35 protein-coding genes and 1 pseudogene (2 of these 36 cut by a window edge) are annotated in these 57671 nt (G+C 57.6%); 15 read left to right on the top strand and 21 right to left on the bottom strand.

The genetic code is table 11. The annotated features are described in order from the left end of the window. The 8 genes and pseudogenes from H8A92_RS06965 to H8A92_RS06930 form a co-directional block, all read right to left on the bottom strand. Nucleotides 1–738: pseudogene (locus tag H8A92_RS06965) on the bottom strand (IS5 family transposase) (it extends 360 nt beyond the left edge of the window). 227 nt (nt 739–965) lie between these two features. Next, complete coding sequence (gene pruA, locus H8A92_RS06960; RefSeq protein ID WP_229195090.1) at nt 966–2630, bottom strand: L-glutamate gamma-semialdehyde dehydrogenase; 1665 nt, start codon at nt 2628–2630, stop codon at nt 966–968. 62 nt (nt 2631–2692) lie between these two features. Further along, on the bottom strand, nt 2693–4258 hold the full coding sequence (locus H8A92_RS06955; protein WP_229195089.1) for an AMP-binding protein: 1566 nt from the start codon (nt 4256–4258) through the stop codon (nt 2693–2695). 426 nt (nt 4259–4684) lie between these two features. After that, the gene (locus H8A92_RS06950) at nt 4685–5410 is read right to left on the bottom strand and encodes a hypothetical protein (protein ID WP_229195088.1); all 726 of its coding nucleotides are present in this window, start codon (nt 5408–5410) and stop codon (nt 4685–4687) included. Nucleotides 5411–5486: 76 nt separating this feature from the next. Further along, the gene (gene ectB, locus H8A92_RS06945) at nt 5487–6803 is read right to left on the bottom strand and encodes a diaminobutyrate--2-oxoglutarate transaminase (RefSeq protein WP_229195098.1); all 1317 of its coding nucleotides are present in this window, start codon (nt 6801–6803) and stop codon (nt 5487–5489) included. 720 nt (nt 6804–7523) lie between these two features. After that, nucleotides 7524–8027 (bottom strand): uracil-DNA glycosylase family protein, encoded by a 504-nt coding sequence (locus H8A92_RS06940; protein WP_229195087.1) that lies wholly within the window; start codon nt 8025–8027, stop codon nt 7524–7526. Further along, entirely contained in the window at nt 8024–9370 is a 1347-nt protein-coding gene (locus H8A92_RS06935) for a B12-binding domain-containing radical SAM protein (protein ID WP_229195086.1), read from the bottom strand. Before H8A92_RS06935 ends, H8A92_RS06940 begins: the two co-directional genes overlap by 4 nt. Nucleotides 9371–9423: 53 nt before the next feature. Further along, nucleotides 9424–10050, bottom strand: a complete 627-nt coding sequence (locus tag H8A92_RS06930; RefSeq protein WP_229195085.1) for a dTMP kinase — start codon at nt 10048–10050, stop codon at nt 9424–9426. Between the two features lie 617 nt (nt 10051–10667). On the opposite strand from H8A92_RS06930, the gene H8A92_RS06925 reads away from it, so the two are divergent. The 4 genes from H8A92_RS06925 (at nt 10668) to H8A92_RS06910 (ending at nt 17078) form a co-directional block, all read left to right on the top strand. After that, complete coding sequence (locus tag H8A92_RS06925; RefSeq protein ID WP_229195084.1) at nt 10668–11546, top strand: hypothetical protein; 879 nt, start codon at nt 10668–10670, stop codon at nt 11544–11546. Next, nucleotides 11546–14770 (top strand): DEAD/DEAH box helicase, encoded by a 3225-nt coding sequence (locus H8A92_RS06920; protein WP_229195083.1) that lies wholly within the window; start codon nt 11546–11548, stop codon nt 14768–14770. Before H8A92_RS06925 ends, H8A92_RS06920 begins: the two co-directional genes overlap by 1 nt. Nucleotides 14771–14789: 19 nt before the next feature. Then, on the top strand, nt 14790–15245 hold the full coding sequence (locus H8A92_RS06915) for a hypothetical protein (protein ID WP_229195082.1): 456 nt from the start codon (nt 14790–14792) through the stop codon (nt 15243–15245). 213 nt (nt 15246–15458) lie between these two features. Beyond that, entirely contained in the window at nt 15459–17078 is a 1620-nt protein-coding gene (locus H8A92_RS06910; RefSeq protein WP_229195081.1) for a Fic family protein, read from the top strand. A 931-nt stretch (nt 17079–18009) separates the two neighbouring features. Here the strand turns inward: H8A92_RS06910 and H8A92_RS06905 are convergent. The 4 genes from H8A92_RS06905 to H8A92_RS06890 form a co-directional block, all read right to left on the bottom strand. After that, nucleotides 18010–19485, bottom strand: a complete 1476-nt coding sequence (locus H8A92_RS06905; protein WP_229195080.1) for an MBL fold metallo-hydrolase — start codon at nt 19483–19485, stop codon at nt 18010–18012. A gap of 1 nt (nt 19486) precedes the next feature. Next, nucleotides 19487–23047 carry a S8 family serine peptidase gene (locus H8A92_RS06900; protein ID WP_229195079.1) on the bottom strand — a complete coding sequence of 1187 codons (3561 nt, stop codon included), beginning with the start codon at nt 23045–23047 and terminating at the stop codon, nt 19487–19489. Between the two features lie 545 nt (nt 23048–23592). Next, complete coding sequence (locus H8A92_RS06895) at nt 23593–27480, bottom strand: AAA family ATPase (RefSeq protein WP_229195078.1); 3888 nt, start codon at nt 27478–27480, stop codon at nt 23593–23595. Between the two features lie 1214 nt (nt 27481–28694). After that, a complete protein-coding gene (locus H8A92_RS06890) occupies nt 28695–30575 on the bottom strand; it encodes a tetratricopeptide repeat protein (protein ID WP_229195077.1) in 1881 nt (626 codons plus the stop codon). A 307-nt stretch (nt 30576–30882) separates the two neighbouring features. Between H8A92_RS06890 and H8A92_RS06885 the strand changes: the two genes are divergently transcribed. The 4 genes from H8A92_RS06885 to H8A92_RS06870 all read left to right on the top strand — a co-directional run bounded on the left by H8A92_RS06885 (nt 30883) and on the right by H8A92_RS06870 (nt 39829). After that, a complete protein-coding gene (locus tag H8A92_RS06885) occupies nt 30883–32658 on the top strand; it encodes a gluzincin family metallopeptidase (RefSeq protein WP_229195076.1) in 1776 nt (591 codons plus the stop codon). 5 nt (nt 32659–32663) lie between these two features. Further along, a complete protein-coding gene (locus H8A92_RS06880) occupies nt 32664–34193 on the top strand; it encodes an MBL fold metallo-hydrolase (RefSeq protein ID WP_229195075.1) in 1530 nt (509 codons plus the stop codon). Nucleotides 34194–35021: 828 nt separating this feature from the next. After that, the gene (locus tag H8A92_RS06875; RefSeq protein WP_229195074.1) at nt 35022–35246 is read left to right on the top strand and encodes a hypothetical protein; all 225 of its coding nucleotides are present in this window, start codon (nt 35022–35024) and stop codon (nt 35244–35246) included. A 1115-nt stretch (nt 35247–36361) separates the two neighbouring features. Then, the gene (locus H8A92_RS06870; protein ID WP_229195073.1) at nt 36362–39829 is read left to right on the top strand and encodes a GTP-binding protein; all 3468 of its coding nucleotides are present in this window, start codon (nt 36362–36364) and stop codon (nt 39827–39829) included. Nucleotides 39830–40313: 484 nt separating this feature from the next. Here the strand turns inward: H8A92_RS06870 and H8A92_RS06865 are convergent, their stop codons facing one another. Together H8A92_RS06865 and H8A92_RS06860 are read right to left on the bottom strand one after the other, a co-directional pair. Beyond that, nucleotides 40314–42041 (bottom strand): hypothetical protein, encoded by a 1728-nt coding sequence (locus tag H8A92_RS06865; protein ID WP_229195072.1) that lies wholly within the window; start codon nt 42039–42041, stop codon nt 40314–40316. A 104-nt stretch (nt 42042–42145) separates the two neighbouring features. Then, nucleotides 42146–43426 carry a carbon-nitrogen hydrolase family protein gene (locus H8A92_RS06860; RefSeq protein ID WP_229195071.1) on the bottom strand — a complete coding sequence of 427 codons (1281 nt, stop codon included), beginning with the start codon at nt 43424–43426 and terminating at the stop codon, nt 42146–42148. A gap of 306 nt (nt 43427–43732) precedes the next feature. Here H8A92_RS06860 and H8A92_RS06855 point away from each other — a divergent pair, with 306 nt between their 5' ends. Together H8A92_RS06855 and H8A92_RS06850 are read left to right on the top strand one after the other, a co-directional pair. After that, nucleotides 43733–44539 (top strand): alpha/beta fold hydrolase, encoded by an 807-nt coding sequence (locus H8A92_RS06855; protein ID WP_229195097.1) that lies wholly within the window; start codon nt 43733–43735, stop codon nt 44537–44539. Nucleotides 44540–44574: 35 nt separating this feature from the next. Then, the gene (locus tag H8A92_RS06850) at nt 44575–45282 is read left to right on the top strand and encodes a helix-turn-helix transcriptional regulator (RefSeq protein WP_229195070.1); all 708 of its coding nucleotides are present in this window, start codon (nt 44575–44577) and stop codon (nt 45280–45282) included. Between the two features lie 2 nt (nt 45283–45284). Here the strand turns inward: H8A92_RS06850 and H8A92_RS06845 are convergent, their stop codons facing one another. From H8A92_RS06845 to H8A92_RS06835, 3 genes are read right to left on the bottom strand one after another with little or no spacing between them, the layout of a single operon-like run. Continuing rightward, a complete protein-coding gene (locus H8A92_RS06845; RefSeq protein WP_229195069.1) occupies nt 45285–46571 on the bottom strand; it encodes a diaminobutyrate--2-oxoglutarate transaminase in 1287 nt (428 codons plus the stop codon). Next, entirely contained in the window at nt 46555–46809 is a 255-nt protein-coding gene (locus H8A92_RS06840) for a hypothetical protein (protein WP_229195068.1), read from the bottom strand. The genes H8A92_RS06845 and H8A92_RS06840 overlap by 17 nt, the downstream gene beginning before the upstream one ends. Continuing rightward, entirely contained in the window at nt 46806–47429 is a 624-nt protein-coding gene (locus H8A92_RS06835; RefSeq protein WP_229195067.1) for an acyl-homoserine-lactone synthase, read from the bottom strand. Before H8A92_RS06835 ends, H8A92_RS06840 begins: the two co-directional genes overlap by 4 nt. An 872-nt stretch (nt 47430–48301) precedes the next feature. On the opposite strand from H8A92_RS06835, the gene H8A92_RS06830 reads away from it, so the two are divergent. The 3 genes from H8A92_RS06830 (at nt 48302) to H8A92_RS06820 (ending at nt 51114) form a co-directional block, all read left to right on the top strand. Further along, nucleotides 48302–48475, top strand: a complete 174-nt coding sequence (locus H8A92_RS06830; RefSeq protein WP_229195066.1) for a hypothetical protein — start codon at nt 48302–48304, stop codon at nt 48473–48475. A gap of 3 nt (nt 48476–48478) precedes the next feature. Then, nucleotides 48479–49942: a tetratricopeptide repeat protein gene (locus H8A92_RS06825; RefSeq protein WP_229195065.1), complete on the top strand. Its 1464-nt coding sequence runs from the start codon at nt 48479–48481 to the stop codon at nt 49940–49942. Between the two features lie 110 nt (nt 49943–50052). After that, nucleotides 50053–51114 (top strand): hypothetical protein, encoded by a 1062-nt coding sequence (locus tag H8A92_RS06820; protein ID WP_229195064.1) that lies wholly within the window; start codon nt 50053–50055, stop codon nt 51112–51114. A 600-nt stretch (nt 51115–51714) separates the two neighbouring features. On the opposite strand, the gene H8A92_RS06810 is transcribed toward H8A92_RS06820, so the two are convergent. After that, entirely contained in the window at nt 51715–52929 is a 1215-nt protein-coding gene (locus H8A92_RS06810; protein WP_229195063.1) for a M20 metallopeptidase family protein, read from the bottom strand. Nucleotides 52930–52957: 28 nt separating this feature from the next. On the opposite strand from H8A92_RS06810, the gene H8A92_RS06805 reads away from it, so the two are divergent. Together H8A92_RS06805 and H8A92_RS06800 are read left to right on the top strand one after the other, a co-directional pair. Next, a complete protein-coding gene (locus tag H8A92_RS06805; RefSeq protein ID WP_229195062.1) occupies nt 52958–53230 on the top strand; it encodes a hypothetical protein in 273 nt (90 codons plus the stop codon). Nucleotides 53231–53361: 131 nt separating this feature from the next. Next, nucleotides 53362–53760 (top strand): hypothetical protein, encoded by a 399-nt coding sequence (locus H8A92_RS06800; protein ID WP_229195061.1) that lies wholly within the window; start codon nt 53362–53364, stop codon nt 53758–53760. A 502-nt stretch (nt 53761–54262) separates the two neighbouring features. Here the strand turns inward: H8A92_RS06800 and H8A92_RS40750 are convergent. From H8A92_RS40750 to H8A92_RS06790, 3 genes are all read right to left on the bottom strand, one after another. Next, nucleotides 54263–54394: a hypothetical protein gene (locus tag H8A92_RS40750; RefSeq protein ID WP_274613260.1), complete on the bottom strand. Its 132-nt coding sequence runs from the start codon at nt 54392–54394 to the stop codon at nt 54263–54265. Between the two features lie 116 nt (nt 54395–54510). Next, nucleotides 54511–55896: a CapA family protein gene (locus tag H8A92_RS06795; RefSeq protein WP_229195060.1), complete on the bottom strand. Its 1386-nt coding sequence runs from the start codon at nt 55894–55896 to the stop codon at nt 54511–54513. Between the two features lie 619 nt (nt 55897–56515). Then, nucleotides 56516–57671 carry the 3' portion of a porin gene (locus H8A92_RS06790; RefSeq protein ID WP_229195059.1) on the bottom strand. 356 nt of this gene lie beyond the right edge of the window, so only the last 1156 of its 1512 coding nucleotides appear in the window; its start codon lies beyond the right edge, outside the window; it ends in the stop codon at nt 56516–56518.

Here is a 57671-nt window from a genome sequence, read left to right as displayed (position 1 = left end):
ATCATAGCAAGCGTGATCTCCCATTCGGCGGTGCCCGTCGCTTGGCTGACCCGCCCAAAACAGCTAAACCATTGCGGTTCTCCATCAGCGCATGGCCCATGTAGCTTAGCTTGGCTGGCTGGCCGTCACCCTTCTTGTAGAGCCGGGCCTCGGGATCGGTCGTGCTCGCATGGGTCTCATTCGATCCCTTCTCCTTGTGGAAGCTGCGCTCGGCATTGCGTCCCGGACCGTCCTGATCTTTGTCACGGCCATCCTTCCTCTGGAAGCTCTTGATCGAAGCCCAGGCTTCAATCAGCGTGCCATCCACCGAGAAGTGAACGCTCGATAGCAGATGCTTGACCTTTGGCTGCGCCAAAAGTGCGTTCAGGAACTTGGCCGCAATCTCGCCCTCAAGCAGCCGGTCGCGGTTCTTCGAGAAGGTCGAATGGTCCCAAACCGCATCATCCACCGCAAGCCCGACGAACCAGCGGAACAGAAGATCGAACTCCATCCGTTCCATCAAATGCGGTTCCGAGCGAACTCCATAGAACGCTTGCAGGAGCATCGCCCGAAGCAGCTTCTCCGGTGCGATCGAGGGGCGACCGAAGTCCGTATAGAGCTTGCCGAATTCCCCAGAAAGATCGCTCAGCGCCGCGTTCGCCAGTCCAGGATCACCCGTAACGGGTGGTCCACGCGAACCCGAGCTTCCAGGTCCACATAACTGAAAAGCGAGCCGGACCGTTCGTCACTCCCCCGCATCGCGCCCCCAGTTAAATCCTGGTCCTAGAGAATCACGATACGAAACGCTCCGCCACCAACTTCTTCAACAGCCTCCTAGATCTGTTCGAAGACTGTGACGTAGCCAGAGGCGCGGCCAACGCATTGCCGCACCGAAGTCATATCAAGTCAGCCCGCCCCAATGGAGTAGCAAATCATTGCGGACGCCAACCATGCCAGGTCACAGTCGTGTTGCAGGTTTTTGATATTCACGCGCCGGCAGAGCCGCCGGACAAAAACGGATAGCGATAGTCCTGGGGAGGGACGAACGCTTCCTTAATGCTTCTGGGAGAGGTCCAGCGGATCAGATTCCACATGGAGCCGGCCTTGTCATTGGTCCCGGAGGACCGTGCACCGCCGAATGGCTGTTGGCCGACAATCGCTCCAGTTGGCTTATCGTTGATGTAAAAATTACCCGCGGCGCATCGTAGCTGACCGAGCGCGCGGCTGATCACCTGGCGATCTCTCGAGAAGATCGCACCTGTGAGACCGTACGTACCTGTTCGATCGATCTTCTCCAAAGTAGACTCGAAATCGCTATCGCGGTAGACATAAGTTGTGATGATCGGACCAAAGAATTCCTCGGTCAAGAGTTGCGACTGTAGATCGTCTGTTTGAATCAGAGTGGGCGCAACGAAGTACCCGGTTTTGTCGTCTCCCTCCCCTCCTCTTAGGATTTGCGCCTTCGACGATCTCGCCTCCTCGAAAACACGCATGTGCTTGCGCCAGACCTTTTGGTCGATGACTGCGCCCATGAAGTTGCCGAAATCGGCGATGTCACCAACCTTGATCGTCCCGATTTCGTCGCACAAGATCGTCTTCAGTCTCGGCCACAGCGACTCCGGAACGAATATCCGCGATGCAGCAGAGCACTTTTGTCCTTGATATTCGTAGCCACCTCTGATGATGGCGGTCGCCAAGGCGTGAACGTCCGCACTCTGGTGAGCCAGAATGAAGTTCTTGCCACCAGTCTCGCCCACTAGCCGCGGGTAGTTGCGGTATTGGGAGATGTTTGATCCAACTTTGTGATAGATGTTGTTGAAGACCTGCGTGGAACCCGTGAAGTGAACACCAGCAAGGCCCTCATCAGCCAATGCAATATCGGCAATCTGGGCACCATCTCCATAGACCAGATTGATGACCCCGTCCGGAAGCCCGGCCTTATGCAAGATCTGCATGATCATGTATGCAGAATATTTGGCAGTTGCTGCCGGCTTCCACACAACGGTGTTGCCCATCAAAGCGGGCGCGGTTGGCAGGTTGCCAGCGATCGCGGTAAAGTTGAACGGCGTGATCGCCAGAACGAAGCCCTCCAGCGGCCTATAGTCGCTGCGATTCCAGACACCGGCAGCTGAGATGGGCTGATCTTCATAGAGGCGCGTCATGAATTCGACGTTGAATCGCCAGAAATCGATCAGCTCCGCTGCGGAATCGATCTCTGCTTGGTGGACTGTCTTGGATTGACCGAGCATCGTCGCCGCGTTGAGACGATCACGCCACGGCCCCGACACTAGCTCAGCGGCTTTCAAGAAAATTGCAGCTCTCTCAGTCCATGGCCATGACGACCAGCTGCTCCATGCGCTCTTAGCCGCATCGATCGCAGCTTTTACTTCGGCTTCGGAGGCGAGATGAGCCTCGCCAAGAACATGATTGTGCCGATGAGGCATGACCGCAGTCTCAAGACGTCCAGTCCGGCGTTCGGCACCATTGATGATGAGAGGCAACTCGAGACGCTGGCTGCTCAATTGCTTCAGTGCAGCCTTTATTGCCAGTCGTTCGGGACTATTCGGGGCATAGTCGCGAACGAGTTCGTTGCGCGCAAGCGGAGGACGTGCATACGAGGATTCGACGACAGAGTTGATATCTTGGAACATTGTGTGCGGTAACCGTTCTTTTCCAGCTGGAGTATTGGTGCGCGCCTGTGTGCTTCAAGCGGTTACGCGTCGTTCACGGCGCCACCTATCTGGCGGGAGGTCTCCACGTCCCAGCTTCCAGCGAGACTCGTGGGCAATTCGGCTTTGCGAATTCGTTGTGTTGGGCCGCGTGGTAACTCGTCTACGAAATCCAGATATCGCGGCACTTGATAGTAGGCGAGCTGCGCTTTGCACCATTGGATGAGATCGAGGAGATCGATCTTCACGCCCGGCGCAGGTTTCACGAAGGCGCGTATGTCTTGCTCACCCATTTCGGACGGCACACCGACGACCGCAGAATCCTCTACGCCTGGGTGCGAGTTGATCACTCGCTCGACTTCCCAAGCCGAAACGTTTTCGCCGCGCCTGCGCAAGCTATCCTTCTTCCGCCCGGCGTAGTAGAAAAAGCCGTCATCGTCCCGATAACCCAGGTCTCCGGTGTAGACGCATCCGTCTCGCAGCACTTCGGCCGTTTTCTTTGGATCACGGAAATACCCGCACATCACAATGCCCGGCATTTTCGGTCGAACCACGATCTCACCGATCTCGTGATTTGGCAGCCTCCTGCCGTCCGCGCCCGCAATCCAGGAGTCAAACTCTTCGACTGGCCGTCCCATTGAGCCGATGCGGCCCTCGAGATTGAGATGCGTAAAGTTTTGCGCCTCAGAAATTCCGTAGCCTTCGCGAATGGTCACACCGAACCGCTCTTCAAAGGCACGCCAACTGTTGGTCGGGGCCGCCGCTCCCCACGCGATCCGAATTGGGTTGTCGCGATCATCGGATTTCGCTGGCTGTCTGAGTAGGATATTCATTGCTCCACCGAGATAATGCAAAATAGTAGCTCCCGACGCCCTAATCTGCTCCCAGCATTGCGAACCGCTGAAGCGCTCAACCAAAGCGATAGACACCCCGCGCTGCAAGGCAATCACCACCGTCATCCAACCAGCGACGTGATAGAACGGCTCCCAGAGAAATAGGACGTCATTGTCTCGGACGTCCGCGAGGATGGCAGCGTTTTTTGCGCCCACCTGGAAGAACTGCTCGGACATGACCACGCCTTTCGGCCGTCCGGTTGATCCAGATGTATAAGCGATCGTATGGACGCGATTTAGTGTCGCAGGGAAGGCTTCACATGTCTCAGGACGATGCTCCAGGGAAAACGAACTGAAGGGCTGGCCCAGATCGATATCGTCGGCGTTGCGTACCAGGATACGCAAACCAACAAATCGGATCTCGTTCAGCGCTAACCCTACTTCTGATACAAATCTGGTATCTATGATAAAAAATTGTGGCTCGGCATCATCTAGCTGAAGCTGAATTCCTCGGCCCTTGAGATGGGTGCTCACCTCAACGCTGATCGCACCGATCCAAGCCAAGGCAAGATAGATGACTATGTGCTCGGGGTGATTTGTCATCATGAGCGCGACCCGGTTCCCCGACTTGATGCCGATCCGGCGGAGCACTGCCGCCGCAGAGGAAACGCGGCCCCTCAAATCCGAGAAAGTCATGACGCTGCCCTCGAAGCTGACAAAGGGCTTTTCGGGTCGTTCGCAGCATTGCTTGGTGATGAGCTCGTTAAGCGTCAGCATCAGACTTCCATCATGCGCCGGGGATCATACGATGATTTCTCGCAGTCGCACCGGGTGACGCCAATACCAAATCCGGAAAGACTTATACCGGATTGGAATTGAAAATGCTTGACACGACGGCGAGCCCACGCACGGCCCATACGGCATGCAGCCCGGAGCTGTTCGCTGATCTTAAGGCCGCAGCAAAGCGGGCTACAGGATGCCATGGCGTTGGCCTGCAGCTGTTTGCCTTCTGGGCTAGCGCCCGCGGGACGCTACGCCCCCTCGTCCGCCGGATCGCGGAGTTCTAAGGCTTTGCCCATCGATCTCTCCCGCAGCCTGTATCCCCATGGAAAACTGCGTATGGTGAGAGTCGAGGCATACGCGACGAACTCACTGCCGATCGGCGTCTATCGTGCCCCGGCTGCGCAGCTCAGGACCAACAGTCTAACTGCCCTCCCAAACACTCCCTTGAACTGGAATCGGCTTCTCGTGACGATCAAGGCGAGCTCTCAACTCCTCACCGGTCAACCAAATAAGCCAATCGTCGTCAGTAATCCCTTCGTCCACGAGCCGCAATATCGAGCCTCCCGGCTCATGATGCAGATATCCGTATTGGGCAACGATGCCCTTGTCTATCAGCCAGCGCGCCACAAGGGCACATACGAAATCGGGATCCCATTTGGCATAGGATAGCCCGAACGCTATTCCTGCCATGATCTCGGGCATACCCTTTCCTCTGTAGTCTTCTCGGACCCACAAGTCGCCGTGGTAGGCTACCTTACCGGACATCTTTCTTGCACTTGGCGCAGCGCACGTACAATTGTCCTCGGGATGTGCATGCTTCGTCGGCTCCGCGTAGAACGCCATCAGGGATTGAAGATGTTCCGCAAGGTTACTGCACGAAAGATCGTAGAGCCGAACGGCCTGTAGCGCCGCAACGTGGTTGTTCGTATCGACGCCTACCATCCAGAATCCTTCGCCTGACTTAATTGGCGATCGATCCGGTCGGAAATTTGGATATGTCGGCCCCTTAGTTGGGGTGGCGCATGTAATGGCGACGTAGTCTTGAAAGTCAAATCCTATTGAAAGCGTGATGCCCTTTCGCGCGGCGCCTTCATCATACACTTGAAGAAAGCGTGAGACGCGCAGTGGATCAACGAAGTGTTTCATTCTGCATCTTGTCTTCGCGACGAACTATGTAATAGGCGGAGAGACAGCGGTTTAGTGGCTCATAGCATGCTAGCGCTCATGTCGAGCCGACGCTGGATGAACGGCCAACGAGGTCGGAGCTGGATCCATCCAATGTTTCTGCCAAAGAAAGCTCGAATATATCGAGGCCCTGATTTAGTGTCTCAAGGTCGATTGTGAGCGCAGGAAGAAACTTTATAACCTGGTTGTTTGGACCGCATCGTTCGATCATCAGTCCCTTCTGAAATGCCTTGCGAGCCGTCGCTTCGGCTATTTCGGCCGCTTGGCAATCAAAACCCAGCGCCATCCCCCGCCCTCGAACGCTAAAATGATGTCCACGTTTGGATGCGATGACATCAAGACGGCTACGCATAGCCTCTCCCATTTGCCGCACCCCTGCTGCAAAGGTGCAACTGCGCCAATAGATGTTTATCGCCGCGGTCGCAGAAACAAGCGCAAGATTGTTTCCTCGAAAAGTGCCCGTATGTTCTCCTGGCCGCCAGGCATCGTGCTCCTCTTTGATCAGCAACATTGACAGTGGCACCCCGTAGCCACTGAGCGACTTTGACATGACGACGATGTCCGGTGAAATGCCCGCGAACTCGAAGCTGAAGAAGTCTCCGGTGCGACCGCATCCCATCTGGATATCGTCAACTATGAAAAGGGCACCCACACTTTTCGCTATGGCCTGAATCGACTGCAGCCATTCCTTGCGGGCGACATTGATTCCGCCCTCCCCCTGCACGGTTTCGACGAGAATCGCGGCCGGAGCGTCGATGCCACTGCTGTCGTCCGACAACAAGGTGCTTAAATACTCAGCCGTGTCGACAGCTGGCCCGAGAAAGCCATCATAGGGCACGAACGTTGCACCAGACAAAGGGACGCCGCAGGCCGCACGGTAGTTACGACGAGCAGTGACGGCGCTCGCCCCTAAACTCATTCCGTGAAATCCGTTCGTAAACGAAATGATGTTCTGACGTCCCGTCACTTTGCGCGAGAGCTTCAGGGCCGCTTCAATGGCGTTAGCACCTGTTGGCCCCGTAAACTGAAAACGATATCGCAGACCTCGTTCCCGAAGAATGACCGCGTTAAACGTCTCCATGAATTCGAGCTTCGCGGGAGTGGCCAAGTCAAGCCCATGGACTACGGCATCCGATGCAAGGTATTCGGTGATGGCCGCCCTGATCTGGTGATTGTTATGGCCATAATTCAGCGCGCCTGCACCAGAGAGAAAATCGATGATCTTTCGACCGTCAGCAGTGAGCATGATGGAACCACGCGCCCGACTGAACACTGCCGGAAACGAAATCGGGTATGAGCGGACATTAGATTCCAGACTCTGCAAAGCGGTTTCGCTGCGTGGCTCATCAGTCACTCGAGCTAGGGCATTCTCTACAAGCAAGCGGTTCAACAAGCACGCCTTCCACTGGTTGCGCAGGTTAATGCTAAAGTGAGCCGCCCTCACGCGCGCCGGCAGCACTCATGCTGGACGAAGCGGGTTGAGAACGGCTCCGCCCACCTAACTCAGACCTGGCCTGAACGGACCTACCAAAAATGGTAGTTTCGAGGTGGCACCGAACCGGCAATACTCACACCGATCACGGGTGCACAGCCGATTTCATGAAAGCGGCCCTGCCGTTAGCCGCGGCCGACAAAATCGCGAATCGCAGCCTCTGGATTGGGGCACGGGACGATCCGAACAGATTTCAGGGACTGCCGTCCTGTCAGGCGGCGCCTAGCCGACAGCAAGCGGTCTCGCTATCCGCACAAGGCAGGCCAGCACGGCCGACAGCGGCTGCTCACACGCACACGCCAGTTTTGTGGGCCTTTATCAGTTCGCAATTGACCGCAGGTAATCACGAATTTCGGTTCGCTAAGATCGAGCCGTCCTCTTCGATTACCGCACTCGTAGGGCTTTGCCGCTCGGCAAAGCAGATGGTGGCTTAAGATCTGACCTCGATCAGATTGCGCCCTGTTCTGTAGGCGGCTCCCCGGGATGGGTTGGTCCAGCGGAGATCCCTGGGGCTCTGTATTGCTGCGACGACCCTGAACGGGTTCAGAGGAGGAGGCGATCTGAGTACAGGAGCTCAAGCGGCTAAGTTGCAGCTGATCGAGCCATTGATGCACGACGAGCCATGCTATCTATGCAGTCGCCGAGCCGCTTGATGTAGTCCGTTCGCTCCCGCAACGGACGTCGCATGATGAACGAGGGGTGTTCCAACCGCACCAGCCGCGGCCCCGACTTCTCTCCTGCGGCCGATCTCGTGTTTTTCACTCGTATCAGTGCATCACCCACAATGGAGCTCAATCCAATCACAACGTCGGAATCTCCAAGGCGCCAAAGCTCATGACGCTCGAGCTCGTCGACGAGTTCGGCACATGAGGGGTAGCGCTCGCGGCCCTGTTTGTCGAACAGCGCACGGGGGATGACGTTGTCAAAGGAGATCGACACCGTCTTCGGCAAGCCGGCCGCCTCGATGGCACCACGCAGAAACTTGCCGGAACGAGAACTTGGTGAGAAAGCCGGGAAAGGCTTATCAGTTGCTGGATCGAACTTCCTGCACGGACCCAGAAACAGAACCGAAGTTTTTCTTCTCATCGTCGTCGCTGCTCCCGCATGATCGCCGCCAGGTTCTGCCTCACCGTGGCCACGGGTACTTCGCCGAACTGAAGGCCGGTCGAAAAATTGAACTCGTCCCGATCGGCTGAGAACGCCTCATCATCGAGACTGTCCGCGTATTTCAGCATGGCTTCCGGCGAATACCCAGCCCCAACCAATCGCTGCCAATCTGGCGTGCCCGGATAAGGCCGGTACTCAAAAACGCTGCAACGAAAACAGCCAGGTAATCCCTCGGTCAGATCCCAAAGTCGTCTGATCAGATCCAAGGTCGCCTGGTGTTCGCCGCGCATCTCAGTAGGCAGCCCAAGTATGAAGTATCCCTTAACGTGGATTCCCCTGCGGCAAAGCCGGACCACGGCTTGGATGACCTGGGCCACGTTGATCTTCTTGTCGACATGCGAAAGCAGGCGATCGCTCCCTGTTTCGATGCCGAGCGCCACTTCCCGGCAGCCAGCCTCGGACATCAACGCCAGTAGGTCATCTGCCGCCGAGGCCAACACGTTGATCCGCCCCGTTGCATCCCAGCTCATGTCGAGAGATTCGTCGATGAACGCCTTCAGGGTCGTTCGTATCAATCGCCTGTTCGCCAGGAAGAGGTCGTCCACGAACCTGATCCTTTGCACGCCGTATAAGGATCTGAGCTGCCGGACTTCGGCCATGAGGCCCTCCGGTCGGCGCATCCGCACCGTCACATCTGGGTTGCTGCTGATCGCCGCTCCGCAAAACGAGCAGTCGAAGGGGCATCCCCGCGAGGCCACCATTGCCGATTCCAGAACACTGCCGTCCATGTAGGGATCCTGCTGCAGGAATCTGCGGTCCAACAGCGGCATTGCATCCAGGTCTGGCGCGAGAAGAAGCGGATCTTTTGCCCGAACAACAGGCATGATCGCCCGGCCAGCCTCGCGCCAATACACCGCCGGCAGTTCGCGCCTGGTCTTGAGGTCGGCCAGCAATCGAGGCACGCGGGTCTCTGCCTCGCCAAGCACCAAGGCGTCTATCCGTGGAATCCGCACGTCTTCTAGGATGGCGCGCGGCATAGCTTTGGCTTGGTGGCCGCCCAGCATCACCGAGATACCGGGATCTAGAAGCTGCATCAGCTTGACGCTGTGGACGTAGGTCGGCGCAAGCAAATTCAATCCGACCCATCGCGGCCTAGCCTCATTGATGAGCGCCGCAATTTTGGACAAACCAAGGCCAAGGGCCTCGGCATCCAAGACGTCAACTGTCAACCCCGCCTGCTCTGCGCAGGTTGCGATGTAGCCCAACCCAAGGGTCGGTAGCGTGAAGTCGTTCCTGCGCGGTGAAAGGTCGTAGTTCTTCAATGGCGAATTGACCAACAGGAGGTCGGCGCCAGCGGTGACCTTCCGATCAGGTTTCATGCGAGGCGAAACTTCGCCAATGAAGAGGTGAGCTCAGCCGAAAGGCGGTCCGCGATGGTATTCTCGTCCGCTGACGCATCCACAACACTTACATGATGCCCGTTCTGCTCGAGCAGCGCCGAACCCTCATCGTAGAGTTCGATTTCTCGGTTTATGTCCAGCCGATCCTTGAAGAAGTCGGACTTCCTGGGCCGCCCTCGTCGGCGCTCGGTCAGCTCGTCAGCCCCGAGCCGCAGAACGATCGTGACGGATGCCGAAAGCAGAGGACGATTGATCGAATAGAGATAATCGATCGGTAGTCCCGCAAAGCGCTGATAGACCAAGGTCGACAGGACGTATCGGTCGCATAGCAGAGGCCGGCGAGCGCCCTCTCGGAGCTCGGCTCTTGCCGCCGCAGTGGCTAGCGCAAGCGTGAGCGCACGATCGGGATGGGCGGCCAGATCTCTGATGACAGGGTGCCAACGGCCGCTGTCATTATTGCTCGCCATCTCGACGGGAATAGCCGCTCGCGTGAGCCGTTCCGCAGTCGCTCGCAACAGCGTCGTTTTTCCAATGCCGCTCGGCCCCTCCAATGCGATTATCGGCAGCCATTGTTTCTCGTAGTCAGAGCCGCAATCCATCATCGCGCCCAACTCCGTCCCATCCCGGCGCATATCTGCACGATCGTCAGCATCTCGATTGCTGGCGAAACGCTCGCCACGTCACAAAGTAATGGTCGACCCGACGCTCCGATCGCCCCCCTCCGTAGCCAACTCGACAACTGTCGATCCCTGCGGGTGAATGCGCACCGAATGACGCTGGCCAATACGAATCCCAGCCATCATCGCGCCAACCGCCCGCTCGGCGAACTAGGGATTTCCCTAGCTTCTCTCCGCTTGCGACGAGCCTCGAGCGAGCGCTATCAACAATACGCCGTTCGTGCCGAGCCAAGTCCCGACCAAGAAGTCCCGACCAAGACCAACTGTTCAACTGGAATAGGATGCCGCCCCTTCGTCCTGCACCTGCAGATACCACATCGATGCGGTGGGACTTGAGCTCTCATCTTTGCGCTCGGGTGGCCTTTCCCCTGCCGCACGGCCGGCGACCCGGTTCGAAATCATGATGCAGGCCCGCGCTCCGCGTGAACTGCCACCAGGGAGCCTGCGCACGCGAGATATCTATATTTTCTGACTTGCACATGGATATCACTAAAGTGAAGACACGAATTTTCTGCTGATCCGCTCGGGGGCGCACTAAACACATGGTCGACGTGGTCGAAACAGAGTCGTCAATCACGCATGCAAAGGCATCGCTACCTTTGTCCATCCAAACCGTCTCGATCGACGCTCAGTGCGTTGGCGACCGGTGGACTGTGTATGATGAAACTGGCCTGGCGAAGCTACTCGCCATCATTGCAATGGGCCAGGCGGCCTACGCTGCCTACATCCTCCGGGAGCTCCTTCCGGCCTCCCCGGCCTTTTCTGATACCGATCTGCGCCAAGAAGCGCGGGTCAGAATGACCGTTCAGGAAGACGGCAAAGCCCCGCGAACCGGCTATCCCCTGTGGCAGCGCGACGGATTCATCTTTGAAGCGATTTCGTGGATCGCAGCGCGGCAAGTCTACGGCAAGGACGTGCTGCTGAAGGACCCGCATGTGAGCGCCACGTCCCAGGGTCTGGATGGCCTTATGATCGAGCTGGCTCACGACAAGTCAAAAGTCGCCATGACGACGATCTTCGAGGACAAATGCACTGACAACCCCAGGGACATGTTCCTCCAAAAAGTCATCCCTGCATTCCTCGACCGCCACAAAAACAAGCGCGCTGCGGAATTGGTTGCCACGGCGTCCGCACTGTTGCGCATGAGTGGCATCGATGAAGGTGCAGCCGCGAAGCTGGCGGCAAACGTTATGGATCGTACTCAGCGACGCTACCGCGCCGCTTTCGCGCTGCCTAAGGAGCAAGATAGCCAGCCCGAGCGGCGGAAGCTTTTCAAGGGGTACGACGCCCTCGATGGCTTGACGCAGGACCGCCGGGTCGGGGCCAGCCTGATTATCGAAGGAAAGGTCCGCGCCTGGTTTGATACCCTTGCTTTGCGCGCGATCGCCTATCTCGACGAGCTAGAGACGGAGGAATCCTGATGTTCGATGCTGCCACGGCTCAACTTCTCCGATCAGCACCACCTGTTCCGGGCTTGGATCCGGAGAACATCCCGGCATTGCTGACAATGCATTACGCCAATTTAGTATCGGCAAGGTTGAGTGCCGCCGGGCCTGGCGCTGCTGACGATGATGAAAGCGGATGGACGCTGGAGCGCATTTCAGACACTTACGAACTGGTCACATCACTTGAAACCGAAGGCGATCTGCGCAGGGCAGCCGCATTCGTAGCTGGAACGGCTCAGCAAATCCTCGCACGCCGGCAAGCGGCCACACCTGACGGTCCGGTCATAGTCGCTAATATCGACAGGGACCGCGCCGACCCGACGATCGCTGCTGCTTTGCTCTTTCTCGCTGCTGAACAATATGCGGACGCGAATGAAGCCGCCGCGCAGATCGTTCCTCGTCGTGAGGGACAGAGTTACGAGGCGACCATTCTGTCCGAGAATATCGCCGACTTGGCGCGCGGCCAGCTCGACCGCATCTACCAGCGAGCATCACGGTGGCGCGCAACGCGCCGAGGGATCAGCCTAGACGATCAAGCGCTTGCAGCGCTGCTGGAGGCTCTCATTGTCGGCATCGAGATGCTTGCCGCTCGTTTTCTTGGTCGTCCAATGCCGCAACCAGTCATCGGACGCTTCGATACGGCGCGAGCCGCATTCCAACGCGTGCTGCAGCTTTCAGCCGTTATAGACGATCAACACAGCGATTTGCTCGGCGGAAACATCCTGAATGCGTATGCCGGACCGCATCACCTTGCCGCACTCTTGATCGCCACCCATGACGGCAACGCCAGGGCTGCGCTCGCGGACTTGCCTCCTCCCGATGGCGCTGACAAAAAATTCTGGGAAACGTGGATCCACGCGAGAGCAAGCGCGTTCCCGTTCGTATGGCCGAATCACCGTGCGGCGATCGCGGATGGCTTCTACCAGACCGGGAAGTCTGCAGTCGTCGTCCTTCCGACCGGCGCAGGAAAGACCACGGTCTCTTCGCTGAAATTGGCAGGCGTGCTCGCCCGTGGGAAGAAGGTTGTGTTTCTTGCTCCGACGCATGCGCTCGTCGAGCAGCTTACTGGTGATCTGCAAGAGATCTTTCCGCAGGAAATCCTCGGTTCAGTGGTCTCCAGCGACTTCGATCTCCTCTTCCAGCTCGATGCGCAGCTAAGGGAAATCGAAGTGATGACGCCGGAGCGTTGCCTCGCGATGCTCTCCTTTGCGCCCGATGCTTTTTCCGACGTCGGGCTTCTAGTCTTTGACGAATGTCACCTTTTGAGCCCTCAGTCGGGCAAGGTCCGGCGTGCGCTCGACGGTATGCTATGCGTCCTCGGATTCAATCACATCGCTCCCGACGCCGATTTCCTTTTCCTTTCTGCGATGCTCAAGAACGGCGCAGAGTTCGCCGAATGGATCAAGCAACTCAGCGGACGGGACTGCGTATGTGTTGATCTGCTGTGGAAGCCGAGCCGACAAGCACGCGGCGTAGTGATTTACAAGGACGAGGAGCTCGACGCTTCCAAAAAGGCCGCGATGGCCGCCCAGTCGGCCGAGAATCATAGGAAGGGAAAAAAGGCCAAGGGGCTGCGCGCGGCCGCTGAAAGGCAACTCCACGCGCACCCGTGGGCAATCTGGGGTTTGCAACACAACTGGCTAGGCCAGAAGAGTGCTCACTGCATTATGACACAGGTGCTCGATACTCCTGTCGAACTTGCCGGCGACATCAAGTATGGCCCGCTCAGGCTAAAGCCGAATGCCAATCACGTCGCCGCCAAGATGGCCATCTCTGCTGCCCGGAGCGGCCTAAAATCCATCGTCTTCGTCAATACGAAGAACGATGCGGTCTCGGTCGCAGCCGACATATCGGCCCAACTCAGCGAGAAGGCCGACGTCACAGAAGCCGAGCAAGAACGCTGGGAAGCGCTCGAAGCGGAACTCGGAGATCTGAAGCATTCTCTGCTTCCGAAACCGGCAATTGCCGTTCCTCATAACTCGGCCATGCTTCGTCTCGAACGCGACCTAGCCGAGCGAACGTTCAAGCGGGCCAACGGTGCAAAGGTCATCGTCGCAACACCGACACTCGCCCAGGGCCTCAACCTTCCTGCCCAGTTGGCGGTTCTAGCTGGCGATAAGCGCGCCGACGCCGAACAAAAAGGTCGCGCCGATCTCGAGGCACATGAGATCCTAAATGCTGCCGCTAGAGCAGGTCGAGCCGGCCATCTCGCCAATGGCGTCGTCCTTCTGATTCCTGAACCAATTATCAGCTTCTCCCGAGGCCAACCATTAGGATGGAAAGTAATAGAAAAGCTGAAGTCGATCCTTCCGGAAGATGATCGTTGCGTGGTGATCTCCGATCCGCTTGAGATCGTGCTCGACAGGCTCATGCAAGGTCAAACTGTCGATCCCGATGTCCGCTACGTCGTCAATCGCATGGCGGCCCTCCGCGAGGCCGAAGGAGCAGAGGAGCCCAACGTCCTTTTTGACCTTCGAAAGTCATTCGGGGCGTTCGCTGCACGAAAGCGCGAGTCAGAGGCTGAATTCGAAGCCAAAATTATCGATCTCAAGAAGGCGATTGCACTGGATGCGCCAGGAGAGGTCGACAATACGATTGCGGAACTTGCCTCCCAGAGCGGATTGTCAATGAACCTGCTGCTCCGGCTCCGAAAGAGAATTGCCGACGGCGCCGGCTCTTTGCCCGCGACGATTAGGGGTTGGCTCACCTGGACAATCGATTGGCTAACCGCCGACGACGATGCCCGCCACTGGCTGCTGGGTGGGGTCAGTCGATCGCTCATGGCATCATGCGGTCGAAAGCGGGACGCGCAGCTCACTGCCGAGATAGTCGCGTTAATACTGCCTGGCCTCATCGCCTGGATCAGCGGCAAACCCCTTTGCGACGTGGAAAGAGCGTTGGGCGGCAATCCCGATTCTGGCGATGACGCTGAGAAAACGTGCCCAAGGGCGCGCGAGCTTGTCGGAACTGTAGTGCCGCGGGGTCTTTCGTTCATAGTAGGACTGGTGGCGCACGTCGCCAAGGAGGTTGACCACGAGCAGCAAGAGCTGAACCGTCAAGTCGTCGAATGTCTCGGCACGGCCGTGCGCAAAGGATACGACACGCCGGCGAAGGTCTTTCTCGCAAGCAGTACGCCAGCCCTTCTCAGCCGGGTTCAAGTCCATCAGCTAGCGTTGCAGCAAGGCGCGCCAGAGTTCTGATGCTGGCAAGGGAAGTACGATGAAGAGATATGCTCCCGACAATTTTCGTTTGGGAATAACTCGGGCCAACGTCAGTATTTTCCGTCTGCGCCGGCGCGCTGCACTGCGCCAGCCTTCACCGTTGCCTCTAGAAACGCACTGGTCATGGCCGGATACGCTCTTAATTGCAGTTGCTTATGCTTGGCCTTACGACAATCTTGAAGCAGATCAACTTTTGGGTAGGCTTCAGGCGGCGCGACAACGGACCATGGCAATCGCCCAAAGCAGAGGAGCGCGCTTCGGCTACCCTTGCGGGCACGCGCTGCGGGCCTATTCACCCGACCTTGCCGGCCTGAGTGATGCAGGCCTTCCACTGGAGCAGGCGATTGATCACGAAACGACGTGGCGCTGCGCGGCTGCAGTAGGCTCCGGACTCGACCGTCGATGGTTGACCCTCTGCAGCCGAAGCCTGCAAGGCGAAGCGACCCTGGATTGATGAGCACTGCGATCGCGCCTACGATTGGACAAAGTTAAGTTGCTTATAGCGACAAAACTTAGCGCTATGTAGCCAAAGGCGACAAAATAGTCCAACTCAAGTTATCAAAGGTATAATTTAACCGTCACATCGTTAAGTTCTAAATTGCGACATGTTTTGCGCTTAAGTTCCTCACAGCGACAAACGTGCGCTCCAGAGGAGACTTAAGTCGCCATGGCGGACGATCTTGAATTCACTGGTGAGGGCGATCGAGCCCACGACCGCTCGATCCAACGACAAGCGCGTGCCGGAACCCTGATCCGGATAGCGGACGGCGTTTACGGCAAGCTCGAGGGCCGTTCCGCGGAGGAATTCGCCTATGCCCGCTGGGCTTCCATCCTCGGGAAGCTGATACCCGGAGCCGTACTTTCGGGGCGCACGGCCTTGAAGGTCAATCCGTGGAGAGAACGCGGTTCCGACGGACGTCCCAAATACCCTGGCTGGATCTTCTGTGCTCACGCCAACGGAAAGGCGCGCAAGAGGTTCTCCATCCCGGGGCTCGAGATCCGCTCCCTTCCGGGTCCCGGCCCACTCGAAGGCGACATCGCCTATCTCGGCACGTACATCCCGAGTGCGTCGCGGAAGCTTCTCGACAATCTGAAGCCCTCCCGTGAACGCGAAGGCCCCAGCCGAAACGTCGGCCGCGAGGGCGTCGAGGCCGAGCTCGAAAAGCTCCTCAGGACAGAGCACGAAGACGGTCTACGCGCCATCCGCCAGCGCGCACACCGGATCGCCGGCGACCTCGAAGCCACCGATGAATTGAAGACGCTCGATGACCTCATCGGAACGCTGTTGGGTACGCGGCAGGCCAAGCTCGAAAACGAAAAAGTAGCTGCCAGGACTCGCCGCAGCGCGCCGTTCGACCCAGATTGCATGGAGCGCTTCAAAGAGCTCGGCGTCGTTCTCGACAGAGCGGTCCTCCCCGATCGTCCCGATCCTCATGGGGGAACGGACGAACGGGCGTGCGTGTCCTTTATCGAGGCTTATTTCACCAACTACATCGAAGGAACGAGGTTTTCGGTCGATAAGGCCCGCCGTATCGTCTTCGAAGACGAGGAGCCGGATGGTCGCCCCGCGGACGGTCGCGACGTCGTGCAGACGTTCCGGCAGGTTTCGACCATGTCGAAGGGAATGTCCATGGCCGACTCGTTTGCGGCCTTCGTGGACGAAATCAAAGAGCGCAATCGCATCCTTATGGATGCGCGTCCGGAGAAGGATCCCGGCAGCTTCAAGAAGGAGCCGAACTACGCGGGCAACACGGAGTTCGTCGCCCCCAATCTGGTGGAAGGCACCCTGAAGGAGGGGTTTGAGATGCTGCGTAGCATCTCCAATCCCCTTGCCAGGGGCATCTTCGTGCACACGATGCTCGTCGCGGTCCACCCCTTCAACGATGGCAACGGACGGACGTCGCGCATCATGATGACGAAAGAACTCGTATCCGCCGGTACTTGCCGCATCGTCGTGCCGACCATCTTCAGGGATAATTATATCGGCGGTCTGACGAAGCTCTTCGAAAGCAGGCCCGTGGCCGCGCCTCTCGTCCGCGCTCTGCTCGAGTGCCAGCGCATCACGCACTCGATCACATCGCCCGACCTCAACAGGACGATCGAACTGTGGGCCTCCACGCACGCGTTCCTCGAGGACGTTAAGAACGCCCGCCTCACGTCGCCCAATGCGGATCTCCGAATCGAAGTCAGAAACGGCATCCCCGCACCAGCCGAATATTGGGAGACGCGCGATCTGGAGAGCACGCTGGAGGACGACCAGACGTCTAATTTCGGCAAGGCGCTTTGATCGGCCGCACTGCGCCGGCTCTTCCCGAATACTGTACGAGCGGCGGGCTCGCAACCTTCGACCTGTCGCCGGGTCAAACGGCCTTCATCCCCGACCAATACTTCCGCCGCATAATCGGCGAACCTGTACCCACACGGATCCGAGGACGAACTTGACCATCACTGACCGACGTCGAGAGGATAAAGGATGCCCTTCGGGCTAGCGACGCGTTCCGAACCATGTCGACTACGGTCGCGCCGGGCCAGAATACAGAGAATCTGCCTTTCCTGCTCCGCTTTCTCGAGGAGAACCTGGCGACGCCTCTGCTTGGCCCCACCGAGAATGCCCTATGAAGTTCTTACCTGCCCTGCATCACCGCAGGACTTTTCCGAGAAATGTAAACTCTTCGAGTTTTCCTCGCGCGTCGTAAACACCAATAGCGACACTGCCAAGGCACGCTTACCTTTCGCTGCCACTGTAGTCCGCTCGGCAATCGCAGTTGCGTTCGCTGATCAAAACTCGCAGAATCGAAGCGAGCGCCAGTGCTCTCGCCCCATAGTCCTCATGCAGCGTCCTCGGAAAGGCCTCCGTTTGCACTCCCGCTCCTCCGTCGAGCAGAGCATCGGAATGCCAAAACCGAACGACAGGGCTTGGCGGTCACCCATATGGTGCACGCCTGTGACTCTGAGTGGTCTCATAATATGAGGCCGAAGACGCTCCGCACTTATGGTGGACGGCGCTCGGCGCGACTTTCGCATTTCCATTTGACGATGGTACGCGGAGCGTGGGTCGATCCACCAGCCTTTTTGCGCGAGAATTACATCGATTAGGTCTCATGGCACACACAGATCGTCGTTTCCTGTCGGCTGTCGCCACTCCTATCGATATCGTCGCCCTCTATCGCCGCCTCGGAAACCACCTACTCAGCGCGATGTTTTCGAATTCCGAAGGTCTATACTGTTAGCTCGAAGTACAGGTCTTCAATCTCGACGCCTGCTATCGTTCCTTCAGGGGCCTTATCTGTCCTAAGCGTTCGCGCTTGGGTCCTGTCAGATAGTGCGGCAACCAATGAGGCCAGCGGCATGGCTCCCCAGCGCATCTTCTTGGCAACAACCTCGTCGACCGGGATGATCGCCGTTTTCAACGCGGTCATCAGGTCGAGCCCTTTTTCCTTCATGGTCGCGTTGTGGCTGCCGTGATGACCGACCTTGTAGAAGATCGTGTGCTCGAGCAATCCCGGTCCGGTTCTCCGGTCCGCGCCGGCGCCCCACTCCAGCGCCTCCCACGAAAGCCAGTTCCCAACCTGAGCATCCGCGGCAAAGAGCAGTACGTCGCCGCCCTCGAGTTCGATGGCCAGAACGAGACTGGTATTATTCGTCGCTGATTGGAGCATCAGGGCGAACTCGTCCGTATTGCCAAGCCAATCGGCGTCGATCCGCCGCCAATCGGCTCCTGTCCAATAGGCCTTTCGGAAGAACTGATGTGCCTGCGAGGTGGAAAGCGGAATCCGGGAGGATGGTGGAAAGGGCACGACGTCGCCGTCCCCGGAGAGAGCGCTGATGACACCGAGTGGCAGCACGCCACTGCCGTCGAGCGCCAGCTCATAGGTTTCTGGATTCTTCTTTGAAGGGTTAAAGTGCTTGATGGCCTTTTCATCGTGAGGGGGCCCAAGGACGAAGATCTGGAAGTTGCATCCTTCAGGTACGATGGGCGGATCGGCCGGATGCAGATAGATGGGACCGCCGCCTCCCGACTTTGCCTTAGCAAGGTCGAATGCAGCCTTCGTCTTCTCTCCTGCCGCGCCGAACATCCCCGTCAAGGCGAGAACAGAATCCGCGCCAGTCTCGTTTCCTGCTGCTCTCAAGGCATCAACACTTGCGGATATCAATTCCAGTGACTGGCCGCGTTCCTTGCGCAGCTTTTTTGCGAGCTCATCGCGGGGATCTTCGGTCCAAGCAACCCAAACCTGACCGACGGCGAGTTCCTCGAACAGTTCCTCCGCCTGTTGGAAGCCGGAGACGTGGTCCCAATGCTCGTGAGTTACAGCGAGCACGTCCACAGATCCTTTTGTTACGTCCAGAATATCCCTCATCACGGCTTGCATTTTTTCTGCGCCCTTTTTCTGGGCAACCGCCACTCCGCAATCGATGAGCAGCTTGAACATCGGCCCGTTCTTGCGCGGAATGCGAACGAGGATGCAGTCCCCGAGACCGTGTCTGTAGATACGGATCAGAGCCCTCGGATCGTCTGTCTTTTCGGTGGTCGGCTTGCGTCGCGTCCCTCCGGATGGCTCCGTCTTCTTCGCAGCAGGTGGCTCCTTTGCCGCGCTGGCCTTCTTGCTCGCCCTGGTCTTGGTCGCCGGCGCGGACTTTCCATGACTTGATCGCTTGGCGCGCTTAGCGGCCTTCTTTGCGGTCCTCTTGGCCATTTCAAGTCCCCCAGCCACGGTGCAGGAGAGCAAACTGCTCGCGATCGTGATGAGGATCGCCTGGCGAAACATAGGCGATGCCCAGTTCCGCAGCGCGCTCTTTCGCAGCCGCTCTGGCTTGTTGCTGCGCCGCCGCTCCGGTCGACCCGCGCAGGCACTTCCTGATAAAGTAGACCGGCATATTGTCGTTGAGATCGACCATCACCGTACACCCGCCGCGGTAGCGCTCGGCGTCGGGATGGGCTCTGAAGGTCTGCGTGATCCCCATCACCAACCAACCGTGACTGGTGCCGTCAGGTGCCGTCTTTCGTGACGGCCGAACCGAATGGACCTCCACCGGGCGCATCTCGCCGACCATCTCACCGATCTTGACGTTCTGGGCTGCGTTCTCGAAGCCAAGCGAAGACAGCAGCGCCGCGCGCTTGGGATCGGATATCCATTTCCAGACCTTGAGACGGTTCCTCTCGGAGGTTTCGTATGCGTTACGACGGACCGAATTCAGATTCCAGTCGAGGTCCAGGGACTTGACGAGAGCCGCAAAATCACGCGCCATCTGATGATCGATCGCCGGCGGCCTCCTCCAGACCAGGCTATCCTCAGCGAGATGGGCAACATCCTTCGGATAGATGCCGCGATCCCGAAAGGCGGAGATGAAGGCAACGCGGTAACCGCGGGTATCTTCACGCACCAGATCACGATCGCCGGTGATCAATGCTCGCAGGTATTCGCCAAAGGTCAGATCCGTCGGCGGACAATAGTCCAGTGCGCGGATGCAGATATTGAGAACCTGGTCGGCGATTGTTGACGCCTCTGCGGCCAGCCTCAATGCCAAATCGTGCGAGATCTCGCCTTGCGGCAATATGCCGGTACCATTGGTCGCCAGCCTGACAAGGTCCGCGCTGCGTCCCCGATAGATCGTCTCGAACGCTGCAAATACTGCGGAAACCAGCACTGATCCCAAGAGGTGCGGATCCCCGGTTGCCTTCTGCGTCTCATAGTCGGTTCTGCTGGGCTTGACTGCTTGCCACTCGCCCTTCTCGTCAGTCCTGCCGATTGCGCTTCGCAGTGGCCCGTGCATCCCGCTGGCCTGTCCGAACTGCACGGCGAGTTGTCCCAACAGACTTTCCTGGCTGAGGTCGCCGCGCGCCCGCTTGATCTGTTGAAGGAGCGCTTCCGGGATCGTGAAGTGCTGGAACAGCGCCACGATATCCGCAAATGCCTCATGGAACGCGAGCATGTCCGGATTGGTCGCTTCCTGGTATCTCGGGTGCAGACCGTCGAGCAGCGCGTGGGTCGTCTCGTGCGCGATGATGTCATGCGAGACTGAGCAGAAGACCTGTGATCCCGGCAGGGATGTGCCGATATCGCCCTCTTCCGCGGTGAAATAACCGAACAGAAGCGCCATTCGGGCGCTGCTGTAGTAGGCGTTGTTCTCCCTCAACGCGTGCGGATAGACGCGTAGGCGCTGTACAAATTTACGGTCGACGACATTTCCGTCCGGCCCTCGCACCATCCGCGGCGCCCAAAGCGCCCGGCGTCCGAGAGCCCGCTCGAACCGCGTAATGGTCCGCATCGCAACCGCATAAGCCATCTGCTGGTGGAACTGGGGGTTCGCCTCGGATGGGGCGTGTCCGTTCGTCCCGAGAAGATGGGGATGATTGAGATCGACCGGGGCGTAGCAACATTTGCTTGCCGGATCGACGTCCACCACTTCGAGATATTCGCCCGTCGGACCTTCGGTAAGCTCGGCTTCCCAAGGAACCGACACCGTCGCCTCATTGATGCCGAACATCTGAGGATCGGTCTGCAGGGTCGGGTCGTAGGCGAAGACGCGGAGCTTCCGGACCGGAGGCACCGGCAGCGGAGGTTCGAGCGCTTGCTCAAGGTTGAGGTGATCCATTGGCGTGATCGCGGCGGATTGCGCGCTCGCCGGCGCCTTTGCGCTCGTCGCCACCACGGGCGCCTTCATGAGTGCCTTCTTTAGCGTATGCGAAGCAAGTGGGCTCGCCAGGACCTCAGCGACCACGGCCTCGAGCGCGCCGCGTGCGGGCCGCCCGGTCAACTTGGAATCGAGCCCGGTCTTCTGCAGCACCTGGCACAATTCAAGGTCCAACATCGGCTGTTTTAGCGGTCCCGCGGCCGCCAGTCCGAACACAAGGTGGGCCATGGAAAAGCTGGCATCGTCTTCGGGCTGCTTCTCCAAGCCGCCGCGCGGTATCCAGGTAGATGCGTCCTTGGCGCGTAATCTTCCCGCCCCGAGATACTTCGCGCGGGCCTGGTCGTGAGCTGCGGATTCGAACAGCGCATTGCGGATCAATTCGACCCTTTGCCAGGGCTCTGCCACTCCATCGTAGAGTGGGCGATTTGCCTGGATCCAAGTCGCTGCGGCAGCTGCGATCTGAGGCGTTGCCGCGGAAGTGCCGGCTCCATCGAAGTCGACGACTGCCGCTTCTCCGAACCTGGCCCAGGGCACATTAGGTGTGTAGGCGGCCAAGGCCCCCAGCATCTTGCTGTCCGGGCCGTAATCGCCGGCCATCAATGCGGGCGCGAGGTCGGCGTAGGGCGCCCCATCCGCCATGACACCGCAAGCGGCAATCACCCGGTTGAACCGTGCCGGATAGACGATGAGATGGGTCGGAAAGTTGCCGTAGTTGTTGCCCGCGGCCGTCACCACGAAGACGCCAGCGTCATAGAGCGCATTCACAGCTTCTGCCCAGGCTTGCGACGGTACGCCTCCCATGCTCATCGTGACGACATGGACCAACGTCGACGGCGTCCTGCACAGGCCGTGGACATGATCGAACGCCTGCGCGATCGCGCTGTTGCGAAACAGAACGACGCGGTTCGCCACTCGAATGGGAACGATCTCAGCGTCCGGCGCGCAACCGAACGGTTTCACCCCCGAGCCGCCTCCTCCCGCAAGAATACTAAGCGTGCCGGTGCCGTGGCTGAAATTGTTGAACAGACCCGATGAGCGGTCTCTTGCATCGTCTGGAAAGTCAGGGTCGACGAAATTTTTCTGGCCGTCGATGAACTTTGGGCAAGTCACGTGATCCGGATCGAAGCCGGTATCGAGATGAGCAATTCGGATCCTATGGCCTTTGCCTGGATCGGACTGTACCAATGCGGAAAACTGACCGTGATCATTATCAGCGAACCAATAATTGTCGGCCTCACGGGGGTAGTGCGGATCTTGGTCGTTCGGTGCCCCGGTGCGCAGCGCAAGCTTGTCCTCGACCAATGGCTCCTTGCCGATCGGCCACTGCTGCTCCAGATCCGGCTCGGCAAATCGGATTCCGCCGGGCGCAAGCGCCTGCCCTTGGGCGACCAACTCATGGCAGGCCTGCCAGGCGGCGGCTGCGTCCAATTGGGGAGCATCCGCCTCGACCATGTGCCACTCGGCGGACGCCGCGGCGCCCAGGCCGCCGCCTTTGCCGATACTTTGAAAAAGCGGCTTTGCCGACAGCTTAACCGCGGGCGCCTGTGCCAGACCGATCGATGCTGTCCTCAGTGAGCCGGCCGCCTTCACCAGGAAACGCATTCTACCGTTTGCATCGCTCATCATTGGTCCAAAGCTCCTAGGCGGCCAAGGCCAAAGACCGCTCGAGAGCCCAAGGAAATCAGTAGACCGACGGGCTGACTACTGGGCGCCTCCCTAGGTGCCGATCACAGTCACGCGGCCCCCGCTCAGAGGGACCACTTGACGTTCAGAGCGCCGCACGGGATCCGCAAGGCAGTCACTCTCTTCTCTCTCCCGCCTAAACCTCCTTCTCAGCTGCAGCCAAGATTCCGCCCGTTCGAAACGCTGCTCAACTATTGGGCAAGGAACGGGACGGTCTCGGACCGGCAGGAACAATAGCCGCCGCTATTCTGTGGCGAAGAGCTGGTATGGTCATCGATAATCCCTGCCGTCTTGCGTATCGACCCGCCGGACAGACATGGGCAACCAGGTCCCCTTCAAGGAATGGTCCCGACTCAACGAGTCCGAGGGCGATGAACTCGCGCAATCGGCGTCCTAACACGCTTGCGACCATTGCCTGCCTCGTACTCTCTCGCATCGCACACCGCTATCGACGAAGTCCGTGTCGTCCTTCTTAAAGACGTTTGCTAGCTGCCCTTCTTGGCTTGATCAGGAAGCTCAAACAGCACACCGACGACTTCCAGTAGGTTGGTCAACTTCGGAAGGCCATGCGAGCCATCCAAACTGAGCAGTTGCGCAGCCGTCGTTCCATCCGGATTCAAGCTCTCCAATACAACGAGACTTCCGTGAAGGCGCAACCGCTTAAAATAGCGTTCGCCGGTCTCGTCCACGGCGACCACAAGCCGACCTTCCATCCGCTTCAATGTTTCGGAGCCAAACGTCGTAGCGTGGGTCGCAAGGTACTGCCCGTCCAGTGCGATTGGCTCAGCACTTCTTCCCCGCACTTGGAAGAGCCGCACATTTGACAATGCTTTTTGGACCAGACCCACGTCGTTCACCGCCACAATCTCACAATTGTCGATATGGGATGGCGGCGACGCAACGTGCGAGACAAACAAGGTTCCGACGATCTTTTTTTGCTGCAGTTTTTCGTTAGGCGCGATCACGGGCTGGGGAAGCTGATGAGGCTCGAGCGTTTGCCCCGTCAAGATAGTCATCGTCGGGTGAAGATCAGTTTCGCTATGGCGGCGAGCCAGCAGCTGCTCGCCAAAGGCTGCAACGACCAGGCTGTGTTTAGTGATTGGCGCATAGTTCGAAACGATTAGGACGTCACCAATTCCAGCGACAGGATCAAGGGTCGCGGCGGCCAACTGATAGATCTCGTGATTGAAGAGCCTGACAGGCTCGGCATCATCCCACTCCTTGAGCGTGACAATTCCATCGCCCGCTTTGCCGTTTGACTTCGCAGCAGCCGCAACGCCGGTCTTCATCAACGTAAGGGCTTTGAGCGCTTCGTTATGGCCGGCTGGAAATCCAATAACGTTCTCACTCCATCCGAACATTCGCGGCTCGCCAGCAAAGGCTTCAAACTGGGCGTACACATGAAATGCTTCATGCAACTTGGGCCTAAGCTGCTTGTCCCAGAACCTTTTGACATCGACAGCCTGCGCGAGGCCCAGAGTTTCGTTATCCTTGTGATGGGCTTCGTTGATGATGTTCATTTCCTTGCCGCCGCCACCCATGAGCATGCCGACGAGCTCCTTGAAAACCTGTCGGTTAAAAGGCGCCACGTGAGCTTCGCGCAAGCGTTTCAATTCGCCCCTCAAGGCATCAAGGCTCATATCCGCGATTTCGACACTTTCCGCTCGCATCATGCATTTCAGCAAATCCTCACTATAGACTCTTACGGCGGCGATGAATTGACGAGCGACACCATCATCGTTGTCAGCGGCCGCTTTGTCGTACAGCTGATCGACATTGGTACCATTGACGATAGTCGCAACGGGCGATGCCTTATTGAGCGGAGACACCAAGCCTTGCTGCCCCTTCAACAGATTTTCGTCGACTAGAAACTTGACGAACTGACGTTCATGCGTGGTCAGGATCAGCTGCATTCCAAAAGAATCTGCCGAACCTGCGTTGGCGAGGCGCGCGATCTCTTGCGCCCATTTGCGCTCGTTACGGGGGTCAAACGTCACTTGCGGGTCATCCAAAAGGACAAGTGGCAGCGGATTTGAGCCTGCCGCCTCGATCGTTTCTTCGCGCAACGCAAAGACAAATGCCCACAGGATTGCGCGGAGCCAGGATGTGTTGGCGACGAGTAATGCATCTATTTGAAGACCGGGTTCGAAACTGCCTTCCACCTTGATCGTTTTGCGGTCCAACGCTGCGTCCTGAAACAAAAAACGCTCATTAAGACGAATTTTGTCGAGGATCGCGCGGATGCGGTCTGAAAGTGTCGCTATCGATCTTGCAGTTTCCGCTCCGACCAGATGCTTCAGGTCCTTGAGCGGTTCCAACGCTTCAATGATCGCCTCGCGAACACGCTGATGTTTCTGGATATTCTCCCATTTTTCTACGGCGTCTGCCGCTGTTTGCAGGCAGCCAGCGAGTTGATCCAGAGGTTCAGCTTTCTCGATTGCTTGTTCAAGGATGCGCAGTTTGCCAGTGATAGATCGCAAAGGCGGCGGATCATCCTTATCTGCCATCTTGCCGATAAGTTGTGCCCATGCGGCTCGAAACGCGCTCGCATTCCCTTCCCACCAAAAGGCAAGGTCAGAGACGACCTTGAGCGAGTGGATCGTTTGGCGAAGGGCGAGCACCGATCGGGGAGTATCCTGTGAAAGCGTCTCCATGGCCGATGGGACGAAATCGGGGAGTGCAGCAACCTGTTCATCGACAATCTCGCCCGTCAGTTTTGTGATGCCGGTTAGAACGTCGCTGAACGCGTCATTCATGCCGAAGCGAGATCGCACGGCATCAGCATACGCGCTTTTCGGCACCATGACGCGAAGCAGGTCGAAATGCTTTCGGATATCCGGTGTGAGCAGCGCCTTCAACTCCCGATCGATCGCGCCGCAGGCATCATCGATCTTACGCTCCGCGACTGACGCATGCTCCCGCAACCGTGCAAGTTCAGCAGCAAGTCCTCTTTGCTGCTCGCTTGTAAGCTGACCTTCGCAAAGCGGACAAACCACAAGCGCGTCGCCTTCCGGCTCGACGAAGTATTGGGCTGCCAGCGCCTTAAGCCTCAACCTCGTGTCTTCTCGCTGTCGCTCGTGCCAATACACCGCTTCTTCGAGCTTCTTCTTTGCGTCTTCTAGAGCCGCAGGAATAGACTTGAAACCCTCATCTTCGAGGGCTTCTTTCAAAGATATCCAGGCTTCAAATTGTACAATTCCGTTGACGCCCAACTGAGTGATGGCGCGCGCGTTCTCCACGGCTTGCTTTATCCGCATTCGAACGGCAGCCACGCTTGTGTCCATGTCGTCTGCGATCTCGCTCTTAAGCGTCGCAATGTGTGCGGCTGCTTGAGCCGCAGCTGACTTCGCAGCCTCAAGGAGCAACTTGTGGTGATCTTGCTCTCCAAGGGTCCGCAGGCTGGAAAGGTCGATCGCTAGGTTCCTCGCGTAAACCTCTGCCTTTTCAAGATTCGTTGTGAACGAGCCTACGATCGCCTCAACGCCTTGATCCTTTGCATATTTGTAAAAGCGCTGGGCCTTATTTGCCAATTTTGCCACGCCATCTGCGATATCTCCAAGCTGATCGAGGCCTGTGAGAAGCTTTACGGCCTCATAGAGCGATTGGCTCTTGTCGCCGAAACCTATCCGAGGGATTCGCGCGGGCATTAGGAGCCCGGTCTCAATCAGCTGGGGAATTGTCGTCAACCTTGCGTCGACAGATACCTCAATTGAGGCCGTGCCCTCTTTAGGGGACGTGAGTTTTCGTTCCGCCAGCGCTTTCTCGGCTTTTTCGTTCTCAAAAGTGAGCCGCACCCAAGCAACGGCCTCCTGCGCTAGCTGCGCAACGGTTTTGGGATATGAGACGATAGAAGGCCACGAGCCGATCTCTTTTCCTGCAGGACTGTTGACTGCTGAACGTTCTCCTAGTTCATCGACAAGTCCATCCTGTTCACGAACCCGCTTTCCGGTCATCGCCCATAGGATGGCATTGCTGAGAGACGTTTTCCCACTGCCGTTTTGCCCCTCCAAACACCAATTTTCACCGCCGATGCTCATGTCGAAGGATGGGCCATCCCAAGTCGTCAAACCTGCGAAATTCTTGGCTTCGATACGCACCAACCTCCAGATACCACCGGGGGCGACATCTGTTTCGATTTTGGTCGATGCTGCCGGATCATCGCCGGCTTCCCATGCTGCAATGAGACCCGGGAAGAGAACCTCGTTCGCCTCTGCGACCTTTGAGGGGCTTTGTTCGACGAGAAACTTGAAAAGTCGCCTTGCGCCGGGCGAGTTAAGGGCTATCGAACCCGCCTTGTTGTTTTCGAACTTCGTCCAGGAAAGAGGTGTGCCCTTGAGCAATTGGGCCCTTGCTTCGCTCAGCGATATCGGCATTTCGGTTCCGCGATGTGTTTAGAGGTTGTGCCCACGCTTTTGGTCCAAGTCCGACCAAGCATGCCGGGCTGCTCAAATCAGTTCGGAAATTGTTCTTGGACCGCCTAAGTCAGACGGATTGAGGGATAGACCACGACGCGTTACCGTGGAGATCAGGCACGGTTGTGTAGGGCTATGCCGCAGATTAGCGTCCCGGTTCGGACCACGACCCGCCCGTATCTAACCCCTTTTAGATGTGCTCGAGCGAACTTGTCCGCCAACTGCGCAGGGTCGATCTTCCGGAGGACTTTGGTCAGGTCGATAACGAAGACGTTTCGACCGTCAGTACGCTTCATGGGACGGCTCGCTTTCGGACATGCGACGGATGGTGCAGCCCAACTTGCGGCATCTGCGCAAGAGAAGGCACTAGGGGATCACCTAGGTAAAGCTCCGCGCCTGCGCAGCCGGCCTAAGTGGCAACAAGATCCGCTCGCCTCGGGCACATCGAGTTGCAGCAACCGGAATGCGATCTTTGCGTTGACGATGGCATGCGCCGCCGCGTTGCTGTCAGAAATGCTCATTGCGAAAGATCGCGGCTTTCTGAGCAGCTCAAAACTTATCCCTGTTGCGCGGCATCCGTTGGAATGGCACTTGGCATCATGGCCAGCGAGGATCGCTTCCCTCGCCCATCATGGAGGGCGATCAGAAGCCAGGCTCCGTGATGCATTGTGTTACCGGGTTCGATGCGCCCGAACGGGTGGTATTTGAAGACCTGCAGGTTAAAGGATGGCTCCGACATAGCCTCTCGCATTAGTCGCGGAGCGTCGGAAACAATCGATGCTTCGAACGCCGCCACGGCCCTCGAACTCATCGCGGCTGGGTCCGGCGACGGCAAACTCTTGGCGGCGAAATCCTGCGCCAGGTACGGCCTAGTCATGGGTCAAAAACTGCGCCAGCGAAGACCAGCTAGATTCGATGTGACATCTGCGACGGGTTACAGAATACGTCTTCGTCGGATGAGCCAACCGCATTCCGCCGCCGGCGAACGGATCTGGCCAGGATTGGGCCACGCCTAGAAATGACCGAGAAGCTCTGATCGACCGGCGACAACAAAAAGGCCGCCTCTCCGGCGGCCTTTTTCGGCTGGGTTCAATCACCCTCGCCTTCCTCAGGATAGATCATGGCTGGGCTCCAATTCTGCCTCTTTTTAGACAACCACAACGAGCACGTGTCAACTACTTTGAACGCCTTTTGCCCGGCTTGCGCCGCTTTCGTGCGCCCTCCGGACCGGGGCCATGACGGCGAAGGACCCACAATGCATGCTCGAGGATGTCCCTTTCCTTTTCGTTAAGCTGACTGGTCGTGGCGTAGAATGTGGGGCCAGGGCTCGGCGGCACCCCTCTTAATTCGGAGTCATCTTCGATTGCGGACGGCGACGCCGTGCTCGCGGGCGGCATACTAAGTAGCCGCTCGATTGTTTCGGCGGCCGCTATTGCCTGCTCTACCTTGCCGAAGAGCAGGCTTGCTCGACATAATGTATCGATGAAATTGAGCTGCTGCCTCGTGCTGTTCCGAAGATTGAGATTTTGCTCCAAGAAGATGAGGTGCTCCCTTACATCTTCTTTATTGATGTCGATACCCTTGGGATTCAGGTCCAAATACTCAGCTGCGTAATGCAGCGCATTATTGGCGTTACGCAACCGCGATATCATCGTCGATGTATTGTGAAGCGCAGCAAACTGGCAAGCTTTCTTGCTATAGCCGTATGCTTGCACAAGAAGGCGTATTCGTTCAGCCCTCCCCTCTTCGTCGAGCGGCTGCGAACGGCTCTTGGCCCACAACGCGAACCCGAGCATCCTTGGAATCACAGTATGTAACCAATGATCGCGGGGCACATATCGATCGGCAGAAAGCAGAGACTCTGCCTTCTGATACTTTGCGATGGCCGCATCTAGCTCATTGAGCTTCACCAAGGCCTGGGCGTAGCGGTAGTGCACAACGACGCTTTCGGGGGACATCTCCTGCGCCTCGCTATACAATTTGATGGCTTCATCGAGTGTCTCCTTCTTGCCAATGGACAGCAGACAGAATGCACGCTCCATTGTTACCAGAAAGGTTGCCACTTCTCGCTCGCGGTCAGAATCGAACGTTGAGGTTGGAATGAGTTCTCCAACCAGGGAGAATGCCTCGACGGCCTCGCGGAACATCCTCTCAGTCGCCGAGCTCGCCCCTGAAGCCGCACTTTGCATTGCCACGGCCCGAGCCTCGTATGCCGTTCTGAACGCAGCCTGGAGCTTGGGAGACGACTTTCCGATACCCTTGAGTGCATTCTCCGGATCATCGACCGGAACGATGAGATACGCTCCCGGTCGGGCGTGGACGTCGATGGCTTGGGATTTAATTATTCCAGCGTATTGACTGCAGCCGTCCGTAAACGTCTTGAGCACGTTGAGGTGCGGCTGCCAACTTTCGATGAGTTGCTCCGGTTCGACTCGACTTCTGTAAATTGAGTACCGAAGCTTATGATCGATTTCCCCCCAAGCGTCTTCGAACACGGTCCTGATCTGGATTTCGATTGGGACCTGCACAACCTCGTCGTCCTGCTTCGCGCTGCAGAATGCAACAAGATGGATCGATGAGTATCCGGTTTGGACCTGTAGAATATTGGCGTCTCTGATGGGAAAGCCGAAGGAATCGAACACACTTCTCAGGCGGCTCGTGATCGCCTCGGGATCTCCAATGGTTGCGTTGGTGTAGATCAGGCCCTCCTTGAGGCTATCCTTTGTGAACGGCGACTTGGCAAAGTGGCTACCCTGATGCTTGATTAGACTAAGGAATATCTTCAAGGCATCGATAACATCCTCGCGAAAGAGCGTAACCACGCGCACACCTACGATGTCCGTGATGTCCTCGGGTTGATAGCCTTCTCTACCTACTTCTTTCCGTTTACGCTGCGTTTTCTCGAGGATTGCCTTTACGGGCTTAACGCGACTTCTAACCGCGTAGAACACGTCTGCGCTCGATTGCAGGGCGTTGAGGATTTCTTGCAGGGCCTTCTGGGCGGGCGCGTGGATTCTGAATGCCCTTAACTCCAGATCTTTCTCGCTTTCGGACATCGCGCTCCTATCCTTCGCCGTGTTCACGTAGTTCGAACGAGACAGCTGTTCCGCAACAGCGACATGGCCGCCGGCGAAGACGCAATGCCGAACCATCGTTGTGGAGACAACGTTTCCGCAACTGAAGGCAAGCTAGGGAATAGCCTAGGATACGCGCGCACGGCGGGTGCTAGACTGGGAGGTCCGTATCCAACAGGCGTCCCTCTCAATGCAAGCTGGAACCAGGCAACCAGGAAATACCCCTCCCTTTCGGCGTCTCAGGATCTATGCGTTCGATCCGTCAGCTTCGTTGGATATGCAGACCGCTGTGATCAACGAAGCGCGGGTACAGCTCCCCTGGGAAGAATTGGCTGACGGCCCCAGCGGAGATTATGTTGAAGTCATCGACGTGGATCCGGCCAGCGGCGGCTTCTACTCGGCGGTGAACCTTGATGAGGTGGCACTGCTGGTTCAGGACGGGCTTGCTCCTTCGGAGGGAAACCCGAAATTCCATCAGCAGATGGCTTACGCCGTCGCGATGATGACGATCCGCAATTTCGAACGCGCTCTGGGACGGAAAGTGCTCTGGGCTCCCCGGCCTTGGCGCTCGATCGGAAAGGGCGGCGAACGTTTTGTGGAGAAGCTTCGTATCTATCCTCACGCATTGCGCGAGGCAAATGCGTACTACAGTCCCTCTAAGGTCGCGCTGCTGTTCGGCTATTTTCGCGCTTCCACCCGCGATCCCGGCCGCAACCTTCCTGGGGGCGTCGTTTTCACCTGCCTCTCGCACGACGTGCTGGCTCACGAAACTGCCCACGCCATTCTCGATGGAATGCATCGGCGCTTCATCGAGGCGAGCAATATTGATTCGCTGGCCTTCCATGAGGCATTTGCCGATATAGTAGCGCTGTTTCAGCACTTCACATTACCCGAATCCGTCCGGCATCAGATTTCGCACTTGCGCGGCGACCTCGGACAACGCTCGCTTCTTAGTGGGCTCGCGCGCCAATTTGGAGAGGCGATCGGGCGACATCACGCGCTGCGGGATGCAATCGACGAGCTAGATCCGATCACCAATCTACCAGATCCTACGGCACTCGATCGCACGACTGAACCTCATGACCGGGGTGCTATTTTGGTCGCCGCAGTGTTCGACGCCTTCGTATCGATCTACAAGTCTCGGGTAGCCGACCTGCTCAGACTGACAACAGGCAGAGGAAATCAATTTCCTTCTTCTGACCTGCATCCCGATTTGGTCGGCCGGCTGACTGTCGAGGCCACGAAGTCCGCGGGACATGTTCTGCGAATGTGTATCCGTGCGCTGGACTATCTTCCGCCTGTGGACGTAACCTTCGGCGACTACCTGCGCGCTATAATTACGGCCGACGCCGATCTGGTCGCCGACGATGTGCGCGGATATCGACTCGCCTTCATTGAAGCGTTTCGCCGCCGCGGTATCTACCCAAAGGACATAAGGTCCTTGTCAGTCGAGAACCTGATTTGGGAGGCTCCTGCGCAGCCCATCAGCATCGGATGGGTGACTAAGCAAGACTTTTCATATCGCAGGAAGCGGCGCGACATATTCCGGACAGAGGAGGTCAGGAAACGAAACCTCGCGAAGTGGCTCGTATCGAATGCGGATGTGTCGCATGAGGCAATCAGAGCTATGGGACTATGGCTCCGATCAGACGCGAAGAACACAATCCGGCGCTCCAGAGAATTGAAAGGGCCGCGTTTCGAGGTCCAGTCTGTTCGTGTCGCCAATCGAGTGGGTCCCGATGGCCAGCTCGAGCCACAGATTATCATAGAGATAACTCAGGAACGCAGAGGCTACCGCACCGCGGAGCTCCAACAACAGGTCGAGCGACAGGGCCGGATCTCAGGTGTCAGCGCGGACTTCACTTTTCGCGGCGGCGCTACGCTCATCGTGGATCTTCGAACACGCGAGGTCCGCTGCTGTATCGTCAAGGATATCAACAGCGACTCCCGGCTTGATGCGCAACGTGCGTTTCAGTTTGGCGCACAGAGCGAGTCGCTTGGTGCCACGTACTACGACGCAGCTGGTCGTCGCGAACCCTTTGCATTTCTCCACAGAATGCTGTGAGCACGATGGTTGACCAAAATGGGAAGTTAACGGCCGGAAGCATTGCAATCCGGATGTATCGCGACATCCTGGGCGATTGTTTCCTGCTGCGGATTCCCCGAGCTGAGAGCGCGTTTCATATCCTGATTGATTGCGGAATTCTGCAGGGAATGCCCAATGCCACCTCCCGGGCAAAGCGCATCATGAGCGACATCCGCAAGCAAGCTGATAAAATCGACGTTTTAATTGTCACTCACGAACATTGGGATCATCTTTCTGGCTTCGAGCAGGCCGCCGAGGAGTTTGCCTCAATTTCCGTCGGAGAACTTTGGCTTGCGTGGACCGAGGATCGTCGGGATGAACAGGCGCGGCGCCTTCGCCAAGGACGTGAGCAGGCCATGAGAGTGATCGATCGTAGCTTCAACGCTCTGACAACGTTGCTCGCTCCTGAATTCGATCCAGACGCCGCGGAGGAGGAGGAGTTTGAGCCCTCTTCCGCTTCGATGCCACTGGATGGCCTCACAGGGCTGATGGCCTTTGTTGGAGCAGAACAACCAGGGGGTATGCTGTCAGCAGCAACACGTACAACGTCGATCCTGGATCAATTGCGTGCCAAGGCCGAGACCGTGAAGTTTCTTGCTCCCGGCGGAGCAGTTATTCGTCCGATGAACAGCGACGAGCTGTCAGTCTATGTGCTGGGTCCGCCGCGCGATGAAAAGATGCTGAAGCGCAGTCATCCGAGTAAACGGAAACCGGAAGTTTACGAGCTCGCTGGAGATGGTCCGGAGGTGGACATGTTCTTGGTGGCGGCCCTGTCGCCGGTCGCGGGCGTCGACATGGCTCAGTACAAACTTAGCATGCCGTTCGCGACGCGCGAACTTATCGCAAACGATGCAACGGGCGTTCGTAGTGAGGGGGTCCGTAGATCCCGAGCGAAATACAACGATCCGGACGCAGAATGGCGACGCATTGAAACGGACTGGTTGGGCGCTGCCGAAACGCTAGCCTTAAGACTCGATTCGGACACCAACAACACCAGTCTTGCGCTAGCTTTCGAATTTCGGGGTGAAAAGGTGCTGCTTTTCCCTGGCGATGCTCAAGTCGGCAGTTGGCTGTCATGGGGAGACTACGTATGGCCTGCAGAGGCTAAGCAGAGCGACCCAGGAAGCGTGACCGCCGAAAAACTTCTTGCTCGAACAGTCGTTTACAAGGTCGGCCATCACGGCAGTCATAATGCCACGCTGCGCGAGCGTGGATTGGAGCTAATGAACCATCCCGGACTGGTCGCCTTTGTACCGGTCGACGAACGCTTCGCGCGCGACGTAAAGAAGTGGAATATGCCCTTTCCTTCACTGAACAAGCGGCTTGAGCAAAAGACCGGCGGCCGCGTGATCCGTGGAGACAAGGATAAGGACTTTCTCGTCACAGAGGCTCGCCAACGAGCCGGCAAGGCTGGAGAATTGTCGAGATCAGACTGGGAAAGCTTCCTCGATGACGTCTTCGATATCGAGGATGAGGAGGGAAAGGTGGCGATCGAATATCGTCTGCGCATCTAACCTCACGGACGGCAATAGGAGACCGGGCCGGAATATTCCAAGCACCATGTCAGAACGGCGACGATTTCAATATGGCTTGCGCCGCTTCGTAGATGAGCCGCATGTCCCAGCAGCAACGGTGCGGCTGCTAGTACCGGCTTCGGACGATGGCAACCGAGCCGCCGCGGGTTCTTGGCTAACGTCTGAAAACGTGGCGGATGCGCTCCAGCGAGCTATCCGGCTGTAGGAGTAGTTCTACAAGATGCAGCGCCAGCTTCATCACGGCCTTTTTTGTACAAACAACGTCTGGATAGATCTGCCCGCACTTCCTGATTTCAGCAGTTCGCGTCCGTGGGTCTTGAATTGGGCCGAGAAGCGCCCAGGTCCTCGGCCACCACCTAGACCGGGTCTTCCGGAAAACTTGACCCAACGAGTTCGCGGACCGCCTAGATGCTCCAAACTAGCACTGGCTCCCTTGAAGAGAGGCTCGTCCGTCTCGGGATGCGAGACGCAAGCCTTCCCCCGCAGCGGTTCGGTCTCTTTATGAGTTTCCGGCTGGCCCGTGCAGTTCCTACCGGTGGCCAAGCCACTCGATGAGGAGGGACTTCGGGAGGCTGTCACCACCGAATTGCGGGTGAATTCGGAAACCACGATCCAGTGTCGTATCCTGCGCGCAGAACACCTTATGGCGACCGCCCTAGACGTCGGACGTGCCAAAGACTACGCTCGTATTGTCCAATTCATCGAGGCAGGCAACTTTGACCCTGTATCCCTGCGCGGCGTTTTGGAGAGGCACAACCTGACGGCAAAGTGGCAATCTTTCTGTGATAGATTTGAGATCGCCAATCCATGCATCGACGGGCCCAAGCCTTTAAACTCAATCAGTCTACCTATCCGGACATCTCAGACATCCTCCGGCGCAAGGCCGAAGGGCAACGAGACATCATCGCGCTCTCGTTCGGAGAAAAGATCGAGATGTTGGAAATCATGCGCGATCGAATTTCTCCGCTCAGGGACGCGCGAGAAAATCGGATCGCGGATCGATCACATCCCGCGGTTTGGGTCGAACGTTGATGTTCGGTCTGTCTTCTCGCGCCCATTAGACACTTGGTCCAGCGGCGCTCCCCTGTTGGCCGGAGTGACAAAACCTCGCGTGCAATTTCGTCCGGACCGGAACGATTGAGCTTGGCCTAGGAATTCCAGGACGTCATCTACGGCCGCCGTGCGGCGAACCGCTCGTTCTTCCGTTGGTGTAGTGGCTCATGCGGCCCGAAATGGAGGGAGCGCATGGAAGCCGGCATTACATCCAACTGACCAGCGGAGACGACTAGAATAAAGGTCGACCGCCGCAGCGTAGTATCACTGGACATTTGGTTTACTCCCTCTTCTTTCAAGATGCCCAGGCTGGGCCGTCAGGCCTTCGTCGATTCGCACCGCACTTCGCGCGTGGTGCCTGACCGCGAGCGGTATATTTGCGTCAACGTGCCTTCCTTCTTCTTGGGCGGTCCGTTGGAATGATTGTTCAAGCGAAAGTCAGGTCAAAACCTGATTTGCAGTGCAAGCAAATGTCGAAGTCGAGCAGCTTGCTGATTTGCAGCCGCACCACTTTGCCTACTCCGCCACGATCCGTTTGAACCGAAGCTGAAAGCAAGGACGGAACAGGGACCGGCTCGGATGTCCAAATTAGAGTTCCCGCGAACACTCGCTGGCGGATTATTTATCATGGCCGAGGATGACTGTAACGTCGCGTCGTCGCCCACTCACAGCCAAAACCGCCTAATGCCCGCGGGCCACCTGGATGGCGCGGCGTGTTGCGGCAGACAACCCGATCTGCCTGTTTTAGCCAAATGACGCTGCGCCGAACCAATGGCAGGCGCACAGCAAGCTGATGGGCGAGATTTCATTTTTGTCAGTTGGCATTTTCGCCGCCAGCCATCGCCGACTTTGGCACGCGCACCTTCTGACGCTCGCTTCCCAAGGTTTGGGCGGCGGGGGACGTCCATCTGAATGGATGGCCTCTCTAGGGAATCCCCTAGTGCGACATCGTCTCAATTCCAGCTACGTCTGCTCCCGTCGTAGTGCGGTGGTACGCCTCCATGCCAGGATTCGCTTCTATAAGACGGTCGATCTCAGTGCGCGAGGCGCCTGTTGATTGCTGCGCGTGGTCGCCTAGCGCGCGCTTCTTGGCCGTGAGCGTCCAAAACGGCAACCTTGATGTCTTTGAAAGCAACGGCCGCCTAGCACATTCTCTGAAAGTTGGAGAAGCGGTCCAAGAAATTAGCTGGAGCCCAGATGAAAAAGCGATAGCGCTGGCGACACATCGAGGAAACGTCATCCTGTGCTCGTTCGCTTCGAAAGAAAATTGGCTCGTGGCGGAGCACACCGGCGGTGCATGGAGCGTCGCATACTCCCCTGACGGTAGCGAAATCGCGTCTGCCGGCGAAGATGGACGTATCATTTTGACTTCCGTCGTTCGGCTCGACTCTTTGACCGTGCATGAGCATCGCGACGAGGTCATGGCGCTTGCTTGGACAAACGAGGATGGGCTCCTCGCATTCTGTAATGATGGCACGTGCCTTATCTTCAAGTCTTCGGCGCCAGATCACGCTACCGGCGAAAGCGGGCCTCTTAGTTTGGCGTACAGCTACAAGTTTCACGAGCCATTGTTCTCCGTAGGGATGTCGAGCGATAGGTCAAAATTTGCCGCCGGTAGCAGGAACGGAAGCATTCTAGTCGGGTCCGCTTCTCTGACGGACCTTCTGACGTTGGAAGGACACACTGACTCGGTGTTGTCGGCTGGGTTTGCCGTCAACGACACGGTCCTGGTATCGGAATCCAAAGGCCGCTCGATAAAGTTTTGGGATGTAGAGGGAGGAGCGGTCCTGGCCACCACATCCCCTCGAAAAGGAGCGCGCGGCAGCATATCGGTCCACGGACCGGGAAACATTGTAGCGGTTCCGGACGACCGGCGAGGCGTCGTCGATATATTCAACATAGATACGAATGCTCTTTCGGCTGTGATAGGAACGAACACTCAGACCTTTTGCAGCGCAAAGGTGGCTCTAGTCGGCGAGAGCAACGTCGGCAAGTCGTGCCTCGCTCTGCGCATCGCCGAGAACCGTTACGAGGAATCGGGCACCACGCACGGCATGCGATTCTGGCCGGTGCAGCCAGGGCAGTTGAATCCCGACGAGGAAGTTCCTCAAAACGAGAAACGAGACGTCGTTCTGTGGGATATGGGCGGCCAAGACGAATATCGCCTCATTCATCAACTCTTCCTGCACGACACAACTGCCGCTCTTGTGCTTCTCGACCCTACGCGGGGAAGGACTGCTTTCGAGGAAGCGGAGGGTTGGGCCAAGCGCCTGGAAAAGCAGATCAAGGGACGACACTCCACGCGGTTTCTTGTCGGGACAAAACTTGACGTCCATTCAGACGTGATCGACAGGCACGGCCTTGAACGCCTGATTACCGAACAACAATTCGCCGGATACTTTCCCACCAGCGCGAAGACTGGACAAGGAGTCAGAGAACTTTGCGTCCAGCTTTCAAGCATTCTGGACTGGAAGTCCCTGGCGCGGACGTCGCGTCCATTACTATTTCAAACTGTCCGAGACGAGATAGAGAACGCAAGGTCGAAACAGGAAGTGGTTTTGCTTCGAAAGGAGCTTGATAATCGGGTCCGGGCCGTGGCGTCGGCCGAATTCGACGGGGCAGCCGTAACCACCGTTATCTCGCAGCTTGCCCTCCAGGGCGTGATAACTGTAACGCGACTTTCATCGGGCGAGCAGGCACTTGTGCTGCAAGTCGAGCAGATTGAGATCTACGCTGGCTCGATTCTGGTGGCTGCGAAGAACAACCCACGGAATGTGCCGGCCATCCGCGAAGATCTCCTGATGGCAGATAGTATGATCTTTCCCGGGATTCCTGCGGACAAGCGTCTACAAAGAGCCCAGGAACGTATAGTAATCGAATCGGTAGTACAGTTATTCGTTGAGCATGGCATCTGCCTGGAGCACGAAGGACTGCTCATATTTCCATCGCTATTCGTATCTACGGAAGTCGATTCGAAAGACGAATTCCTGCACTCGGTGTCGCTGTACTACGATTTTTCGGGGGCGATAGACAATATCTACTCGTCTCTGATTTCGGCGATTACGATGAGTGACTCGTTCGGTTCGGTTCGACTCTGGGATAATCGGGCTGAGTTTACCAAGCTGAACCAAGGTACGTGCGGTCTTCGGAAGATTGCCCGGCAGCGAGGATTCGCTCATTTGGATGTCTATGTCGGTGACGAAGTGTCCGACAACACTCGCGACTTATTCATAAGCGTCGTAGAAGAGCACCTTGCCAGGCATGGCGTCGATATATTCGAGCACATCGAGATCACATGCCAGTGTGGCCAGCAATTCGACGAAGCAACCGTGCGGAAGCGTATCATCGACGGCCACCCCGACGTGGGCTGTCCAATCTGCGATCGGCGGGTAAGAATTAGCGAAGGTGCAAAGCAGGCGCGGCAGCGGCGCCCCGACGTTGAAAGAAGTACGTGGGCGCTTCGATCTCGCATCCGCAAAGCTAAGGCAGAAGCGGTAGCTCGGACGAAGCGAAACCTGGCCAAGCTATCCAAGCGCAACAGAACTGACCCAATTCGTATCCTCCACCTAAGCGATCTCCACTTTACCCCACTGACCGACATCGATGAGTGGGTCGGGCCGCTCTGCGCCGATCTGAAGTCAAAAAAAGCGGGTTTGGGCATCGACAAGCTGGACTATCTGGTCGTCTCGGGAGATGTCAGCGATCGCGCTCAACAGTCGGAATTTGAAAAAGCCAGAGCCTTTTTGTCCAACATCATTGCGGAATTTGGACTCAACGTCGAGCGATGCATTCTTGTGCCGGGCAATCACGACATCAATTGGGAGGCGGATGTCTATGAGTGGGTGCCTAAGAGAAAGCGACCGAACAATCTCGCGACGGGTGAATTTGTTGCCCAGGGCGATGGGTTCTTGGTCCGAAAGCGAAACTATGACGAGCGGCTCAAAAACTTCTCCGAGCATTTCTACCATCCTCTGTTGCAACAACCCTATCCGCTGGGGCCCGCGGCTCAGGCGCTGAACTTTTTCTATCCTGAGGACGGCATCCAGTTTGTCGCATTAAATTCCTGTTGGGAATTGGACGAATATTTCCCGCAGAGATCGAGCATTCATAAATCCGCGCCTGCCGAAGGACTCCGGACCGCCGAAGCGGTTCTAAGTCACAGCAGCACCGGTCGTCCGTCATTGCGGATAGGAGTATGGCATCATCCTGCGACAGGTAACGAAAAGATCGTCGACGACGCGTTTCTTTCACAATTGAAGCACTCAGGAGTACGGTTGGCGCTTCATGGTCACGTTCACGAAGACCGTGCAGAGGCAGTAGGTTATATACATCCTAGTACGCGGCTTTGCGTTGTAGGCGCCGGCTCGTTCAGCGCTTCCGCCAACGATCGGCCAGAATCGACGCCGCGGCTCTACAATCTGATGGAAGTGTCCCGTAGATTGAGTGAGGTACGAGTTCATACCCGATGTTTGCGGAGGGCCGGCGGCGCGTGGGAGGGGTGGGCGGTCTGGCCTGGCAAGAACGACTCCGAGAAGAGAACGTACTACGATATTCAGCTTTGACTGGCTATCTCAGGGCAAACGACGGGAGCGAAGGCCAGGTATATTACGCCTTGAACATGATTGTTTCACGTAGCGTATCCGGCATCGGTGAGGGTGGTTGGCGCATTTTTCAAGCGAATACAACTCAGCAACCGCCGATGCACTTCTGACTTGTCTCGACGGTTCGCCCGGCGTCCGTTGGTGGTCGATCCGTTGCTGCAGCGCTAGGAAGAGTGGACCGACGACCGATGTCCGGACAGAGTTGCGGACCGCGGGTCCCTCCTCGCAGGCTTATTGGCGGCGGCGTTCTTTGTTGCGAACATCTTTCCCATTTCCGCGTGCCGCTTCCAGTGTATCGCTCTCGCCCTGCACGACCAAATGCGTTTAAACCTGGCGTGAATCAAGCGAAGAGCACCGCCCTCGCTTCAGCCAAATGAAGGAACACGCGAGAAGCGCACGTGTACCTGCGAACTGATCCCAGAAGCGTTGATTATAAGAACGCCGATTACCGAATTCGGGAACGCGCATGCGGTCGAAGCTGCACCGGCAATTGAAACTCTGCGAAGATCCCGTCTTGCGTGCTACGATTATAGTCGAACTTTCCGCCGGCATGTTCGACCGCCCAACCGCACATCATCAAGCCGGACGGCTCGTTTCGCAGCGCCGATAAATTCCATGCAGATGCTGCTGTGGAGATCCGGACCTTCAAGGCGCGGTCTTCGATACTTCCCTCGATGCTCACGTTTCCTCCCGCCGGCAGAAGCTCTAGGAATCCGCTAACGGCCTGCAAAAAAACGCCACGAAAGACGCGCTCGTCGGTTTTGACCATGGATTGGGCCACTCGCGGTGTCGCAAACGACAAGTTCGAGTGTCTGCTCGTGTACTTGACGGTTTCAAGCAGGTCGTCGACCACCGCCGCAGGGCTAAAAGAATCGAGAGCATGGACCGGCATGCTTTCAAGAAGCTCGCCTGCATTGAACAAGTCTCTGACGAGCGCTCGGATGTGCTGGGCCTGCATTGTGATTCCCGAGACGCTCTCCTCATAAAATCCCGGTCGTCGAAGGCACCTTTCCTTGTCTTTCATCAGCAGACTGACGCTCAAGATCGAGTTCACCGGCGTAAGGATATCGTGCCGCAATGTCGACAATGCCGTCCAGAGAGGTGCAAAGCGGGTGGCATCATCAGGCACGATAGCCACAGGAAGGCCATGTCGTGACGGGCGATCGGGCAAAGGTTGCTTCGATTTCAGCGTCTCTATCTCCTTCAAGAGCAGCTTTTCCCGGCGCCGCCCCTCTTCGATGCGCCGCTTATACGCGGACACGTCGAAACCCAGCCACACGGAGCGATCGCCCTCCTCGTACTCTGCCACTCTGTAGACTTTGCCATCGGAGACTATGATTTCATCAGGAGCGACTTCGTCCAAGCCGGTAATCTGATCGCCGAAATTCTTTCGCAAAATCGAGAGTGATTGACCGCGCAATTGCCTGGCATCTCTGCCCTTGAGAAGCGTCGCAAAAGTTGTGTCACAATCGACAAGGCCGGCCGTCTCGTCAGTGATGGCGATCGCACAGCCGGTCTTGGGCCAAAGCGTCTTTAACGTATGAACAGCATCATGATTGTCGAAAATCGAGGTGATGGAGGGTACATCCTCCACTTTCTTCGGAAGCTTCGCCGCGGCATCCCGTCCCTCCGACGTCAACTCCAAAAGCACTTCCCGTCCCTTCGTGGACTTCTTAATCAGTCCGGACGAAATCAGGTTCAGCAGCACCCGCGAAAGGTTCGACTCTCCAATTCGCAGCGTCTCGATCAGATGCGAGCGCTCCGTCGGACCTGATCGACGGAGAAGCAACTCCAGAATGCTGGCGTCGTGCTTCCGTTCCTTCATGGTTTCGACCGAGTGGACCTCGGCGAAGCGGCTCGACTGCTCGAGCAGGTCGGCAAAAGAAGTCAGGCGCTCGGCCAACGGCGACTTCCGGGTACGAAAAAGCTGCCTGACCTTAAGGACGAAGTCGCCCCAGCGGTCGAGCAGCGGGCCTCGCTCACGACTAGCGATAAGGCTCCAGACGAGCTCCATGATCGCTTCGTAGGCGTCCTCCAGGAACTCGGCATCCTTCGGTTGAGAATTCACAAAGCCGCGAATTGCCACGAAGGCCTCTGCGGGGGACAGAGCCCCCGTCGAGACGGCCTCCAGCGCCCGCTCCGGTTCGGAAATGACTCCCAGCGTCTTAGTCATTGAAACAACGCCGATTTTTGGTTGCGGAACCGAAGCGTAACTCTCAAATGTTTCACAACCCTTTACATCGGAAGCCGGCCATGGATGTCAAGTGTAAACTAATATCAAACGACATGAACGTGCCATGGGTCACTCGTGGCGAGGCTACTCAGTTCCGGCATCACGGCGTCAACCCGCGCGAGGACATACCCTACAGGGCCCGGCTCCTCCGGTGTCTTCCGGTAATATTGCTGCACGACAAACGTCCTCACCTTGAGTCTGGTCATGACCTCGCCAGATCTGGCCATGTGCGAGTACATGGTGCTTTCCTTTCCGCAAGATGGCACAATGACGTAATCGACATCGAGATCGAGATATGGAGGCCTCTCCGAGAGGTTGCAAAAGTCCAGGCAGATGCCGAAGGCGAACAGGCCTTCCGCCATCACGAGCACTTGCAGCTCCGAACCGAGATCGATCGCCTCATGGGGACCCGTGCCCTCGCTGTAGCGGAAGAGTTTGCGATGTTCGCCGATCGCATTTCCATAGCCATCGAGAATCGTGCAGACATTGAAACGGCGGCCTGCACCGTCGGCTTCGTGCCGAGATCCGGCTACGATCATGCTGAGTTCGCACTCTTCCCAGACACCATCTGACAGCCCCGCGCGGACCGCCGAAAGGGTTTGTGACGTCACGCTCAGCTCGGGGTAGACAATGCCGGCACAGCGGGCGAGCGATGCATCTCGAATCTGGCGGCGCATCACTTCGATCTGGTCTTCAACCTCCACGTCAACCACAACAAAGCCTTCGGGAACGGTCTTTTCGACATACCGTATGCCGGGAAACAAGGCGGCAGCGATCGTCAATGGAGTTTGTTCTTGCAGCCTGGCATGTCCTCGGAAGTCCTGCAGGAAAACGAGACGCACATCGAGTTTGCCGATTTTCCGCGGGATCAACCGCGTCTTCTTCAGACCTCTCCGCCGGAAGTTATCCTCGGTCTTGGCAACGCGATGACGCGGAGCCCTCATCAGCAGATAGGCTGACGTGCCATCGAATTCGACCACAGCGGGCTTCTCGCGTCGCTGGACCGCGCTCCCGCCGAGGCTCCAAAGCTGGCGTTCCAAGACGCGTAGACACACAGCCAGACTGCGCAGCAGCGCCTCTTTTGCAGCCGTGCTTTTGGCGGCGGTGGGAGCAATCTGAGCGAACGCGTCGGCGAGCGAGATTGCATCGACATCCGCCTCGAGCCTGTCCTCATCGAACCCGCGGAACAGGTCGCGTACATTGTCGTCGGCGCCTTCGATCGCCAACCAAATCGCCAGCAGCGCCCTCCTCGTTCCTCGAACGCCATTATTGCTTAGTACTTCGGCCGCCTGCACGTTCCTGCGCACCAAATCGATCCAGAGCATCTCCGAACGTCTTCTCCTTCGCATACCGATTGCTCCGAGCGAATCCGCGTCCTGCTGCGCATGCACCGCCTGCCGGCGCCAAGGCCAAACCAAACCGATGCGACGGCACAAACAAGCCGGGATCATCCGAACTCGGGCGACGAAAAAAACAGGACTCAATCGATCCGGCCACTGGGGTATTCCCTAGGTTACTCGAAGCCGGCTCTGTGGCCACAGATGACGGAAAATTAGGGAAGGGATTCGCAGCCTTCGGCAGTGACTATGCCGCCTGGCACTCACGAAGGACGGAGAACATTCGTGTCCGATATGAAAATTCGTGTGGGCGGAAATGCGCTAGCCGTCCGCGTTCACCGAGGCAAGGGATCGGCCGTTCTCCTGATCCACGGCAATTCTTCGTGCAAGGAAATCTTCCATCATCAGGAAGCCTATCTTGCGAGGCGTGGGCATACCGTCATCATACCTGACCTTCCCGGCCATGGCAGTTCATCGGATGCCGTCGCGCCCAAGAGGACCTACAGTTTCCCGGGCTACGCCGAGGCCCTAAAAGAACTGATGGGTCACCTCGACATATCCAGCTTCCACGTGATCGGGTGGTCGCTTGGCGGCCACATCGGCATCGAGATGTGGTCCCGTATGAGCGCGGTCCGCTCGCTTCTGATTTCCGGCACCCCGCCGATCCGGTTGAGTCCGGCCGGCGTCGCTGACGGCTTTCTATCTTCACCGGTGATGGACCTTGCGGGCAAGCGCAATTTTACGCCCGAAGATGTCACGGCCTATGGCTCGGCTATGCTTGGCAGGCCTCTCGATCGACGTAGCCGCTTTGCGACCACAATCGAGCGAACAGACGGCAGAGCCCGCTACTGGATGGTCCGCAATGGCCTGGCCGGAAGGGGTAAGGACGAGATCACGTCCGTCGCAAGATGCAGCAAGCCGCTCGCGATAGTCCAAGGACGGCGGGACGCCTTCGTACGTATCGAACATGTCCGTAAACTTACCTATAGACACCTCTGGTTGCACAGACCAATATTACTGAATGCTGGACACGCGGCGCATTGGGAAAGTCCCGATGCGTTCAATAGATGGATGGGAAGGTTTTTGAAATATGTAGACTGATTATCGGGGACATGGGCGTTTAAGGGGGATGCCAGATGGTCGCCAATGTTGATGATTTCATTGCTGCTACTTTTTCAATTGAATCCGATACCGAGCTGCTCGATCTGTTTCTGAAGGCCGTCGAAGCGGAAGGCTACCAGAATGCCGTATTCGCCAAAGCGCGAAACAACCGCCTCGACTCGATTCCTTGGGACCGCTTCCCAAGGGGTTATTTAGACACCTACAGGGAGCGCGAATGGGATCGGATCGACCCAGTCGTGCAACAGATTCAGCATGCCACACGCCCGTTTAGTTGGGACGAACTTTGCGCCCGGACAAATCTGGACCGCAAACAGAAGATCTTCTTGCAGGAATGCAAGGAGCTCGGCGTCCATTCGGGCGTCACGATCCCGCTGCACGGACCTGGCGGGAATGTCGATCTGATCAGTCTCAGCTTGAGGGACCAGCGGAAGCCGGCCCCAGATACGCTTGGACGAATTTATGGCGTGGCGGTGCAGTATCGACTCAAACTGGGAGAGCTGCAGGCGAAGCCCCGTCCGCCCGCGCTGCACCTCACCGGGCGAGAGGTCGAGTGCTTACGCTGGTGTAAGGAGGGAAAGACGAACTGGGAAATCGGCGAGATCATTGCGACCTCCGAAAAAACCGTGGAATTTCATCTATCAAATGCGATCCGAAAACTAGGGGCCTGCAACCGGATCACGGCTGTCGTGATGGCGATTCAAAATGGGGTTATCTCGCTGTAAGCTCACGCGGCTAAGTCGGGCTTTTTGGCATCCTCGAGCGCTACGGCGTCGACGGCGGCAGCCAATCGCGTCAATCCTTCGCGGAAGACAGAAAGGTCTATATTCAACGGCGCTAGGATTTTGACGACCTCATCGCGTGGTCCGCATAGTTCCAGCAGAAGGCGTCTTTTGAACGCCTCCTGTGAGATGTCACGAGCAAGCGCGGGCGAGCAGCACTCGAACCCGGCCATCATGCCAATGCCCTTCTTACGCGTGATAGTCCGTGGATATCGAACGCACAGGTCTTTCAGCCATCGATCCAGCATCGCCGAGCGGATAGCGATTTCGGCCAAGAAGTCGGAACCCGACCACAGCTCGAGCGCCGCCCGCGCGGTCACGAATGCCAAATTGTTGCCCCGGAAAGTTCCGTTGTGTTCGCCGGGACGCCACGTGTCGATTGAAGGATCGATCAACAGCAGCGACATCGGCAAGCCGCCGCCGCTGAGGGACTTTGCGAGGCAAACCATGTCGGGCGCTATCGCAGCATCTTGAAAGCTGAAAAACCTGCCCGATCGCCCGCAACCGGCCTGAATATCGTCGACAATCAGCAGCGCCCCGAGGCGGGTTGCGACTTCGCGGAGGCTTCGAAGCCATTCCTTCGATGCAAGGTTCAATCCCCCCTCGCCCTGGACCGTCTCCACGATGATGGCGGCAATAGGATCTATCCCTCCGGACGGATCTTCGGCCATTGCTGCAAACCTCTCCAGGTCCGATGGGCCCGCGCCGTGATAGCCATCGAAGGCAAGTCGCACCACGCCGTCCAAGCATCCCTGCAGGCCCTCTCGTGCACGGTTCGATCCAGTTGCCGATAGAGCTCCCAACGACATGCCATGGAACGCGTTCGTGAAGGCCACGATGTTGGTCCGTCCGGTGTGTTTGCGCGCCAATTTGAGAGCCGCCTCCACCGCGTTGGCACCGGTCGGACCGGTGAACTGCATACGATAGTTCATGCCGGCGGGCGATAACACGATGTCGCGAAATGCACGAATGAAGGCCAATTTCGCACCGGTGTGAAGATCAAGTGCGCAGCCGATACCATCAGCATGGAGATAATCGAGCAAGGCGGACTTGATCTTCGGATGATTATGGCCGTAGTTCAGCGCGCCACAGCCTGCCAGAAAGTCGATGAACTCCGTTCCTTCTGCATCCCAGACGAGCGATCCGTTCGCTTTCACGAATAGGTTCGGGATTTGGCGACAGTAGTAGCGGACCTCAGATTCGGAGTCTGCAAAGTCAGCAAGATGGTTCATTCCCGGCCTTTCTGAGTGGTTCCTCATCTTCCAGGGGATGCACGTCCGCAGCGACCGCCGGACTGCCGGGACTGCCTTCAGTTTCCTTCATCAAATTGCGACGCACGGCGCGTAGGTCTTCCGCGATCGTGCGCATACCTGCCTGATCGGCGACCGAGCTCAAATACGTCACAGCGTCCGCCATCTGCCGCGCAACTTTAGCTGGAGCCGACTCCTCTTCAGACCCCTCCGAGCTCATGCAGCTCTCCGGAATGGTGTCGGCGGATGTTCCTTCAAGACAGAACTCGGGATGCCGTACTTTCGGCAAAAATATACCGGTCGAATGTTGGCCGTTGGAACGAAGAAAGCGCGTTCGACTTCGCCTTCGATGAGCGCCTCGTCGCCGAGCCAGTCGATCCCCTCCCTGATGAAATGGGACAATAGATGCTGGCGCGTCACGCCGATCATGCCCGCAAAGCCATTTGCTTCGAAAAATTCAGCTATCGCACTCAACAACTCGGGAAACACAGTCCTGCGTACTGGGGGTGTCAGCGTTCGGTCAACGCAAACCCTCGTCACCTCCCAAATGTCGGAGCTGTTGGGCAGGGCACATGCCTTCACCAGAAACGGCCAGTATCTTGCCAACATGTAGGGTCGATCGGTGCGGAGTAACCTCGCCATGCCGCGGACTCGCCTCTCCTCGTCTCTCCAAACCAGGTAAAGCGCTGACGGAGTGTCAAATTCGTCGAATTCGAGTTCGTCAAACGACGAATGGTCCAATCCGCGCTGCTTTACGAAGACATCGTTCCTCAGCCTTGCCTGTGAAGCCAAGGCGTCCTGGTAGAGATGAGCTGTCGCAAGCGAAAATGCCTCGATCATCCGTCTCGATCCTCCGGTGACCGGAAGAAAAACAGGAGACGCCGATTCGACCTACTCGGAAGGTTCCTAGGTTCGCGCCCGGAAAGGCGGCCTGGCGTTTGGAATTATGTTCGGAGCCGGAGGCCAAGTCGTGAGTTCAAAATCACTTTGGATCGAGCAATCCGCCGGCGGTGAGGGTCTTTCGCAACAACTAGCCGGGCGACGCAGCATGGCGTCTGCGCCACGCTTCAGTATAGCCTCACGCGTTTCTGCTGTCTGGGGTCTGACAAACCGGATTGAACTTCACGTCCCAACCACGCGCTGCCGCTTGCCGTTGCGTGGCCGTCGCGAAGCGCTGCTGACGGTCAATCTTCGCTGACAGGATCAGGTGGTGGTTAAACCTGCAGTGTCATGCTCTTAGCGAGGCGAGGGGTGCTTTACGGATGTCATGCTCTTTCTCTGGCATCTCCTCGACGAATATGGAATCCTATTTGAAGAGACCGGACCGCTCGCGTGGGCCATTCCCAAGGCCCTCGGAATGACGTGACGGTATGCGCCGCAAGAGCGGTCTATCCGGCCGGCGCGAGGCGCGGCATCTCAGAGCCCACCAATGCATGACTATCCGGTCTTGGCCAAGCCAAGTATGGGCAAGGCAGCTGGCCTTCACGGCGTCCAGCGGAAATAGGCGCGGCAGTTGAGTAGCAGACCCATTTGGGCGCTGCTTCCATTCGGCACTCCCATCACGAACGTGACCTTCCCCCTTGCGCCCCGCATCGCGCAAATTGCCTGAAGGTCGATGAAAGAAAGCAGAGCCATTTCCAGCAATCTGGGGACTCCCCTAGTTCCGGCGGCTCGAGCGGAATGCAAGTTGTCAGGGGGTGGAGGGCATCGGAATGAAGAAAGCAAAGGCAGCAGCGACTATAGGTCTTTCTTCGCCGAAGGGGTACTTCAAACAAGTTCTGGCGATTCAAATAGACCGTCTCGACAGCAAGGTAATCAAGGACACCACGATCGTAGCGAGGATCGTGCCCGCCATTGTATTTACGCAACGTCTCCAAGGAGGATGATCAATGCCCGATCCGCAATTGGGGAACTCCGTTGCTCCACCGTCAGGCCTAGGAGCCTTGGAACGCTCGGCCGAGGCGAGCGCGCCGGCAAGCATGCTATTTGTCGCCCAGCTCACGACGATCGAGAGGTTGGCAGTTCAGTTCTTTGGTATGCTGCTGCTTCTGGTCTTCATCTATTCCATCGCGGCATCGATCACGTCAGCCTCGCCCGCCGCTTTCTTCCATGCGATCGGGGTCCTGCTTGCGCTCATCCTCGCTGCAGCAGCGGCAGGCGGCCTCCTCGGCTTCCTGTTCGGGATTCCAAGATCGCTTCAGCGACCCTCAATAGGTCAGCTATCCGCTCCAGTTCTGGAGCCTGCCATGAGAAGCGACGCCGGCAGTCGGCCGCCCGGCGAGCCGGTCGTCAACCAGGCTGCCGCGGCTGTCTCGATCCCCTTCTACAGCAGCAACACGAACCTTGAGGATATTTCCGATTGGGTCACAAAGATTATTGTCGGGCTCGGCCTCATTCAGGCCAAAACGATTGCTTCGAGACTATGGGTGGCTGCATCGAGCTTCAAAGCGGCTATGCCTGGCGCCCTCGGAAGCGATGTGCTGTTCATGCTGATATGCCTGGCAGCTTCGGTCGGCGGCTTCCTGTTTTTCTATCTCGAAACTCGAACCCGCATCGTGCTGCTGTTCGTGTATGCCGAAAGCGCAGCAAAGGTGGTAGATCGCAGCAAGGCCGAAGCGGCCTCGAAGGTCAACCAGACCCCGATTCTTGATGTCACATCGAATCCAATGTTGGACGCAGACGCGAGAGCTCCCCGGCCTGCACCGGCCCCCAAAGAAGATGCGAAGTTCCTGAGCCTCACGATCGACAAATTGAAGAAGGACGCGGCTGAATTTTCAGCCTGGGCATCCGCGCAAGCGCGCGCCGGCAACCTGCAGGCGGCCAACACCGCCTTACAACAGGCAATTACCTTGGCACCGGGGGACAAGGACCTTCTTGTCAAGCTTGCGGAAACTCACGCCCTACAGGGTCGCTGGAATGACGCCGCTCGTGCTCTCGCCGAGGCCGAGGAGATCGGAAAGGACGATCCCGAACTCCTGAAGCGCGACTTATTCGTGAGCCTTTATCTTCAGCCACCAGACGGCTTCGCCCGCGCGATCTCCATCGCAGACAAGCTGATGGCCAATCCGCAGGCCGCGAAGGATACCAACCTGCTTCTATGGCTCGCGGCGGCGCAAGGTCAACGTGCGGGATACTATAAGGATCGCGATCCAGCGCAATACGAAGATGCGCGGACAAAGGCGCTTCAGGCGGTGCAAACACTTGTCGATTTGCAGCCGGAGCCCGCCAGCCCCTACCGCAAGGCCTTGCGAGGCATGCTTGATCCCTCACGCGAGACGACGCCCCAAATTGACAACGATCTCGAGATTTTCAAGGGCGACCCCGCGTTTGAAAAACTGATCTTTGGTTCTTAACTTGCTTTGCATCGGCGGGTCCATCTCAGACCACCTTGCATATTGATGAAGCTCGCAAAGGCGACCCAAGACGTTCTTTCATATTTCTCTTTCACTGATAGTGAGCACCCATGGCAGATTTTTTTCAGGCCGCCGCCCAAGTCTTACAACTCATAATCGGATCGTCCGTAGCCACCACCTTGACATCGGTAGGCGTCATTCTTTTGCTTCTCACCGCGGTCATGGCTTACATCGCTTTGGGCAGCAAGCCCGACGAAACGTCCAATTCGCTCAAAGTGGCGCTGTACCTTTGCCTTGTCGGCGGCATTGCTTTCTCGGCCGCCGGTCCAAGCTTGGCACTTTATAACGAGCTCACCTACGCCGCGCAGCACCCGTTCCAGGTAGAAAGCACAGACCAAATACGTCAAAGGCTCGCCGACAACGCTCGCGTCCGATATGTCGTTCGCTTGATACCGTACAACAATGGCGTTGAAAAAGATCGACACGAACTGAGCATCGATAGCGTCACGAAACTTGGTCCGGCGAAGCAACTCTATTCGTTTGTTGGTGACTATGAAGAGCTAAAAGGCCGCACCGTAGAAGACGCGATCGATATGACCGGAATCGCAAAGAATTTTGATCGGGTGACCGCGATCATTTTCCCGCTGCCACGGAAGACTGGTGACGTGTCGGCTTTCTATCCGGCGAATGTCCGCGGTCTCCTCCAAGTCATACGACTCGCGGAAAGCCAGATTGAGCCTAAAGACCGGTTTATCAAGCCAGACACGTTCAATCCTGATGAAATAAGAAACCTGCGGGATACGGATCTAAACACCTACCCACCTACGGCGTTCAAATCGCTCTATCCACGCTACTGTCACCTGGCGAGGACCTATTTCTGCACCGATCAGCCGTCACGTTCGCTTATTGGCGGGCTGTATCGCGATTGGCATCCGTTGGGGTTCTCGCAAACAGACCCTCCCAACGCGCCTTGCGACATTCCTGAAGAGCAATTTTGTGCTTTCACCGGATGGGATAAAGTTCGCCAAGACTTCAAAGACCATTTCGGAGCGCGGGCTTTCCTGATTGAAAACCTTGATGTCAATAAAATTGCGGGTCGAATCATGATCGACTTCACTGATCCGCACAATCAGCGGATCCCTGAGATTGGATTGCCGCCGCTTACGCGGTAGGACGAACGAAGAGGAACAGACGCCTCACCAAGTGGGCTTCCGGGCCGCTTCGTCGGTCTCAGGCGGATTATCGTCATTAATTTCCACTCCTGGGCCAGCGTCCCGACGCGGTCAAAACCATCGCGCTCGATCATCCCACCGCCATTTGAAACCCCAAACCCGATGGCCGCCTATGGGGCCGCCATCAAACCGATGCTGTCGCACAAAGCCGCTTTGTCCTCCTCGGGTGAACGCGCCTCGGATTCCCGGCGGCATTTTCTGGGTCTTGCGCTCCGTCGCACTCTGGCGTGATCTGTCCGAGGCATTTGGTCCCCGCATCGCGCTAGGACCGATCGTCCGCTGGCGGCGGGCTGGCCGCCTGGACCCCCATTATTGGGCCGCCTATCGCTGCCATGTTGCGGGTGTTCAGACGGTCAGCAAGTCCATGCCGTCCTGCTCCATATGCGACAATTGCAATCAAGGCAGGCGTAGCGTGGTAAGTGTCGGAAACGGATGCTTAGAGCGAGAGTGGCTAAATGAGTGCCCTGGCCGCGGCATAGGTATCTTACGGCGAGCAATGCAAACCGATTTGGCAATCAGTCTTTGGTGACGTCGAGGATCTCATGAATTCAGCAGAGCCAGAATGTATCTGACAGCAAGTTCCGTCGCTGGAATGATGATGTCATCGGAGGCTCCAAATGTTGGCGTATGCAAATGCGATTCATTTCCGCATGAACGGCTGCCGACCCAGAAATAGATTGACGGCACGGATGCGGAGTAGAAGCCGAAGTCATCACTACCGGCTGCGCGCGTCTCGCTGGTAACGCCTTCGTATCCCACCGTCTCGTGGACAACTTGTCTGAAGCGCCTCACCATTTGGGGGTCATTGACGACGGCGGGCTCGCCGGCGCTGACATTGAAATCAGCTCGGCCGCGATGCATCACGGCCACGCCCTCAGCCACTTCGCGCACGCGCTGGCACAGCTGCGCCCTTCGTTCCGGACTGCCGGTCCTGATCGTTCCCTCGATGGCAACCGACGGGCAGATGATGTTGGTTGCATTGCCGCCATGAATAGTACCGATTGTGATGATGGCACCATCATCGGCCGGCATTTCGCGAGAGACGACCTTTTGCACCTCGTTGATAAAGGCGGCCGCGATCGCGATTGCGTCAACACCCTGATGCGGCGCCGCACCATGCGCCATCTTACCGCTGATAATGAGCTTGAACTGGTCGGCGGATTTGGTTATCGCGCCCTCGCGCGCATCGAATACGCCGGCAGGAATCTCGGGATTGACGTGAAAGCCGACGGCGCGATCGAAGCCTTCCAAGAGTCTCTCCGCTTCGACAGTGCGCCCGCCGAGCGGCTCGGCCTCCTCGGCCGGCTGGAAGAACACGCGCAACCTGCCGGCAAAATTGCCACGCAGCCGATGGAAGGCTAGAACAGTGCCGAGCGCGATCGACGCGTGGATGTCGTGGCCGCAAGCATGCATAACGCCCTCGACTGTCGAGCAATAGGACAAATCCCGGCGCGTCTCGCCGATCGGCAACGCATCGATGTCGCCGCGCACTGCAATGGACCGCTTTGGGCCTGAGGCAGTACCTTCGATGTCGATATAGAGCCCGGTATTGTGAAAGACCTTGACGTCCGCTAGGCCGAAGCGTCGGAGCATGTCGCGAATGCGTGCTTGTGTCTTCCACTCTGCGTTGGAGAGCTCGGGCTCGCGATGCATAGCATGGCGCAGTTCGATCACCGCGTTGCGCTCCGTCTGCGAAAGAAAGCTGTTGCAGCGCATCGTCACTCCGACGTCCTCTTGTTGCCGTTCGTCAGCCAACTGTCATCTGAGTAGGTAACCTGCCGCGATGATGAAAATCGGCCAAGTTCGATCCGCCACGCACATGTCCGGCTCATTCTTTTCATTTCATGCAGGAATTCATCACGAGGAGATCGTCCCCCATGAAGCTGAGGGAAGGCGGTTCACCCCCAAGGCTCCGCTCGCTCCTCGCCGCTTGTGTCCGCGGAAGTCCGGGGTTGTCGTCGGCTTCATCGTCGCGCCGGGCCGGAAGATCGCCCTGCTCGGCAATGATGCCGGTACGACTCGCTCTATGGTGCCGGGAACACCACGTCTGGCATGATCACTGGCAACAATCAAACGGCAAACGCCAACGCCGGGGCGGGCATCTTGCAGGCGGTGTTATAGAGCTCAAGTCTCTGCTCGGCGGAGCCGGTGTCGGCGGCGCGTATTTCGCCTGCCTGTGCGCCACCCGTGTCATCGTCCGGTGAATTCCTGCTCGGGATCTCGCAATCCGGCGCCACGCTTGAGCAGCTCGACGCGCTCGCCCCGGATCGGTGTGCTCTGGACGTCAGTGGAGAATGGCAAGCACGGTTGGAGCTTGGAGCCGAGATATTGCGTTTTGAGACCGGCGTGGTTTCGACCGTGAAGGCGGACGTGCTCGCGGCCGCAAAGCCGGGTTTCGCTGCTCGAATGCCGCGCGCCCCTTGTCCTGCTGGACGGGCGCAGCGCTGCCAGTTCTATCGTCGATCTGGTTGGAGCCGGTCGTGGTTCGAGGCGAAGTATGACCCACGACCGATTGAGAACGTGCTGTGGCCGACCATCGTCCGTTTCGTACCTTATTGCGCGCTCGCGCAGCAACTCGACGGTTGAACAAAACAAAATCCTCAACCATAGTCCCCGCGCTTCCGCCAATGGAAGCAAAGGAGAAACTTGATGAAGAAGTTGTTTTGGCCGACTGCGTTCGTACTCTCAGTTATGCTGATCAGTAGCGCTGCGATGGCGCGCGGCGGCCATTATTACGGAGGCGGTCACCACACATCGAGCCACGGCGGGACTTACATCGGAGGGTCGGGTTCATCTCATCGCGGCGGCCATTATTCTGGGCCGTTTGGCGGCTACGGACGCCACAAATAAATCCGGTCAATGACCATCTCAATTTTGCTCTTGGTGGTTCGGGCTCTTTGACGTCACCTCCGTCGCGTCAGTAGAGCTCGGCACCACAATAATTGCATCCGCGCTCCTCATCGCCGCGCTCTACGCGACTCTACTGATCGCGATCATGCTCATCAGCGGTTTTTTCCAGGTCATTAGCCACTGATGGCTGGCGTCGGTGCAGAATGCTAGCTTTGTGGTGCAACACGCTAGCGACGCGCTAGCCGACCGGACCTTCACCTATGCGATCCGGGGCTGAGCTCGCCTGCGTCGCGCCGTCGATGGTCGGGCCTGTGTGGCCGTTGGCGCGCGACTTGATCCGCCGCGCCGTCGAAAAGTCGTTCTCGCTCACCTGACAGCTGCAGCATGGTCAAGCAACAGCCTTGTCAATATGCTATCGCTCGCAGCTTTGAACATGGCCTGACGCTGGAATATCCCGCGAAGAGAGCTCCTTCTCCTGGCCAGTCGTCATCGGGGCGAGTTGGGCCGCAGCCTGATCACCCCAACCTCGTTCTCGATTGCGATCTCGGTCCCAAATGGCTGCGAGAGGATCTGTAACCGCTCTAGAATGACTCTTGCCCGTGGAGCAGAGGCAACGCGCGGGACGCCCCGGTTTGCAAGTCTCTTCCCGTGCCCAAGGTCGATCGGGATAAGCCGCAGCTCGGCGAGCCGGTTCTGCTCAAATCGGCTAACCGTGACTACGCTTTCATAGAACACGGGGTCTGAAAACCCCGGGTCGGACTCGTATCCTCCTCCCATTTCGGCTGCGGTCACTTCGGCATCGGTATCGCGGCGTGGATCTTTCCCCTGAGCGGCAAACATGTCCGCTCCTATCGGGGTCCTCAAATCATCCATGATGAAGTTCCCGAGGCTATAAAAGATCGGCCGCCCCTTGTAGATCTCGATGCCTCGCAATTGGTGTGGCCCATGCCCGACATAAGCGTCGGCGCCGGCCTCGATTAGCCTATGGGCAAAAGCCTGCTCATAGTCGGGCGGCTCCTGGCTCCAGTTTCCCGGCTCGTGGCCGTGGTTTGTGATGATACAAAAATCAGCAAGCTGCTTACCTTGGCGAACATTCCGTAGGATGCCGGTGACGTCAGTCGGTTCGGGTTGATAGCTGTACCCGGCCGTGTCCCCAGCCTTGTATGTCGTTCCTGCGAGCACAACCGGCCCCGAATCGTCGTCGTCGTGCCTGAATCCAGGCAGCGCGTCGCGGACGCGCTTCAAGCCCTCGAGCATTGCGGATGGGACCACGATGCTGCGCGCCAAGCGGAGGCTGTTGAGTCCCGGCCTGCCGGGCGCTTCGCCGGCAGCATCGGCAGCCCGGGAGAGCGGCGTGAATGTCGCGGCAGTCGACACCAATGCGACGCGGCCCCGAGCAGTCTCCAGAAAACGGCTAGCACCGGCTTGTGCGAGATTCTCGCCAACGCCGGCATGGACGATGCCGCTCCGATCGAGCGCTTGACTGGTTTCGCGCATGCCCTCGACACCCCAGTCAAGCGAATGGTTGTTCGCACGTCCCACGATGTTGAATCCCATTTCCCTCAGATCGGGTCCGAGCTCGGGCAGGCTGACATGATAAGCACCACCATACTCAGCCTGCGGGCTTCCCTTGAAGGAGCGAATGTCGAAGATGTTGGTTTCCATGTTGCCAAACGTCACGTCTGCATCATGAAGAATCCTGACAAGCGCAGCGAAATCAGGATCTCGCCTTCTGGTGAGCGGACGTGTGACAATGAGGTCACCCACCGCCACCAGGGTGAAGCCATCAGCAACGTTTGTTGCTATCGAACCGTCGACATCGTAGGGACCGTCCCGGTCGTCTGCATGACGAACGTTCTTCTCTTGGTTCATAGGCTCCTCCACAGGCGCGACTACTCTATACTTAAGTGCTTTGGGCTTGGTGTCTACTTCTTGCCATAGCCGACACGATAATCGCAGTCGCGGCGAGCCCAACCACTGGTCGTCAATCAGTCCTCATTTCCATGTAAGTTCATGCCGTTGAGACAGATCAACACAGGCTGCCTACTCGACCTGTCGGTTATCCGACCATTGTAGGCTGCAGTATTCTTCGTGTTTTCGCGCGAGAAGATTGACGTGAGCGCATTCAGCTGCGCGTCTGCTTCAATCTGCTCCTGAGTTCTCCCCTGCGCTCTGCAATGCGTCGCCATGGCATGCGCTGCTGATCACGACCTTATGTCTTCAACGCGAGCTCTACCCGTGACAGAGCCGCACAGCGAGCATCTCCATCGGCGAATTTCATAGCCTCGCAAATCCGCGCTATGCCACCGAAGAGCTCCGTGGCGCCTTGCGCGTCGCCTCCCGCGGCGAGCGTCATATCGCATTTCCAACGTTCGCGCGAAGTCAATTTGAATTATAAAAGACCTCCGGCGGGCATGCCGGAGGCCTTCTTGGAGGTCACTTAGTCAATCAAGCCGTTCGTTTTCCCCTTTCTACCAGTTCACTTTTCAGCTCACCAGTTGCGCTGAGCGCGCAGCAGAAGCGTAAGGCTGTTCTGGTTCTTCAGCTCGTAAGTAGCGCCCGGCTTGGCGATAGCTGACTGCACCGGGAGCGTCACCGTGCTTCCACTCGCATACTTCTGGTCGAGCATCGTGTAAGCCAAATCGGCGGAGAACGTCAGGTTCTTGACCGGAGTCCAGCCAGTCATCAAACCGACAACCCCGTAATTAAAGTCCGGATTGCAGCCTGCTACGCCGCTTGACAGCGCAAGGGTTGTGACGAAAGCGCCGCAAATGTAGCTCTTGGCTGTGCTGTTGTATCGCACCGCAGCCCAGGCACCGTAGAGGCTGGTGGCCCAGCGCGGATCCCAATTGTGGGTGTAGCCGCCGCGGAAACCGTAGGTCGTGGTCAACTCCTGGCCGGAGCCCGCGACAAACACAGAGTCGGAAAGACCTGCAAGTCCGACGCTCTGGAAAGCGCCGGCAAGGCCGCTGCCGCCGTACATCGCGAAGGTGCTCGACGTATAGTCCTGGAAATTGTAACGGCTCGCGCCTTTGGTATAGACGCCCGTCAAGTTGATCGTGTCACCCGGACCGGTCGGGATGTTTTTGATCGACAATGCCAGCTGACCCGCCCAGCCCCATTTGTCGGCCGGATGGCCGCTCGTTTCATCGGCGCCATAGTAGGCGGCGTGATTGTCGTGCGCGGCGACCGCCGCCTGGAACAGGCCCCAAGCCTGGTCAACGCGAAGCATAGCAATCAGATCAGGAGCTGCCGTGCCGGCGATGTCGTTGCCACCATAAGCGCCAGTTGCAAGGCCGGCGGGCGTGGCCGCACTCACATTCCAGATGTTGGTTGTATCGTGCTGCACTTGATCCTGGGCTGAGAAGGAGGCACTGATGCCTTGACCGAAGTCGGCGGTATAAGTGAACTGGTTGACAGGATCCCAGCCGCCACCGCCTGGCAGGCCGTCGAAATTGTTGCCTGGATAGTTCGCCCAGGGCGCCGAAAATTGCGACTGCGCCTTACCAAATGTGAACCCGGCGAACTGGATGAACGCGTAATAGACCCCGAGGGTGCCGCCGGCGACGCTCGCGCCACTATAGGCAGTCGAACCATTCGAGGCAGTCGTACCGGCCCCGGAATAGCTTCCCGCGTTCCAGTTGAAT

Source organism: Bradyrhizobium acaciae, from assembly GCF_020889785.1.
Lineage (GTDB): Bacteria > Pseudomonadota > Alphaproteobacteria > Rhizobiales > Xanthobacteraceae > Bradyrhizobium > Bradyrhizobium acaciae.
This window is presented reverse-complemented; position numbering and strand designations above follow the sequence as displayed.

Excerpts from the sequence above, each read along its gene's own strand:
- pruA (WP_229195090.1), bottom strand. The coding sequence starts at position 2,630 with ATGTTCCAAGATATCAACTCTGTCGTCGAATCCTCGTATGCACGTCCT.
- H8A92_RS06955 (WP_229195089.1), bottom strand. The coding sequence starts at position 4,258 with ATGCTGACGCTTAACGAGCTCATCACCAAGCAATGCTGCGAACGACCC.
- H8A92_RS06950 (WP_229195088.1), bottom strand. The coding sequence starts at position 5,410 with ATGAAACACTTCGTTGATCCACTGCGCGTCTCACGCTTTCTTCAAGTG.
- H8A92_RS06940 (WP_229195087.1), bottom strand. The coding sequence starts at position 8,027 with ATGAGAAGAAAAACTTCGGTTCTGTTTCTGGGTCCGTGCAGGAAGTTC.
- H8A92_RS06930 (WP_229195085.1), bottom strand. The coding sequence starts at position 10,050 with ATGATGGATTGCGGCTCTGACTACGAGAAACAATGGCTGCCGATAATC.
- H8A92_RS06925 (WP_229195084.1), top strand. The coding sequence starts at position 10,668 with ATGGTCGACGTGGTCGAAACAGAGTCGTCAATCACGCATGCAAAGGCA.
- H8A92_RS06920 (WP_229195083.1), top strand. The coding sequence starts at position 11,546 with ATGTTCGATGCTGCCACGGCTCAACTTCTCCGATCAGCACCACCTGTT.
- H8A92_RS06915 (WP_229195082.1), top strand. The coding sequence starts at position 14,790 with ATGAAGAGATATGCTCCCGACAATTTTCGTTTGGGAATAACTCGGGCC.
- H8A92_RS06910 (WP_229195081.1), top strand. The coding sequence starts at position 15,459 with ATGGCGGACGATCTTGAATTCACTGGTGAGGGCGATCGAGCCCACGAC.
- H8A92_RS06905 (WP_229195080.1), bottom strand. The coding sequence starts at position 19,485 with ATGGCCAAGAGGACCGCAAAGAAGGCCGCTAAGCGCGCCAAGCGATCA.
- H8A92_RS06900 (WP_229195079.1), bottom strand. The coding sequence starts at position 23,047 with ATGAGCGATGCAAACGGTAGAATGCGTTTCCTGGTGAAGGCGGCCGGC.
- H8A92_RS06895 (WP_229195078.1), bottom strand. The coding sequence starts at position 27,480 with ATGCCGATATCGCTGAGCGAAGCAAGGGCCCAATTGCTCAAGGGCACA.
- H8A92_RS06890 (WP_229195077.1), bottom strand. The coding sequence starts at position 30,575 with ATGTCCGAAAGCGAGAAAGATCTGGAGTTAAGGGCATTCAGAATCCAC.
- H8A92_RS06880 (WP_229195075.1), top strand. The coding sequence starts at position 32,664 with ATGGTTGACCAAAATGGGAAGTTAACGGCCGGAAGCATTGCAATCCGG.
- H8A92_RS06875 (WP_229195074.1), top strand. The coding sequence starts at position 35,022 with ATGCATCGACGGGCCCAAGCCTTTAAACTCAATCAGTCTACCTATCCG.
- H8A92_RS06865 (WP_229195072.1), bottom strand. The coding sequence starts at position 42,041 with ATGACTAAGACGCTGGGAGTCATTTCCGAACCGGAGCGGGCGCTGGAG.
- H8A92_RS06860 (WP_229195071.1), bottom strand. The coding sequence starts at position 43,426 with ATGCTCTGGATCGATTTGGTGCGCAGGAACGTGCAGGCGGCCGAAGTA.
- H8A92_RS06855 (WP_229195097.1), top strand. The coding sequence starts at position 43,733 with ATGAAAATTCGTGTGGGCGGAAATGCGCTAGCCGTCCGCGTTCACCGA.
- H8A92_RS06850 (WP_229195070.1), top strand. The coding sequence starts at position 44,575 with ATGGTCGCCAATGTTGATGATTTCATTGCTGCTACTTTTTCAATTGAA.
- H8A92_RS06845 (WP_229195069.1), bottom strand. The coding sequence starts at position 46,571 with ATGAACCATCTTGCTGACTTTGCAGACTCCGAATCTGAGGTCCGCTAC.
- H8A92_RS06840 (WP_229195068.1), bottom strand. The coding sequence starts at position 46,809 with ATGAGCTCGGAGGGGTCTGAAGAGGAGTCGGCTCCAGCTAAAGTTGCG.
- H8A92_RS06835 (WP_229195067.1), bottom strand. The coding sequence starts at position 47,429 with ATGATCGAGGCATTTTCGCTTGCGACAGCTCATCTCTACCAGGACGCC.
- H8A92_RS06830 (WP_229195066.1), top strand. The coding sequence starts at position 48,302 with ATGAAGAAAGCAAAGGCAGCAGCGACTATAGGTCTTTCTTCGCCGAAG.
- H8A92_RS06825 (WP_229195065.1), top strand. The coding sequence starts at position 48,479 with ATGCCCGATCCGCAATTGGGGAACTCCGTTGCTCCACCGTCAGGCCTA.
- H8A92_RS06820 (WP_229195064.1), top strand. The coding sequence starts at position 50,053 with ATGGCAGATTTTTTTCAGGCCGCCGCCCAAGTCTTACAACTCATAATC.
- H8A92_RS06805 (WP_229195062.1), top strand. The coding sequence starts at position 52,958 with ATGATGAAAATCGGCCAAGTTCGATCCGCCACGCACATGTCCGGCTCA.
- H8A92_RS06795 (WP_229195060.1), bottom strand. The coding sequence starts at position 55,896 with ATGAACCAAGAGAAGAACGTTCGTCATGCAGACGACCGGGACGGTCCC.